This is a genomic window from Pseudomonas sp. A39, from assembly GCF_058145955.1.
This window is the reverse complement of the sequence record NZ_JBYVMD010000005.1, coordinates 1-55558: the sequence shown is the minus strand read 5'-3', so window position 1 is coordinate 55558 and position 55558 is coordinate 1. Positions and strand designations below refer to the sequence as shown.

The window sequence follows — 55558 nt, the reverse complement described above, 5'->3', positions numbered from 1 at the left end:
ACACCGGCCTTTCTGGCCGATCTCAAAGAACCGATCAGCCTGATCCACTTCGACAACCACCCCGACTGGGTACGCTTCGCGCCCAAGCGCCACTGTGGTTCGTGGGTCAACCGTGCGCTGAAAATGCCGGCGATCAAACGCATCGTCACCCTCGGCCCGTGCAGCGACGACCTGCATAACCCGCAACTGCGCGGCGGCAACCTTGGCGCCCTCAAGCGCGGGCACTTGCAGCTGTTTCCCTGGCAGCACGCGCCGTCGAAAGTCTGGGGGCGGGTAGGCGATGGCGCCGGCCATCGTCAGCAGGAAGACCACCTGCACTGGCGCAACCTGGCCGAGCTGGATTGGACGGCGTTTCTCGAGCAGATGATCAGCAGCCTGCCCACCGAAGCGATCTGGATCACCGTCGACAAAGACGTGCTCGCCAGTGAAGACGCGGCGACCAACTGGGACCAGGGCGGCATGCGCCTGACTCACCTGCTGCAAGCCCTGCGGGCGTTGGCGGCGCGCAAGCGCATCATCGGCATCGATGTGTGCGGCGAGTTCGCCCAGCCTGCCTTCAGCAACGCGTTCAAGCGCTGGGAAGCCAAGTCCGACCAGCCGCCACCCGAGCGTTGGAGCGCGCAAGACCTGCAGCGCAACGCCGCCACCAATGAAGCCTTGATTGATCTGTTTGAGGAACTGTTCCCGTGACCTTGACCGTGGTGTTGCTGGTGGCGTTTTCCATCGTGCTCGATGTGATCGGCCAGCTGTGTTTCAAGATCGGCCTGGACCGGTTGCCCGAGCTGGACGGCGGCTTTCGCCTGAATGCGTTCTGGGGCCAAGTGTTTAATGCGCCGTTGCTGTGGGCCGGGATCGGCGCCTATGCGATCGAATTTTTCGTGTGGCTCGAGGCCTTGTCCCGCGCGCCGTTGAGCCTGTTGTTTCCGGCCGCCGCGCTGGCGTATTGCGGGGTCGTGCTGGCGGGCAAGGTGGTGCTGGGCGAGACCGTCAGCCGCCGCCGTTGGGCGGGCACGCTGGTGATTACCTTAGGTGTGATGTTGGTGGCGATTGCAGGGAGCCAGGCATGAGTACGCAAACGATGAATACCGGATGGCTGCACGGGCGCTTCGGCACGGTGGTGCTGTGGGCCTTGTTGATCTGCACCGAAAGCGCGGGCCAGCTGTTTACCAAAGTGGCCGGGGATCAATTGGGGCAGATGGATTTCAATTGGCAGTGGCTGGGTGAGGTGGCGCGCAACCCTGGGATCCTGGCGGCGATCGCCAGTTATATCGGCGCGTTTTTCGTCTGGATGCTGATCCTGCGGCGCAGCAGCCTGTCCCTGGCGTTTCCGCTGAGTTCGCTGGTGTTTGTGGTGGTGTTGCTGGGTTCGTGGCTGGGGCTGGGGGAACATATCAGCCCGCTGCACTGGGTGGGGGTGGCGGTGATCATTGGCGGGATTGTGTTGTTGGCCGAAGGTGAAGAGAACTGATCGGCTTGGTTTTTGTAGTGAGCGGGCTGGCCTCGCGCGGGGCAAGCCCGCTCACTACAAGGTCGGGGTCAGCCGCGGAATTTGCGGTGTGCGACTAAAAATCCTAATCCATGGGACACCGGAAGCGTTTTCACTCCAGCCGCACGCTGCTGCTCGGCAATCTCTCGATGAAACGCCTTCACTTTCGTCCAGTGCATCTTCGGCCGGTAGTGGTGCTCGGCGTGGTAGCCGTTGTTCATCCAGATCAGGTTGTACAGCACACCGTAGGCGCTTACGCCCCAGGCAATCGGCAGGTCCGGGTTGCCGCCGAAGTGCTCGTAGTAGCCATTGAGCGATGACAGGCACTGGCCCAGGTACCAGAACGGCAGCAACCACACTACCGCCTGCCAGTTGTAGAAGGCCAGGGCGAGATAGAACGCCACTGTCACGCCGATCTCGACCTTGACCCAACGCGCATCCGCCGGACGTTTGCGCTTCATTTCGTCATAGAAGGGCTTGGGATCGTCGCGGAAAAAACTCAGGAAGGTATAGGCCCACGGGTTCTCCGGCTGGCCATCGTGGCCGCGCTGGTAGATCGACAGCGGGTCGATGGTTTTGCCATCCGGCCCCGGCAGGTCGGCGTTGCCACGGTGATGGCGGTTGTGGATATCGCGGTAGAGCGTCTGGGAAAAACCGATGGTCACCGACAGCAACAGGTCGAAGGCCCGGTTCATCGCGCGATGGCTGAAGTAGGCGTTATGGATCTGGTTGTGGGAGATGCTGTTGATGCTCCACGACAGACTGATCGCGTAGACCAGCGCCAGGGGCACCAAGGCCCACCAGTCCAGGCTGTGGAAAGCGCCAACCAGCCAGACGACAAAGGCGAAATGCGCCAGGCCCAGCGCGATGGGCACCAGGTCCCAGAGTGAATGATGCAGCAGGCGGTAAGCGGGGCGAGCCATGAAGAATGTCCTGGAAAAATGGATTCCAGCACCTCATTGCAAAGCCCAGACCAACCTCAATCGAACTTATAGCTGATGGCCGTCTGCACCTGGCCCTGGTTCACGTCGCCGGTTTCCTTGACGATGCTGCTGTTGGCGGCCGAGCCTACCAGGTGGACCCAGCTGGCGCTGGTCAACAGCGACCAGTTGGCCGCCAGGGGGAATTCAAAGCTCTGGGTCAGCGTCATGTTCTGGAAGCCACCACTGGCGTTGTAGGGACGGATGCCGGAATCCGCGGACTCATTGGCATCAACCCCGAAAAAGGTCTGGGTCTGGCGGGCGTCGGCAAAGTGCGCCAGCAGGCCGGTGCTGCCGATGATGCCGCCACCCAGGGGGTAACCCAGTTCACCGCCGACCTTGCCCAGCACACCGCTTTGATCTCGCCCGCCGCCGACGGCCTGGCCCATCTGGGCGTATACCCGCCAGAAATCAGCCGGCGCATATTGGATAAAACCGCCCACCTCGGCCATGTCCGACACATTGCGCAGCCCCTGCAGCGAGCCGTTCGAGGTGCGCCCCTGCAGGTAATTGATATACGGGCCTGCGGTAAAACCGTGGGTGTCCAAGGCGCTCCAGGTCAAGCCGTCATCGGTACTCAGGCTGACGGAGCCCCAGTCCAGATCGAAATAGGGCACCGGCCGCGTTTCGTAGCGGCTGCCGGTAGGGTCATGGGGCTGGTAGCTGACGCCTGCGCCGACTTCGCCGGTGATACCGTCGGCCAGTGCCAGGCTTGAAACACTCCACAGGCCAAGTAACCCGGCGAGTGCAGCGCATGTGATCCTCAACATGGTCACAGTTCCTTGATTGAATACGTGCGCATGAACGCGCAAAGCGCCGTGCCCACGCAAGCACTCATCTTGTTTGTAGCAAGCTACAAAAATTGTAGCTCCGACGACACAAATCGCCCTCCATTCCGAGCAAAGCCCCAGCCCCGCTGGGCCTGCGCCAGTTGGCACACTCCCTGCTCTACCCCTTGTTGCAAGCGCACACAGCGCGCTCCTCCAAGGTAAACAACGATGATCCACTGGCATATCGTGTGTGACTTCGACGGGACCATCACCCCCACCGATGTCATCGACAACGTCCTCCAACGCTTCGCCGGCCCCGAGTGGGAAACCATCGAACAGGAATGGCTGGATGGGCATATCGGTTCACGCGAATGCCTGAGCCGCCAACTGGCACTGATCAAGGCCACCCCCTCCGAACTGCTGGCGTATTTCGACAGCGTCGAGATCGACCCGGACTTCCCCGACTTCGTCGATCACGTGATCGGCCTGGGTGCGTCCATCGAAGTCGTCAGCGACGGCATCGAGCAGGGCATCGCGCGGATCCTGTCACGCAACTACGTGACCCTGCTGCCGATCCTCGCCAACCGTCTGCGCCAGGTCGACCAGAACAGCTGGCGCATAGACTTCCCGTACGCCAGCGATGCCTGCCGTGCCGCTTCCGGCAACTGCAAGTGCAAGTCCACGCCGCGCAACAAGCGCGTGCTGGTGATCGGCGACGGCAAGTCCGACATGTGCGTGGCCTCCACCGCCGACTTCGTGTTTGCCAAGGGCAGCCTCGCCGACTACTGCGTGGCCAACCACATTCCGCACGCGCGCTTCGACACCTTTGCCGAAGTGCCTGCATTGCTGGCGCTGCTGCCACAGGGCATCGCCGCCAACGCCACCACCTTCAACACCTCTTCTGACAATCAGGAACTCTTCCACCATGTCTGATATCCGTATCGCTACCGCCGAAGACCAGATCCTTCTGGATAAAGAAGCCAAATACTGCTCCTACGGCGACACCGTCCACTACATCGAGCCGCCACGTATTTTCAGCCGTTGCGAAGGCTCCTACGTATGGGACACCGAAGACCAGGCCTACCTCGACCTGCAAATGTGGTACTCGGCGGTCAACTTCGGCTACGCCAACCCACGCTTGAACAACGCGCTGAAACAGCAGATCGACACCCTGCCGCAAATCGCCAGCCAGTACCTGCACAAAGGCAAGATCGAGCTGTCGGAAATGATCGCGGTCGACGCCAAGAAGAAATTCGGCCTCGACGGTCGTGTGCACTTCAACGTCGGCGGTTCGCAGTCCATCGAAGACTCCCTGAAAGTGGTGCGTAACGCCACCAACGGCAAGAGCCTGATGTTCGCCTTCGAAGGCGGCTACCACGGGCGTACCCTCGGCGCGTCGTCGATCACCTCCAGCTACCGCTACCGTCGCCGCTACGGTCACTTCGGCGAGCGCGCGCAGTTCATCCCGTTCCCGTACCACTTCCGCGGCCCTAAAGGCATGACCAAGGAAGAGTACGGCAGCCACTGCGTGCAGCAATTCGCCCGCCTGTTCGAGACCGAATACAATGGCGTGTGGGACCCGAAAGTCGGCCAGAGCGAATACGCCGCGTTTTACGTCGAGCCGATCCAGGGCACCGGCGGCTACGTGATCCCGCCGATGAACTTCTACCGCGAACTCAAGCAGGTGCTGGACCAGCACGGCATCCTGATGGTGTCCGACGAAATCCAGATGGGCTTCTACCGCACCGGCAAGTTGTGGTCGATCGAGCACTTCGACGTGCAGCCGGACGTGATCGTGTTCGGCAAGGCCCTGACCAACGGCCTCAACCCGTTGGGCGGCATCTGGGCCCGTGAAGAATTGATCAACCCGAAGATCTTCCCACCTGGCTCGACCCACTCCACCTTCGCCTCCAACCCGTTGGGCACGGCGGTCGGCCTGGAAATGTTCAAGATGACCAACGAAGTCGACTACGGCGCGATGGTCATGGCCAAGGGCAAATTCTTCCTCGAAGGCCTGCAAGACCTGCAGAAACGTTTCCCGATCATCGGCGACGTCGACGGCCTGGGCCTGGCCCTGCGTTGCGAAATCTGCGGCCCGGATGGTTTCACGCCGGACAAGGCGACCCTGGACTACATGGTCGAAGAAGGCATGAAGGGCGACATGGTAGTGGATGGCCAAAAGCTCGGGCTGATCCTCGATGTGGGCGGTTACTACAAAAACGTGATCACCCTGGCACCGTCCCTGGAAATCAGCTACCCGGAAATCGAACTGGGCTTGAAGCTGCTTGAGCAACTGCTGGTGCGGGCGACCAACCGGTGAACACGGCAGAGATCGACCTCGGTGAAGGTGGTGCCGGTTTCGTTCTCGGTGAAGGTCCGGTCGGGATCCTGTTGATCCACGGCCTGACCGGCACTCCCACGGAATTGCGCCAGGTCGCCAAGGGCCTGGCCAAGGCGGGCAACTGCACGGTGTACGTGCCTACCCTGGCCGGGCATTGCGGCGACAACAGCGACCTGCAAGCCACCGGTTGGCGTGACTGGTACGAAGGCGTGCGCAAGACCTTCGTGGGCGTGAAGCAGCGCCACGAGCAGGTGTTTGTCGGTGGCTTGTCGATGGGTGCGGTGATGTCGATGTACCTGGCGTCGGAGCATCCGGGGCAGGTGGCCGGGTTGCTGATGTATTCCACCACGCTCAAGTACGACGGTTGGAGCATCAACAAAATGGCGTTCATCACGCCGTTGCTGATCCGTATCCCGTTCGGCGTGCGCCTGTTCCGCTTTACCGAGAAGCCGCCCTACGGCATCAAGAATGAACGCCTGCGTGCCATCGTTGAACGGCAGATGAAGGAAGGCGAAAGCAGCGAGGCGGGCCTGTTGACGATGGAGGGCGTGACGGTGCGTGAATTGCACTGGATGAACGCCGTGGTCAAAAAACGCATGCCGTCGATCAACGTACCGGCGCTGGTGCTGCACTCCATCGAGGACGACATCACCAGCCGCTGGAACGCCGATTACGTGGAGCGCCATCTCGGCGGGCCGGTGACCAAGATCCTGTTGGACAACTGCTACCACATGATCACCGTCGACCTGCAATACCGCCGAGTGATCGAGCTAAGCGCCGCATTCATCAGCGAACGAACTCTATGTAGTGAGCGGGCTTGCCCCGCGCTGGGTGGCGAAGCCGCCCCATTTCCGGCACTGAGTTTTTCCAGTTAAACCGCAATTGCAGTTTTTAGGGCGGCTTCGCCCCCCAGCGCGGGGCAAGCCCGCTCACTACAGAAATAAGGGACCGAAGTGATTACCGCCCAAGCCTTCCCAACCATCCGGGCCATCCAGCGCAGTGCCTGGAACGACTGTTTCCCCGGTGCCCTGGAGGACTGGGACTATTACGTCGCCGTGGAAAACGCCGCTATCGATGATTTCCAGTGGCGCTACCTGGCGGTTTACCAGGATGGAACGCTGGTGGCCGTGGCCGCCGCGTTCATCACTCATTATCGCCTCGACACCACGGTGTCGGGCGCCGGCAAGCGCTTGACCGAGCGTGTGGAGCGACTGTGGCCGGGGCTGTTGCAACTGGGGCTGTATGCCCTGGGTTCGCCGGTGGCCGAACGCTGCGACGCTGGTTTCGCCAGTGGCGTGCCGCAGGCGAGTCGTGCGCTGTTGCTCCAGCACCTGCTGCAAGCTGCACGCCGGGATGCCGATGACTTTGGTATCGGCCTGGTGGCGGTCAAGGACGCGCCGAGCAAAGACCCGCACTGGCTTGAGAGTTGCCGGGCGGCGGGCTTCCAAAGCATGCCGAGCTTGCCCACGGGCGTGTTGCCGCTGCCCTATGGGTCGGTGGACGCCTACCTGGGCTCGCTGGGCAAGTCCACGCGCAAGGACCTGCGCCGCAAACTGCGCGCACCAGGGCCGCGGGTGGAGTGGCGGCGCACTATCGACGACGTGCTGCCCGACGTGATGCGCTTGTACGAGGCCACGCTGACGCGTGCCGAATTGCAGTTCGAGCGACTGCCCGCCAGCTACTTCACTGGGGTGCTCGAACGGCTGGATGAGCGCGCGGTCTGTGTTCTTTACTGGGTGGACGAGCAATTGGTCGCGTTCAACCTGATCCTAGTGGACGAACACCGGCTGGTGGACAAATTTTTCGGGCATGACGTCGCGTTCACCCGCGACTACAACCTGTACTTCCGCAGCTGGCTGACCAACGTCGACTACTGTATTCAACACAATATTGCGTTGTATGAGTGCGGACAGGCCGGGTATGCCAGTAAGCTGCGCCTGGGCTGCGAGTTTCAGGGTAACAGCGTGTTTTTCCGCCACCGCAACCGGCTGGTCAACGGCCTGCTCAAGCTTGTAAAACTGTTTATTCGACCGGATCGTTCCGACCCTGCCATGGCTGCTGCGATAAGCGAAACCTGATGATCACCAAGACCCGCCAGAAAGCCCGCCCCTTTGCCATTTCGCGTTGGAGCGTCCAGCGCAAGCTGGTGCTGGCCTTCTGGTTGGTCAGCGTGATTCCCACCATGATCGCGGCCGAATTGGCGGCGACCACGTTGTCGCAGATCTTCGACAGCAACGTGCGCATCTGGCTGCAGGAGTCGACCAAGATCGTCAAGGACGAGATCGGCGACATCCTTCACGACAACGCGCGCATGGCCAAATTGTTCCTGCGTTACACCAGCCCGCCGTCGAGCCGGCAAGCCGCCAAGCACGACCGGCTGACTGCCGACATTGCCGACGCCACCGATATCGACGTGGTGGCGCTGATCCGCGTCAGTGACCACAAGCTGGTGTTCAGCACCGCCGCCGATGACATCGTCAAGCAGATCAGCCTGGCCAACAACACGGTGTTGCAGACGGTGCAGGTGGGGGGCGTATCCACCGGCATTGTGGTCTCGACCTTCGAGACGACCCAGGACGGCGTCGACTATTTGCTGCTGGTCGGGACCTACCTGGACAGCAGTTTCCTCACCAGTGTGGCCGATGTGCATTCCCTCGACCTGCGCCTGTACCTGGCCAACCCCGACGGGTTCTCCGAGATTTTTTCGACCCAGCGCTTCGAGGACCACCCTTCGCGCATTCCCAAGAACGTCGAAACCGCGATGCGCAGCACCAAGCAGCCCAGCGAGCAGTTCACCAATAACTACAGCGGGTTGTACTGGCCGATCTTCAACGACGCCGGCGACTTGCAGGGCGTGATTTTCAGCGGCCTGCTGCGCCACACCAGCCTGGTCGGGCTGGTGAACCAGAGCAATCTGTTCGTGTTGATCTTCCTGCTCAGTTCGGCACTGTCGCTGGCAGCGGGGGTGTTGGTGTCGCGGCGCCTGACCAAGCCGCTGCGGGACCTGTCCCAAGGCGTGAGCGCAGTGATCTCCGGCGATTACGCGCACCGCGTGGTGGTGAGCGGCGGCGACGAGCTGGCGCAGCTGAGCAGCACTTTCAACCACATGACCGAGCGCCTGGGGGAGTTGCATCACCTTGAAGCGCAGTTGCGTCGGCGTGATCGCCTGCACGCCTTGGGCGAGGTCGCCATGGGCCTGGCCCACGAGATCCGCAACCCGCTGGGCATCATCAAGACCGCAACGCAGCTGCTGCACCGCCGCGCGGATCTTGCGGACACCGACAAGCGCCACCTGGAATACGTGATCAGTGAAGTCAGCCGTATCAACGACCTGATCACCGAATTCCTCGACTTCGCCAAGCCCAACCCACCGCTACGCGTGTTGCAGCCTGCGCGACCCTTGGTGGAAGAAATCCTCGGCTTCTGCGCCCCGGAACTGGCCACCCATAACATCGACGCGCACATCGATGACCAGGCGCCGGGGGCGACGATCTACGCGGATGCCAAGCAACTCAAGCAGGCGTGCCTCAACCTGATTATCAACGCCATCGACGCGATGCCCGAAGGCGGGCGCCTGACCCTGGGCATTCGCACGCTGGACGACACTACCGTGATCAGTATCGCCGACACCGGCCAGGGCATTCCGGCAGACATGATCGAGCGTATCTTCACGCCATTCGTCACCACCAAGGCGTCTGGCACCGGCCTGGGCCTGGCCAAAGTCTATTCGATCATGGAAAGTCACGACGGCAGCATCGAATGTGCCAGCGAGAAAGATGCCGGCGCCACCTTCAGCCTGTACATTCCGGCGATGGGCGAAGACGACGAGGACAGTCATGACGCATAACATTCTGGTAGTCGACGACGAACCCAAGCTCTGCGACCTGCTGGCGTCGGCCCTGGGCCAGAACAACGTGCAGGTGTTTATCGCCGGCAACGGCCTGCACGCGCTCAAAGTGCTGGAGCAGGAAGACATCGACCTGGTGATCAGCGACTGGCGCATGCCGGGCATGGACGGGCCGGCGCTGCTGGCCGAGATCAAGGTGCGTTACCCGCATGTGCCGGTGATCGTGATGACCGCCTACAGCACGGTGAAAAACGCCGTGCAGTCGATGCGCAACGGCGCCTACGACTACATCGCCAAGCCGTTCGACATCGACGAGCTGGACATCACTGTGGCCAAGGCCCTGCAGTTTCGCGACATCATGCGCGACAACGCGCGCCTGCGTGCCGAGCTGGACGAGCACGCACAGTTCGACAGCCTGGTGGGCGACAGCCCGGCGTTTCGCAAAGTGCTGCAAGCGGTGGACTCGGTGCGCGACAGCAGCGCCACGATCCTGCTGACCGGCGAAAGCGGCACCGGCAAGGAAATGGTCGCCCGCGCGATCCACAAGCACGGCAGCCGTGCCGACAAACCGTTCGTGGCGGTCAACTGCGCGGCCATCCCGGAAGGGCTGCTGGAAAGCGAAATGTTCGGCCATCGTAAAGGCGCGTTCACCGGCGCCGTGGCCGACCGGGTAGGGCGCTTCCAGCAGGCCGACAAGGGCACGCTGTTTCTCGACGAAGTGGGCGACATGCCCCTGGCGCTGCAGGCCAAGATCCTGCGTGCGTTGCAGGAGCGGGTGATCGAACCGGTGGGCGATCCTCGCGAGCGCAAGGTGGACGTGCGGGTCATCGCCGCCACCAATAAGAATTTGCTCGAGGCGGTGGCCAACAAAGAGTTTCGCGAAGACCTGTATTACCGCCTCAACGTGTTCCCGATCCCGCTGCCGGCCTTGCGCGAGCGCGTGGAAGACATCGCGCCACTGGCCCGCCACTTCGCCCAGACCCTGAGTGCCACCGCCGGCAAACGTATCACCGGTTTCAGCCCGGAGGCCCTGCAGGCCATGGCCGCGTATCACTGGCCGGGCAATATCCGTGAGCTGCAGAATTGCGTGGAGCGCGCGACCATCGTGGCCGCAAAGCCGGTGATCGAGGACATCGACTTGCCGGGTTACCTGTTTGCGTCCAGGCCGAGTGAGGGCGGCGTGACGGCGATCCTCAGCGACGGGCCGGGCATTCCCCAGGATTTGGACGCGGCGCTGGCGGAGGTGGAGAAGGCCTATATCCTGGCGGCGTTGCAGGAGAGCAACGGCGTGCAGGCTGCGGCGGCGGCGAAGATCGGGATATCCGAGCGAAGCTTTTGGTATCGCCTGAAGAAGCTGGGGATTCAAGTGGACAAAATAGTCCGCTGACCTATCTGACACACCTCAATTCAAATGTGGGAGCTGGCTTGCCTGCGATTGCGGTATGTCTGGGCCAGATGAGTTGACTGATACACCGCTATCGCAGGCAAGCCAGCTCCCACAGTTTGATCGAGTTGTGTCAGGTGTGGACGCGTACCCAGATGCTGACCAGGACGGTTGCGGCCATCAACCAAGCGACAGCCGCAACGGCGAGTGACGCTTCCAACCGCATCCGATCCACCATCACATACAACGTCGCCAGGTACACAAAGTACGGAATGATCGACCACATCCCAAACAGGATCGTGGTCTTCAAGTCGTCCACCGAACGGCCCTTGCCGACGATGTAGTGGGCGATCAGCGCAAAGGTCGGGAACAGCGGCACCAAGCCTGCGATGTAATAGTTTTTGGTTTTGGCCAGGGCGGCCAGGATCAACACCACTGCCGCGCCCAGGGCGGCCTTCAATACCAGGTCCATCAGTGGCTCAGTCCGTATTTCTTGACCTTGTCGAACAGCGTGGTCTTGGCCATCCCCAGTTCCTGGCTGGCCTGGGTCAGGTTGCCGCCGCTGCGTTGCAGGGCATCGTTGAGCAGGTTGCGCTCGAAGGCTTCCACCGCTTCGGTAAACGCCAGGCCTTGGCTGCCGCTGCTGGCGCCGCTTTTCTTGAAGGCGGGCAGGCCGAGGGCGAAGCGTTCGGCGACGTTGCGCAGTTCGCGCACGTTGCCGGGCCAGTCGTGGCTCATCAGGCTGGACAGGGTCTGGTTGTCCAGTTCAGGCGCGGTGCGGTCGAAACGCAGGGACGACTGCTGCAGGAAGTGTTCGAACAGTTGCAGGATGTCTTCGCGGCGCTCACGCAGCGGCGGCAGTTCCAGGGTCACCACGTTGAGACGGTAGTACAGGTCGCTGCGGAACTGGCTGGCGCGGCTCAGTTCATCGAGGTCGGACTTGGTGGCGGCGATCACCCGGCAATCCACTGCCACGCTCTGGTTCGAACCCAGGCGTTCCAGGGTGCGTTCCTGCAACACCCGCAGCAACTTGATTTGCAGGTTGATCGGCATGCTTTCCACTTCGTCGAGGAACAGCGTGCCTTCGTGGGCGTGTTCGATCTTGCCGATACGACGCTTGCCCGCGCCGGTAAAGGCGTTGGCTTCGTGGCCGAAAATCTCGCTTTCGAAGAGGTTCTCCGGCAGCCCGCCGCAGTTCAGGGCGACGAACTGGTGCGAGTGACGCCGACTGAAATCATGCAGGCAGCGCGCGACCAGTTCCTTGCCCGTTCCGGTCTCGCCTTCGATCAGCACGTTGGCCGAGGTGTCGGCGACGTTGGCGATCAGCTCGCGCAGGTTCTGCATGGCCGGCGAGCGGCCAATGATGCGGCCTTCCAGCGAATCACGCTCGGCCAACTGGCGGCGCAGCGACCAGACTTCCCGCGCCAGCCCGCGCTGCTCCAAGGCACGACGGGCGACGTCGACCAGGCGTTCGGGGGAGAAGGGCTTTTCCATGAAGTCATACGCGCCGTTGCGCATCGCGCCGACCGCCATGGAGATGTCGCCATGCCCGGTGATCAGCACCACCGGCAGGCTTTTATCCAGGGCCTTGAGGCGTGTGAGCAACTCCAGGCCGTCGATGCCCGGCAGGCGGATATCGCTGATCACAATGCCGGCGAAGTTCTCGCCGATGCGTTTCAACGCCTCTTCGGCACTGCCCACGCCGACGCTGGGAATATCTTCCAGGGCCAGGGCTTGCTGGCAGCCGAGCAGCACATGGGGGTCGTCTTCGACGATCAACACGGTGAGGTCGTCTTTCAGGGCTGTAGCGTCTGTATTCATGTCGACTCAGCTTTTTGAGCGCCCGCCAACGGCAGGCACAAGACAAAGGCCGTTCCACCACTGGCCGGGTGTTCCACGGCAAGGTTGCCGCCGGTGGCCGCCGCGAGGCTGGCGGACAGGGTCAGGCCCAGGCCCAGGCCCTGCTCGCCGGGTTTGGTGGTGAAGAACGGTTCGAACAAATGCTTGCGGGCCTCGGGGTCGATGCCATGGCCATTGTCGCGCACTTGCAGGCGGTATTTGCCATCGACGGTGCTGCCTTCCAGCCACAGTTCCGGGGCTGGTTGGGCTTGCATGGCGTCGAGGGCGTTGCCGATCAGGTTGACCAGGATCTGCTCCAGGCGCGTCTGGTCGATTTGCAGTTGGGCGTTGGAAAAGTCGCGATGCAGGGTCAGCGGCAGGCTGTCCAGGCGTGCGCCGAGTACCTGGAACGCGGCGTCCACCGCCTTGGCCAGGCTCGCTTCGCCTTGATCGTCACCGCGTCGGGCAAAAGAGCGCAGGCTGGCGGTGATGCGGCCCATGCGGTCGATCAGTTCGTTGATGGTCTTCAGGTTGGCGCTGGCGGTGTCCAAGGCGCCGCGCTCAAGGAAGCGCACGGTGTTGCCGGACAAGGTACGCAACGCGGCCAGGGGCTGGTTCAGTTCATGGGCAATGCTGGTCGACATCTGGCCGATAGCCGCCAGCTTGCCGGCCTGCACCAGCTCATCCTGGGCGCGACGCAGGGTTTCCTCGGCCTGGCGCCGTTCGCGGATCTGGCCCTTGAGCCGTTCGTTGCTGGCGCGCAAGTCGGCGGTGCGTTCGGCAATCCGTCGTTCCAGCTGGCTGTTGGCTTCCTGCAGGGCTTCGCGCGCGGCGAGGCGCGTGGCGATGACTTTACGCCGCTCGTTCCAGGCAATCAGCAAAAACGCCACCAGGCCAAACGCGACGGCTACCAGGATGCCCTGGTTGATCGCGGCGCGGCGCAGGTCGTTGAGCGGGGTGAGCAGGGTGAAATTCCACGGCGTGTCGTTGAGCGGTCGGGTTTGCGCCAGGTAGCTGACTTCATGCTCGTCATTGACCACTTCGCTGTTGGCCGGGAAGGTCAGTTTCTCGCTGACTTCGTTGAGGCGCTCGCGGGCCAGGGGTTCCAGCTCGTTCAAGGTTGCCCAGTAATATTGCAGGCTGTGGGCCAGGCGTTCCTTGGTGTCATCGCTCAGCGGGCGTACGGCCTTGAGGCGGCGGACCGGGTCGCTGGAGAGGATGATGATGCCGTTCTCGTCGCTCACAAACGCTTCGAGGCGGGCGCGTTGCCAGCGTTCTTCCAGGGCTTCGAGGCGCACCTTGACCACGGCGACGCCGATGATCTTGCCGTGCTCTTCCAGGCCGTGGGCCAGGTAATAACCGGGTTCGCCGTTGGTACTGCCGATGCCATAGAAGCGGCCGGGCTGGCCACGCACGGCGTTCTGGAAATAGGCACGGAAGGACAGGTCTTCACCTTGGTAACTGTCGGCATCGCGCCAGTTACTGGTGGCCAGCACGCGGCCGGTGGTGTCCATCACGTAGATGGCCCGACTGCGACTGCGTCGGTTCAGGCCTTCGAGGTAATCGTTGACGGTCTTGCGGGTTTCCTGGTTCGGGTCGGCCAGCAGCGTGGAGACGCTGGACTCCAGCTCCAGCAAGCTGGGCAGGTAGGTGTATTTGCTCAGTTCGCTTTCGACGGTACGGGCATGCAGCTCCAGCTGGCGTTCGCCGGTGTCGCTGAGGGTGCGGATGCCGTAGTACTCGCTGATCCAGAAGCCGATATAACCCAGGCCAATCATCAGGGCGACGATCAACGGCGGCAGGAACAGTTGGCGGATCAGACGTGGTTTCACGGCAAGTGATGGCGGTGCGGCGCGAAATTGGTTGGGGTCGCATTTCATCACAGATGCCTTGGGTCAGCTAGCAATGTGAATACAGGGATCTTTGGTTGGGAAGGCTGATTGTGGCGAGGGAGCTTGCTCCCGCTGGGCTGCATAGCAGCCCTGAAAACTGACGAGCGCAATTCTTCAATGGAAAAATCAGTCGCCTGTTTTGGGGCCGCTTCGCGTCCCAGCGGGAGCAAGCTCCCTCGCCACAGACAAGCCTCTCAGCACTGCCTGTATTCACCGCACTTAGTGCTGCAGGATTTTCTCAAGGAAGTGCTGCGCGCGTTCGGAGCGGGCGCTGATGTCGCCGAAGAATTCTTCCTTCGGGCAGTCTTCGATGATCTTGCCGGCATCCATGAAAATCACGCGGTCGGCCACTTTGCGGGCGAAGCCCATTTCGTGGGTCACGCACATCATGGTCATGCCTTCGTGGGCCAGTTGCACCATCACGTCGAGCACTTCGTTGACCATTTCCGGGTCGAGGGCCGAGGTCGGTTCGTCGAACAGCATGACGATCGGGTCCATGGCCAGGGCGCGAGCAATCGCCACACGTTGTTGCTGGCCGCCGGAGAGCTGGCCCGGGTGTTTGTGGGCATGTGCCGACAGGCCGACGCGCTCCAGCAGTTGCAGGCCCTTCTTGGTGGCTTCTTCCTTGCTGCGGCCAAGCACCTTGATCTGCGCGATGGTCAGGTTCTCGGTGATGGTCAGGTGCGGGAACAGTTCGAAGTGCTGGAACACCATGCCCACGCGCGAGCGCAACTGCGGCAGGTTGGTCTTCGGGTCGGCAATCGAGGTGCCGTCGACGACCACGTCGCCCTTTTGGAACGGCTCCAGCGCGTTGACGCACTTGATCAGGGTGGATTTACCCGAGCCAGACGGCCCGCACACCACGATCACTTCGCCTTTTTTAACCTCGGTGCTGCAATCGGTCAGCACCTGGAAGTCGCCATACCACTTGTTGATGTTCTTGATAGAGATCATACGGCAAACCTTTTTTGCAGACGCTTGACCAGCAGCGAGGCGGAAAAGCTGATGATGAAGTAGACGACACCGGCGAAGATCAGGAACTCATTGGAGCGGCCGATGATGTCGCCGTTGGAACGGGCGGAGTTGAGGAAGTCCACCAGGCCCACGGTGTAGACCAGCGAGGTGTCCTGGAACAGGATGATGCTCTGTTGCAGCAGCAACGGGGTCATCTTGCGGAACGCCTGGGGCAGGATGATCAGGCGCATGGTTTGGCCATAGGTCATGCCCATCGCCTGTGCCGCCGCCATCTGGCCCTTGGGGATCGACTGCACGCCGGCCCGCACGATTTCGCAGAAGTACGCGGCTTCGAACATCATGAAGGCCACGACGCAGGAGGTGAACGCACCGATCGGGGTGTCTTCGCCGGTGATCCAGCGCAGTACGAACGGCACTGCCAGGTAGAACCAGGTGATCACCAACAGCAGCGGGATCGAGCGGAAGTAGTTCACATAAGCGCCGGCCACCCGCGACAGCAGTTTGCTGGAAGACAGGCGCATCAGCGCCAGGATCGTACCCAGCGCGATACCGCCGACCACGCCCATGACCATCAACTGCAAGGTCATGACCATGCCGTTCCACAGGCCCGGGATGGCGGGGATGATGCCGCTGAAATCGAATTCCATTATTTACCCCCCACGGAGATCAGGCCGGGCACGGCGACTTTCTTCTCGACCACGCGCATCAGCAGCATCAGGCTCATGTTCAGGGTGAAGTAGATCAGCGTAGCCAGGGTGAAGGCTTCAAACAGGTTGGCCGAGAACTCGGCGGTCTGTTTGGTTTGCGCCAGCAGTTCCATCAGGCCGATCAAGGACGCCACGGAGGAGTTCTTGAAGACGTTGAGGAATTCCGAGGTAAGCGGCGGAATGATGATGCGGTAGGCCTGGGGCAGCAGCACGTTCCAGTAGATCTGCGGCAGCTTGAAGCCCATGGCGCGCGCGGCGGATTCCTGGCCACGTGGCAGCGCCTGGATGCCGGTACGCACTTGTTCACACACACGGGCGGCGGTGAACAGGCCCAGGCACACGACAACGCTCAGGTAGGCCGAGGTGGTCGGGTTGAGGTCTTGTTTGTACCAGTCCTGCAGGTTCTGCGGCAGCATGTCGGGTACCAGGAAGTACCAGATGAACAGCTGAACCAGCAGCGGCACGTTACGAAACAGTTCCACGTAGCAGGTCGCGATGCCCGATACGAGGCGGTTTGGCACCGTGCGCATGACCCCCAGAATGGAGCCCAGCAGCAAGGCGATAATCCATGCCACGACGGCGATGGCGATGGTCCAGCCCAAGCCGGCGATGTACCAGTCGAGATAAGTCTCGCTGCCCACGCCGGTGGACTTGAAGAACACGCCCCAGTCCCAGTTGTAATTCATTAGGGTCTCCCCTCGAGATCGATCGATGTACAAGCACCCGCTTGGGGAAAATCCATTCCCGCCCGACGATGAACGCCAGGCACACGCGATCGGCTCGAAAACCGCCAGGTCGAGTGTTCCAAAAATAAAGCCAGCAGGTAGTAACAGACGCCTGAGGGAGGATTGGCTCCCTCAGGAGATAAGCTTAGTCAGGTATCAGATTTTTACGTCAGGCGCCGGCTTGTCGCTTGGGTTAGCGATCAGCTCCTTAACCTTGTCGCTCATCGGGAAGTTCAGGTTCAGGCCTTTTGGTGGGATCGGGCTCTCGAACCACTTGCTGTAGATCTTGTTGATTTCGCCGGATTTGTACAGGGCAACGATGGCGTCATCGACCGCTTTCTTGAAGGCCGGGTCGTCTTTACGCACCATGCACGCGTAGGCTTCGAAGGACTGCGGAGTACCGGTGATGACCCAGTCGTCCGGCTTCTTGGCCTTGGCTTCTTCACCGGCCAGCAGGGCGTCGTCCATCATGAAGGCAACGGCGCGGCCGCTTTCCAGCATCTGGAAGGATTCGCCGTGGTCTTTGGCGGAGATGACGTTCATGCCCATCTGCTTGTCGGCGTTCATCGCTTTGATGATGCGCTCGGACGTGGTACCGGCGGTGGTCACGACGTTTTTGCCTTTCAGGTCAGCGAAGTCGGCGTAGCTCGGCTTGCCGTCCTTGTCTTTCTTGACCAGCAGACGGGTGCCGATTTCGAAGATGTTGACGGTGAAATCAACTTGCTGGGCGCGTTCGGCGTTGTTGGTGGTGGAGCCGCACTCGAGGTCCGCAGTGCCGTTCTGGATCAGCGGAATACGGGTTTGCGAAGTGACCAGGTTGTACTTGGCCTTCAGGTCGGGCTTGTTCAGGTCTTTTTTCAGTTGCTCGACGACGGCCAACTGAATGTCGTGGGAGTAGCCCACGGGTTTGCCCGAACCATCCGCGATGTAGGAAAACGGAATGGAGCTGTCGCGGTGAGCGAGAGTGATGGTGCCGGAGTCGTTGATCTTCTTCAGCGTGCCGGTGAGTTCAGCGGCAAACACTGGAGTGCTGATCAGAGCGGCAGCGATAGCTGCGCCCAGAATATGGGGAACGATGCGCATCAATACTTCCTCGACATTTGTTTTTTTTATGAAGCCGGCTAAACGGCTCTCTTGTACAGCGAATGCCCGTGACGGCTCCTGAGGCGTCTCAGGCAATCGTCCAAGAGTGTAGAGCATGAGTCGTGCCAGGCCAGGATTAAAAGGTTAATTGGTTGATTTTTAAGAGGATTAACTTTGTATGACGGGTAATTTTTAATCCTTGGGTCCGGCAAACCGAATACGCCGGGGTGCGGTGTTCGGAAAACCGAATGCCAAAAAAAGCCCCTGGACCTTACGGCGCAGGGGCTTTTGTGGGCGTGAGCTGTCAGGCAGCTTCAATCTTGCTGCGGTTCTGCTCAACTTTGGACAGGTAGCGCTGCACGTTGTCCTGCTCTTGCGGGGTGGTGAACAGGCCGAGCTTGGTACGGCGCCACAGTACGTCCTTAGGTTGGGTTACCCATTCTTCGGCGCAGAGGTAATCGACCTCACGGGTGTACAGGCCGCCACCCAAGTGGTCGCCCAGGTCGGCCAGCGATTGCACGCCTTCCAGCAGGCGCCAGGTGCGGCTGCCGTAGGTGGTGGACCAGCGACGGGCAATCTCGCTCGGTACCCAGTCAAATTTGTCGCGAATGGCTTCGGCCAGGGCTTCGGGCGTGGTCATGTCTTCGCCACCGGGCAGGCTGGCCTTGGCGGTCCAGCTTGGACGCATCTGAGTGAAGTACGGGGCCAATTGCGCCATCGCCGACTCAGCCAGCTTGCGATAAGTGGTCAACTTGCCGCCAAACACCGACAGGATCGGTGCCTCGCCCGTGCCGCCGGACAGCGCCAGGGTGTAGTCGCGCGTAATAGCCGACGGGTTGTCCGACTCGTCGTTGCACAGCGGGCGCACGCCGGAGTAGGTGTGGACGATGTCGTCGCGGCTCAGTTGTTTCTTGAAGTGAGCGTTGACCACCTTGAGCATGTAGTCGGTTTCACCTTCGGTAATCGCCACTTTTGCCGGGTCGCCGGTGTATTCACGGTCGGTGGTACCGATGATAGTCAGGTGATTCAGGTACGGAATGGTGAAGACGATGCGCTGGTCTTCGTTCTGCAGGATATGCGCGTGGGCGCCTTCGTACAGTTTCGGCACGATCAGGTGGCTGCCTTGGATCAGGCGGATGCCGTACGGTGAGTCCAGCTTCAGGTCGTCCTTGATGAACTTGGCGACCCACGGGCCGGCGGCGTTTACCAGGGCGCGGGCGCGGATCGAGAACAGGCTGCCGTCGGCGCGTTCCATGTTCATTTCCCACAGGCCCTTGCTGCGGTGTGCGCTCACGCAGCGGGTCTGGGTATGGATGTGCGCGCCTTTTTCGCGGGCGGCCATGGCATTCAGCACCACCAGGCGGGCGTCATCGACCCAGCAGTCGGAATATTCGAAGCCTTTGGTGATTTCGCTTTTGAGCGGGCTGTCAGGGCCGAACTTGAGGCTTTTCGAACCGGCCAGTTTCTCGCGCTTGCCCAGGTGGTCGTAAAGGAACAGGCCGGCGCGGATCATCCACGCCGGGCGCAGGTGCGGGCGGTGTGGCAACACAAAGCGCATCTGCTTGACGATGTGCGGTGCTTTGGCCAACAGCACTTCGCGTTCGGCCAGGGCTTCGCGCACCAGGCGGAATTCGTAATGTTCGAGGTAGCGCAGGCCGCCGTGGATCAGCTTGCTGCTGGCGGAAGAGGTGTGGCTGGCCAGGTCGTCCTTTTCGCAAAGGAATACCGACAAACCGCGACCGGCTGCGTCTGCTGCAATGCCGACGCCGTTGATCCCGCCACCGATTACGGCAACGTCGTAGACTTCGGCAAGCGGTGGAGCAGGCAAGGTAGAAGGGTTCATCGGCTGGCCTCGCGATCTTTTTCGTATTGGAATTCGAACATTAATGTTCATTTGCGAAAATGGTAGCTGATAAACGCGGGCACAGCCACCCAAGTTCGATTGAAAAAACTCATCGAAGGGCGGGAAAAGGAAAATTTGTGAACATCAATGGGGGGTGGAGCTACTTTTGTAGTGAGCGGGCTTGCCCCGCGCTGGGTGGCGAAGCCGCCCTAAACCCAGGCGTCGCCGTCGCTCAGATGCACTGCGGTGGCCTTATTGGGGCGGCTTCGCCACCCAGCGCGGGGCAAGCCCGCTCACTACAGGTCACACTACTTCCAATCTGACCTTATGCTCATTCAACAATTGCACCAGCGCTGGCACCGGCTGTTGATCGGTCACCAGACAATCCACCAAACTGATCGGCCCCAAGCGAATCATGGCGTTGCGCCCGAATTTGCTCGAGTCCGCCGCCAGGATCACCTGACGGGCATTGGCGATAATCGCCTGGGAAACCCGCACTTCCTGGTAGTCGAAATCCAGCAGGCTACCGTCTTCATCGATCCCGCTGATGCCCACCAAGGCAAAGTCGACCTTGAACTGGTTGATGAAGTCGACACTCGCCTGGCCCACCACACCGCCATCACGGCGCACATTGCCGCCGGTCAACAACACATCGAAGTCGTCCTTGGCGCTGAGCATGGTGGCGACGTTGAGGTTGTTGGTGATGATTTTCAGGTGGTTGTGGTTGAGCAACGCACGCGCGATGGATTCGGTGGTGGTGCCGATATTGATGAACAGCGAGGCGTGATCAGGGATTTGCGCGGCGATGGCTTCGCCGATGCGCTGTTTCTCGTCGCGCATCTGGTCGGCACGCATGGCGTACGCGGTGTTTTCGACACTGGAGTCATAGGCCGCGCCGCCGTGGTAGCGGCGCAGCAGATTGGCGTCCGCCAGCTGGTTGATATCGCGGCGGATGGTTTGCGGGGTGACAACGAACAGCTGCGCCATTTCCTCGATACTGACGTAGCCGCGTTCGCGGACCAGCTCGAGGATTTGTTGTTGGCGGGGAGGCAGATTCATGGGGCGTCCTTTGGGCTGCCATACAAAAGTGGCCCATGATGACGCAGGAATCCGCTCCCTGCCAGTTACAACCTGACGTTGGCTTATTCAGCGCCTTCGTGCGGCTCCCAGTCACGGGTGCGGCTGACCGCTTTTTGCCAGCCGGCGTAGAGCTTCTCCTTGGCGCCCTCGTCCAGCTGCGGTTCGAACTCGCGCTCGATCACCGCCTTGCCGCGCAACTCATCCAGGCTGCCCCAGAAGCCGCACGCCAAGCCGGCCAGGTAGGCCGCGCCCAATGCGGTGGTTTCGCGCATTTGCGGGCGCTCGACCTGGGTGCCGAGGATGTCGGCCTGGAACTGCATGAGGAAGTTGTTGGCCACCGCGCCGCCGTCCACGCGCAGGGCCTTGAGGCGTTCGCCCGAATCCTGCTGCATGGCGTCCAGTACATCGCGGGTCTGGTAGGCAATCGACTCCAGGGCGGCACGAATGATGTGATCCACGCGTACGCCACGGGTCAGGCCGAACAACGCGCCACGGGCGTAGGGGTCCCAGTACGGAGCGCCCAGGCCGGTGAAGGCCGGGACCAGGTACACGCCGTTGCTGTCCTTGACCTTGCCGGCGAAGTATTCGGTGTCGGTGGCATCGGCGATGATCTTCAGCTCGTCACGCAACCACTGTACGGTGGAGCCGCCGTTGAATACCGCGCCTTCCAGGGCGTACGCCACTTCGCCACGCGGGCCGCAGGCGATGGTGGTGAGCATGCCGTGGTTGGATTTCACCGCTTTGTCGCCGGTGTTCATCAGCAGGAAGCAACCGGTGCCGTAGGTGTTCTTGGCTTGGCCGGCTTCGACGCACATCTGGCCGAACAGCGCAGCCTGTTGGTCACCCGCGATGCCGCCGATGGCGATGCCGCTTTTGGTACGTCCGTAGATTTCCGAGGACGACTTCACTTCCGGCAGCATTTCGCGCGGTACGTCGAGGATCTCCAGCATCTTCGCATCCCACTCCAGCGTGTGGATGTTGAAGAGCATGGTGCGCGAGGCGTTGGTGTAGTCGGTGACGTGGGTCTTGCCGCCGGTAAATTTCCAGATCAGCCAGCTGTCGATGGTGCCGAACAGCAGTTCACCGTTACGCGCACGCTCGCGGCTGCCTTCGACGTTGTCGAGGATCCACTTGAGCTTGGTGCCGGAGAAGTACGGGTCGGTGACCAGGCCGGTGGTGTCATTGATGTATTGCTCGTGGCCGTCGCGTTTGAGCTGCTGGCAGATCTCAGTGCTGCGGCGGCATTGCCAGACGATCGCGTTGTAGATCGGGCGGCCGGTGACTTTGTCCCACACTACGGTGGTTTCACGCTGGTTGGTGATGCCGATGGCGGCGACCTGGTCATGGTGCAGGCCGGCCTGCGCCAGCGCTTCGACCATCACTGCGCTCTGGGTCGCGAAGATTTCCATCGGGTCATGCTCTACCCAGCCCGCTTGCGGGTAATGCTGAGTGAATTCACGCTGGGCGGTGCAGACCACGTTGGCGTCGCGATCGAAGATGATCGCGCGGGAACTGGTGGTGCCCTGATCGAGGGCAATGATGTAGTTCTTATTCTGAATGTCGGTCATGTCGATTGCCTTAGACGGAAAATAAGGAAGTAAGGAATCAGCCGGGTCCGCAAAGGGGCAGTGCGGGCCCGGCCGGCGGTATCAGGAAATACGCGTCTTGCCGTTGACAGCCGTGTCAGGTGTTTCTTCAGCTATAGCAGGTGCGGCGCTCGGCAGGTGACGGGCAATCAGCCCGCGATACGCTGCGGCGCCGAGGCATGCGCCGACGATCGGTGCAAAAATCGGTACCAGGAAGTAAGGAATGTCACGACCGCCAGTAAAGGCCATTTCACCCCAGCCCGCGAAAAAGGTCATCAGCTTGGGCCCGAAATCCCGCGCCGGGTTCATCGCAAAGCCCGTCAGCGGGCCCATGGCGCTGCCGATCACGGCAATCAACAGGCCGATCAGCAGCGGGGCCAATGGGCCGCGTGGCAGACCGTTGTTGTCATCGGTAAGGGCCATGATTACGCCCATCAGGATGGCGGTGATGACCATTTCCACCAGGAACGCCTGGGCAGTGCTCAGCAGCGCATGGGGGTAGGTGGAGAACACCGACGCCAACTCCAGGCTGGCTTGGGAGCCGCGCACCATGTGGTGAGTTTGTTCGTAATCGAAAAACAGATTGCTGTAGAGCGTGTACACCAAGGCCGCCGAGCAGAAGGCTCCGGCGATCTGGGCGAGGATATAGAAGGGCAGTTTGCGTTTTTCGAAGTCGGCGAAAATACACAACGCGATGCTGACGGCCGGGTTGAGGTGGGCTCCGGAAATACCGGCGCTCAGGTAGATCGCCATGCTGACGCCGACCCCCCAGATGATACTGATCTCCCACAAGCCAAAGCTGGCACCCGCGACCTTGAGCGCAGCGACACATCCTGTACCGAAGAAGATCAGAAGCGCAGTCCCCAGGAATTCGGCCATGCATTGGCTCGAAAGTGAAGGCTGTTGAAGAGCAGTTGTCATGGAAAACCTCATTTGTTGTTCTTGTCTGGCGCACGACCTCAACGGGCGGTTGCGCGATTTTCACCCTGGCAAGGATCCCCATCCCGGCCACGGCTCACTGCGTGAATGCTGCAGGTGTATTCCTACAGTATTCGGAAACGAAAAAATATAGACAAGAATGACGGCTGTCAAAGGTCGAAAGTGAACTGTCAGTCACTTTCAAACTATTGGTCTGGTGAATGATCACACTTGTCACATGGCACGTGCACCTTAGGAGTGGGCGGACTAGAGCGTTTTGTGCGGGCTTGGCCTAGAATTGGCGATCTGTTTGCCTCGCTCCGGAGACGTCATGACCCCCGCATTGGATTTGTTGAAAAAAGTTCGCGCCGAACATCGAATCCACAGTTACGAACATGATCCCAAGGCTGCTTCGTATGGGCTGGAGGCCGCGGAAAAATTGGGCCTCGACCCGGCGCAGGTGTTCAAGACCTTGCTGGCCAGCAGCGAGAAGGGCGAATTGTTGGTGGCGGTGGTGCCGGTCGTCGGAAGTCTGGATTTAAAAGCCCTGGCTCACGCGGCAGGCGTCAAGAAAGTTGAAATGGCTGACCCGGCAGCGGCGCAGCGTTCCACCGGCTATCTGTTAGGTGGCATCAGCCCGCTGGGGCAGAAGAAGCGTTTGCGCACGTTTATTGATGTGACGGCGCAGCCATTCGCAACGATTTTTGTGAGCGCGGGGAGGAGGGGCTTGGAGGTTGAATTGCCGGCGGTGGTGCTGGCGGAGCATACCCAGGCCAAGTTCGCGCCGATTGGTCGCGCCTGAGACCCGCCTTCGAAGGCTACCGAGGTCCAATGTGGGAGGGGGCTTGCTCCCGATGGCAGTCTATCAGCCAGCTTATCTGTGACTGATACACCGCTATCGGCAGCAAGCCCCCTCCCACATGTTTGACCTGGTTTCGTCAGTGAGCGGCGCTGTGGCGCCGCACGCCGGACTCGCTCTGAGGAATCTGCGCCGCCGTGCTGCCGGACGCCTGGAACAACACCAAGTGTTCGGCCGCCACCCGAATCCCCACATCCGCGCCCACCTGATGGTCTGCATGGCTGGGGAAAATCGATTCCAACTGTGCGCCCGTCGGCAGTTGCAGGCGGTACAACGTCGAAGCACCGAGGAAGGTCTTGCCGACGATCCGTGCTTTCAACGCGCTGTCGGGTGCGTAGACGATGTCATCCGGGCGCAGTAGCACGTCCACCGCGCCGCCGGTAGGCCAGGTGTAGGCACGGTTGCCGCGCAGCTCACCCAGTTCGGTGCTGACCGATTCCGGCGAGCTCAATTGGCCACGAATGAAGTAACCCTGGCCGATAAAACTCGCGACGTAGGGTGTCTGCGGTTCGTGATACAGGTTGTAGGGCGTGTCCCACTGCTCAAGCCGGCCTTCCTTGAACACACCCACCTGGTCGCTGACGGCAAAAGCTTCTTCCTGGTCATGGGTGACCAGGATCGCACTGGTGCCGCGCGCCTTGAGGATGTCGCGCACCTCGTGGCTGAGCTTGCGCCGCAGCTCGCCATCCAGGTTGGAGAAGGGTTCATCCAGTAGCAGTAATGCGGGCTCCGGCGCCAGGGCGCGGGCGAGGGCTACACGTTGTTGCTGACCACCAGAAAGCTCATGGGGGAAACGCTTGCCCAGGTTCTTCAGGTTTACCAGTTCGAGCAATTCAGCGACCACGCGGTCTTTTCGCGGGTGTTTGCGAATGCCGAAGGCAATGTTGTCAGCGACGCTGAGGTGAGGAAACAGCGCGTAGTCCTGAAACACCATGCCAATACGACGTTTCTCCGGTGCCAGGGTGAACCCGGCACTCGAGATGACTTCACCGGCCAGGCTGATTTCGCCCTCGTGCACCGGTTCAAAGCCGGCAATCGCGCGCAGGGTGGTGGTTTTGCCGCAGCCCGAGGAGCCCAGCAGGCAACCGATATCACCCGCATTGAGGTGCAGGTTGAGGTTCTGCACCACCCGTTGATCTTGATAGCCGCATGCCAGATTGCGCAGGTTCAGCAGTAATTCATGGCTCATGCGTGGTGGTAAGACGGCGGGACGAGAAATTCGAGCAACGCCTTTTGCGCATGCAGGCGGTTTTCAGCCTGGTCCCAGGCGACCGAACGTGGGTCGTCGAGCAGGTCGAGGCTGATTTCCTCGCCACGGTGGGCGGGCAGGCAGTGCATGAACAGTACGTCCGGTGCGGCCAGGTCGAGCAGTTCGCGGGTGACCTGGTACGGGGCAAACAAGGCCAGGCGCTTGGCGGTTTCGTCTTCCTGGCCCATGGAGGTCCAGACGTCGGTGCTGACCAGGTGCGCGCCGACAACGGCGTCCTTAGGATCGCGCAGCAGTTGTACGCGACCGTCTGCCTTGGCGAGGAATTCGGCGCTGGGCTCAAAACCTTCGGGGCAGGCGACGCGCAGGTGGAAGTCGAACTGGATCGCCGCTTCTATATAGCTGTTGCACATGTTGTTGCCATCACCGATCCAGGCGACGGTCTTGCCCTGGATCGAGCCACGGTGCTCAAGGAAGGTTTGCATGTCGGCCAGCAACTGGCACGGGTGCAGGTCGTCGGACAGGCCGTTGATGACGGGAACGCGCGAATGAGCGGCAAATTCGGTCACGGTGCTGTGGGCAAAGGTACGGATCATCACCGCATCCAGCATGCGTGACATGACCCTGGCGCTATCGGCGATAGGCTCGCCACGGCCCAGTTGGGTATCACGCGATGACAAGAAGATGGCTTGGCCACCCAGTTGGATCATGCCGGCTTCGAAGGACACGCGGGTGCGGGTCGACGACTTCTCGAAAATCATCCCGAGCACGCGGTTTTTCAAAGGCTCGAACAGTACGCCGCGGTTACGCAGGTCTTTAAGCTCAATGCCTCGACGGATCACGCTGACCAGCTCTTCGGGCGTGCAATCCATCAGGGAGAGAAAGTGCCTTGCGCTCATCATTAACTACCTTTTGCAACAGACCGCAGATACTCAAAGCCTTGTTTATTGTGACAACGGGCGAGACCTGCGGCGAAAGCCGCACGGGGCGACGAAATAGGGGAAGGCGCGATCTTATAATTAAATGTCGCGTCTTACCAATAGGGCTACGGTTTTTAAGGGCGTTCAAGCAGGGCGCCGAGGCGCTTTTGAAGACGAATTCCAGACAGCAGCGGTTCATTTGTACACTGGCGTCGCAACCTTTTGCAATGTGCGGAGGCGGCTGCAGGCCAGGCTGCGTCGGTTTCAGCGCGCGCCTGCGAGGTTTCTGAAACATTTGCTCATGCTTAGCCATGGCCTGGCCTGATGCTTGTCGATTCACGGCACTGACGTTGGTGGTGCCTTGGCCGTCCGCGGGCCATAGTTAGGCCAAAGCCCTGATAAGAGACTGGCCATGACCAAGACTCTCCACCACCGTGCCTGCCACCTGTGTGAAGCCATCTGTGGCCTGACGCTGGAAACCACCCAAGCCGAGGACGGCAGCCTGGCGATCACTTCGATCAAGGGCGACGCCCAGGACAGTTTCAGCCGTGGGCATATCTGTCCCAAGGCCGTCGCGCTGCAAGACATCCAGAATGATCCCGACCGCCTGCACCAGCCCATGCTGCGGGTGGGCAACGAATGGCAGCCGATTGCCTGGGACGAGGCCTTTGCCCTCATCGCCGAACGGCTGGCGGGGATTCAGGCGCGGCATGGGCAGAATGCGGTGGCGGTGTATCAGGGCAATCCCAGCGTGCATAACTATGGGCTGATGACCCACAGCAACTATTTTCTGGGGCAGTTGAAGACGCGCAATCGGTTTTCGGCGACCTCGGTGGACCAGTTACCCCATCACCTCACCAGCTACCTCATGTACGGCCATGGCCTGTTGCTGCCAATCCCCGACATCGACCACACCGACTTCATGCTGATCCTGGGGGGCAACCCGCTGGCGTCCAACGGCAGCATCATGACCGTGCCGGATGTGGAAAAGCGCCTCAAGGCGATTCAGGCACGCGGCGGCAAAGTGGTGGTGGTCGACCCCCGGCGCAGCGAAACGGCAGCCATTGCCGATCAGCATCTGTTCGTGCGGCCAGGCGGTGATGCGGCGTTGTTGTTTGGGGTGCTCAACACCTTGTTCAGCGAAAACCTGACCCGCGACAGCCATCTCCCCATTGAAGGCCTGGAGGATGTACGCCGCGCCATTGCAGGGTTCAGCGCTGAGGCCATGAGTCGCCAGTGTGCGGTGCCTGCTGAACAGATCCGAAAGCTGGCGCGGGACTTTGCCGCCGCCGACAAGGCGGTGTGCTACGGGCGCATGGGGGTGTCGACCCAGGCGTTCGGCACGCTGTGCCATTGGCTGGTGCAATTGATCAACCTCGTGACTGGCAATCTGGACCGTGTCGGTGGCGCGCTGTGCACCACGCCGGCGGTGGATTTGGTGGCAGCGACCGGCGGCGGGCATTTCAATCGTTGGCAGAGCCGGGTTTCCGGGCGCCCGGAGTACGGCGGGGAGCTGCCGGTGTCGGCCTTGGCTGAGGAAATGCTCACCGAAGGTGAAGGGCAAATCCGGGCATTGGTGACGGTGGCCGGTAATCCGGTGTTGTCGACGCCTAACGGCCGCCAGTTGGAACAGGCGCTGGATGGTCTGGAGTTCATGGTCAGCATCGACCTTTATATCAACGAAACCACGCGCTATGCCGACCTGATCCTGCCGTCCACGTCGGCGCTCGAAAACGATCACTACGACACCACGTTCAATATGTTCGCGGTGCGTAATGTCACGCGATTCAATCGCGCGATTTTGCCCAAGCCGGAAGGCGCGCTGCATGACTGGGAGATTTTCGTCGGCCTGGCCAAGGCGTTCGCGGCGCAGACGGGGGTTGCGCTCAAACCCACCCTGCCGCCTGCACAGATGATCGACTTTGGCTTGCGTGCCGGGGTGTACGGTGACGCGTCCAGCCATAAGCTGTCCGTGGCAATGCTGGCAGATCATCCCCACGGCGTGGACCTCGGGCCGCTCCAGCCCAACCTTGCCGCTCGTTTGAAGACCGCCGATGGCAAGGTGCAAGCGGCGCCGGCGGTGATCCTCGCCGACCTGGCGCGGTTTGCGGCGCAGCCGGTGCCTGTGGCCGACGAACTGCTGCTGATTGGCCGCCGCCATGTGCGCAGCAATAATTCCTGGATGCATAACTATCACCGGCTTGTGAAGGGCAAGCCGCGCCATCAATTGTTGATGCATCCGGATGACCTGGCCCGTCGGCAACTGAGCGATGGCCAGCGCGTGCGCGTCAGTTCGCGCATCGGCATGATCGAAGTGGAAGTGCTGGCCAGCCTGGACATGATGCCCGGCGTGGTCAGCCTGCCTCACGGTTGGGGGCATGGACGCCCAGGTGTCCAGATGACGATCGCCAGCGAACAACCAGGCGCGAGTGCCAATGACTTGACCGACGAGCGGCAGTTGGATGAGTTATCGGGCAATGCTGCGTTGAACGGCGTTCCCGTGCAGGTAGCAGCCGCCTGAGCACCGCGCGGGAATTTTGCGTTACAATGCGCCACCGTGCCGACCTGTGAGTCGCAAAGTTCCAGCCGAGGTGTTCCATGGATATCATCGAAACGATCAAAGAGCAGATTGCCAACAACACCATTCTGCTTTACATGAAGGGCGCGCCCAACGCTCCTCAGTGCGGTTTCTCCGCGAAGGCGTCCCAGGCCATCATGGCGTGTGGCGAGAAATTCGCTTACGTGGATATCCTGCAAAACCCTGAAATCCGCGCCAACCTGCCGAAGTACGCCAACTGGCCTACGTTCCCACAGCTGTGGGTAGCCGGTGAGCTGGTCGGCGGTAGCGACATCATCGTTGAGATGGCCGCTGATGGTTCGCTGCAAACGCTGGTCAAAGAAGCAGCGGCAAACGCCGCAGCCAAGACTAACGCTTGATGCTTCTGTAAAAAACCGTGCAATAAAAAGCCCCGCGTCTCTAAGAGAGCGGGGCTTTTTTGTACGTGCGTGCTGGGGCTTATTCGCCCATCTGCGATTGCAGGTAGTTTTCCAGGCTGACTTTGTCAATCAGGCCCAGTTGGGTTTCCAGCCAGTCGATGTGTTCTTCCTGGTCTTCCAGGATGTCTTCCAGCAGCTCCCGGCTGCCGAAGTCGCCTTTGGTTTCGCAGTGAGCAATAGCGGCCTTGAGGTCGCTGTGGCTCTTGCGCTCAAAACCCAGGTCGCTGCTGATCATTTCCTGGGTGTGCTCGCCGATGTTCAGCTTGCCCAGGTCCTGCACGTTCGGCAGGCCTTCCAGGAACAGAATGCGCTTGATCAGCGCGTCGGCGTCTTTCATGGCCTTGATGGATTCTTTGTATTCACGCTTGCCGAGCTTTTCCAGGCCCCAATCGTCATACATGCGCGCATGCAGGAAGTACTGATTGATCGCGACCAGTTCATTGGCAAGGATTTTGTTGAGTTGCTGGATGACTGAGATGTCGCCTTTCATGACTGGGGTCCTGCCCTGTAATAGCTGTGTATAAGGCGGAGTTTGAGCGGCGAATTCCTTAGTGTCAAACCTAAGTTATTGAATAATAAATGAAAATTAATCGGAATAAGAATGTTTGTGTTCCGCGTCTTGGCGCTAACTAATTGAATTGCGGGCATAAAAAAACCGGACGTTAAGTCCGGTTCTTTAAAACACGCCCAATCAGGCGTGTGTAAATTCTGCTGAATAGGGGAGCGCGGCCTGGGCTGTCTGCAGCTGCGTCAGGGTTTCCCGTACCACTTGCTTGGCGAGGCAAGCACATTTGCCACACTGGCTGGCAACGCCTGTGGTTTCACGCACTTCCTTGTAGCTGCAGCAACCTTCATAGATTGCTTCGCGGATTTGTCCGTCGGTGACGCCAGTACAGAGGCACACATACATAAGGGAGAACCATCGCGGGTTTAAGGCTTAAGTGCGATGGATCTTAATGTTAACGAGAATGATTGTCAAAGTAGATTCCTAGGGTATTGGCTGGCACCGCGCCCGCACTGACGAACGGTTTTTTCAGTGTATGATGGTCGGTCTTCACGAAGCGTGACTGCGTCACAGGGCTGTCGCTTAAACACGGCAGACTCGGGCCGGTCCTTTTACTTCAATCGTCACCCTCACATCAGGAGATATCCAATGAGCGTACTCGTCGGCAAACAAGCCCCGGATTTCGACGTACCCGCCGTCCTCGGCAATGGCGAAATCGTTGACAGCTTCAAACTGTCTGAAGCCATCAAAGGCAAATACGGCCTGGTGTTCTTCTACCCGCTGGACTTCACCTTCGTCTGCCCGTCCGAGCTGATCGCCCTGGACCACCGCATGGACGATTTCAAGGCGCGCAACGTTGAAGTGGTCGCCGTTTCCATCGACTCCCATTTCACTCACAACGCTTGGCGCAACACCGCCATCAATGATGGCGGCATCGGCAAAGTCAAATACACCATGGCTGCCGACATGAAGCACGACATCGCCAAGGCTTACGACGTTGAATCCGAAGGCGGCGTGGCTTTCCGTGGCGCGTTCCTGATCGACGACAAAGGCGTGGTTCGCTCCCAGATCATCAACGACCTGCCACTGGGTCGTAACATGGAAGAGCTGATCCGTCTGGTCGACGCCCTGCAATTCCACGAAGAGCACGGCGAAGTCTGCCCTGCCAACTGGAAAAAAGGCGACAAAGGCATGAACGCTTCGCCGGAAGGTGTTGCGGCTTACCTGACCGAGAACGCTGGCAAGCTGTAAGCCGGAGTCGAGGTACAAAAAAACCGGCCTGAGAGGGCCGGTTTTTTTATGTGGAGGAAAAGCCCCTGGGGCAAGCGTGCTTTTTGTGGTGAGCGGGCTTGGTGTGGTGAGCGGGCTTGCCCCGCGCTGGGCTGCGAAGCGGCCCTAAAACCTGCCTGCGAGGTCTAGCTGAATAAATGCGCTCCCTGGATTGGGGCTGCTGCGCAGCCCAGCGCGGGGCAAGCCCGCTCACCACAGTAAGCCCTTTCACCACAACAAGCCCCTTCACCACACTAAGCCCTTTCACCACAGTAAGCCCGCTCACTATAGCGAGTCCGTTCACCACAAAAGCGCTGTTAGTCGTTGAAGTCTTCCCAGCCGCCCATCTGCTTCCAACGGTTGACGATGCCGCAGAACAGCTCGGCAGTCTTCTCGGTGTCGTAGCGGGCCGAGTGCGCCTCGCGACCGTCAAAGTCGATTCCAGCCGCTTGGCAGGCCTTCGCCAGTACGGTCTGGCCATAAGCCAGGCCAGCGAGGGTCGCGGTGTCGAAGCTGGAGAACGGGTGAAACGGGTTACGCTTCATGTCCAGCCGCGCCACGGCGGCATTCAGGAAGCCCAGGTCGAAGCTGCTGTTATGGCCGACCAGGATCGCGCGTTTGCAGCCATTGGCCTTCAACGCCTTGCGCACGCCACGGAAGATATCGGTCAGTGCCGCTTCTTCACTCACCGCCATGCGCAGCGGGTGATCGAGCTTGATCCCGGTGAACTCCAGGGCAGCGGCTTCGATGTTGGCGCCTTCGAATGGCTCCACCCTAAAGAAGTGGGTGTGTTCCGGGAACACAAAACCCTGTTCGTCCATGCCGATGGTGGTCGCCGCGATTTCCAGCAGCGCGTCGGTGGCGCAGTTGAAACCACCGGTTTCTACGTCGATGACGACCGGCAGATAGCCGCGGAACCGCTCGGCCATCGGGTGACGGGAACCGCCACCACTGTGCTCGTGTTCGTCATCGTAATGGTCTTCACTCACTTGCTTTCCTCCAGCAGGCGCCAGCGCAGTGTTTCACCGGCGCGCAGCGGGATAACAGTCAGCTCGCCAAACGGCAGGCTGGCAGGGGCGGTCCAGTCTTCACGGACCAGGGTGATGCGGTCGGTATTCGCCGGCAGGCCGTAGAAGCGCGGGCCATTGAGGCTGGCGAAGCCTTCGAGCTTGTCCAGCGCGTTGCGCTGTTCGAATGCTTCGGCATACAGCTCGATGGCGGCAAACGCGGTATAGCAACCGGCACAGCCGCACGCGGCTTCTTTTGCATGCTGGGCGTGGGGTGCCGAGTCGGTGCCGAGGAAAAACTTCGGATTGCCGCTGGTCGCCGCATCCAGCAAGGCCACCTGGTGGGTGTTGCGCTTGAGGATCGGCAAGCAATAGAAGTGCGGCCGAATCCCGCCCACCAGCATGTGGTTGCGGTTGTACAGCAGGTGATGCGCGGTGATCGTCGCGCCGACGTTGGCCGAGGCCTCGGTAACGAACTGCACGGCATCGGCGGTGGTGATGTGCTCGAACACGACCTTGAGGGTCGGGAACAGCTCGACCACACGGCGCATATGCTCGTCGATGAAGATCTTCTCGCGATCGAACACGTCCACGTCGCCACGGGTGACTTCACCGTGGATCAGCAGCGGCATGCCGACTTCCGCCATGGCTTCGATGGCCGGCAGGATCTTGTCGATACTGGTCACGCCGGAATCGGAGTTGGTGGTCGCGCCGGCCGGGTACAGCTTGGCGGCGTGCACGAAACCGCTGGCCTTGGCCTCACGAATCTCTTCGGGCTGGGTACGGTCGGTGAGGTAGAGCACCATCAACGGTTCGAAGCGGCTGCCGGCCGGCCGCGCAGCGAGGATACGCTGGCGATAGGCGTCGGCTTGCTCGGCGTTACGCACCGGAGGTACCAGGTTAGGCATGATGATGGCGCGGCCAAACGTGCGCGCTACATCGGCCACGGTGTGGGGTAACGCAGCACCATCGCGAAGATGAATATGCCAGTCGTCGGGACGCAGCAGGGTCAGGCGGTCGGACATTGGGGATTCCAGGCGGGTCAATCTGGTGGGAATGCTACCGGAAAAGACTCTTGCAGGCACTCGCTATCAAGTTTTGCAGGATGCAACCGATAGCCTTTTGTATGCCTTATCGATGTATGACGCTTTGAAGTGTTGTAGAAACCAGTGGAGCCTCCCGTGCGCCAGCATTATCTAGCCCTGCTCAGTGTGTTCGCCAGCCTGCCTGCGATGGCCCTCACGTTCCAGACACGTCTGGAGAATATTGAGTGGAAGGTAGAAGGCGATCAGTTCGAGTGCCGCCTGACCCAACCGATCACCGACTTCGGCTCGGGTGAGTTCGTGCGTCGGGCCGGCGAGCAGGCGACGTTTCGCCTGAAAGCCTATAACGGCTCGCTGGGTGTGGGCTCGGCCACGTTGTTGGCGGCTGCCGCCCCTTGGCAACCGGGCCGAGGTGATATCAACCTCGGCGCCGTGCGTGCCGGCAGTGGCGACGTCTTGTTCAACAGCTCCCAAGCCCAGGCCGGGCGCCTGTTTACGGGGTTGCTGGAAGGGCGCAGCCCGACCGTCCGACACTACGGGCGTGAGGGCGGCTATTCGGAAATCCGCTTATTGCCGGTGAAATTCAACAAGGCCTACAACGACTACCAGCTGTGCACGACCAAGCTGTTGCCGATGAATTACGACCAGGTCAAGCAGACCGAAGTCGGGTTCCCAGGTGGCGGTATCGAACTGGACGCGGCGGCCAAGAAGAAACTCGACGTGATTCTCGCGTTCATGAAGGCCGACCCCACCGTCAACCATATCGAGTTGAACGGCCATTCGGACAACGGCGGCAACCGCCTGACCAACCGTGACGTCTCGCGTCGCCGTGGCTTGGCGGTGATGGATTACTTGAAGGCCAACGGTATTCCGGAATCGCAGATCACCTTGCGTTTCCACGGCGAAAGCTACCCGCTGGCGCCCAATACCAATGCGGCCAATCGCGCGCGCAATCGTCGGGTGAATATTCAGCTCGAACGTGTCGCAGCCCCCGAGAAACCGGCGCCCCAGGCCAGCGGCCCGAGCAACCCTGCACACACGTCATAATGTGCAGCCTAAGGTGCGACCATCGGTCGCCCTCTCGACATAATCTGTCGCTTTATCTTCATTTGCTGTCGCGCCCCTGTAAATCCACGGTTTTGGTCGGTAGAATCGACGCCTTTCCGTACAACCCCGTGGAGTGATGGCATGGCCGACGTAAACAAGGTCGTTCTCGCGTATTCCGGCGGCCTGGACACTTCGGTGATCCTCAAGTGGCTGCAGGATACTTATAACTGTGAAGTGGTGACCTTCACCGCTGACCTGGGTCAGGGCGAAGAGGTCGAACCTGCACGTGCCAAGGCGCAAGCCATGGGCGTGAAAGAGATCTACATTGACGACCTGCGCGAAGAGTTCGTCCGCGATTTCGTCTTCCCGATGTTTCGCGCCAACACCGTCTACGAAGGCGAGTACCTGCTGGGTACCTCCATCGCACGTCCGCTGATCGCCAAGCGCCTGATCGAAATCGCCAACGAAACCGGCGCCGACGCCATTTCCCATGGCGCCACCGGCAAGGGCAACGACCAGGTACGTTTCGAGCTGGGCGCCTACGCGCTCAAGCCAGGCGTGAAAGTGATTGCTCCTTGGCGTGAATGGGACCTGCTGTCCCGTGAAAAGCTGATGGATTACGCTGAAAAGCACGCGATCCCGATCGAGCGTCATGGCAAGAAGAAGTCCCCGTACTCGATGGACGCCAACCTGCTGCACATCTCCTATGAAGGCGGCGTGCTGGAAGACACCTGGACCGAGCACGAAGAAGACATGTGGAAGTGGACCGTCTCCCCGGAGAACGCTCCCGACAAGCCGCAATACCTGGAACTGACCTACCGCAACGGCGACATTGTCGCGTTGGACGGCGTCGAAATGACCCCGGCCACCGTTTTGGCGACGCTGAACCGTATCGGTGGCGAACACGGTATCGGCCGCCTCGACATCGTCGAGAACCGTTACGTGGGCATGAAGTCCCGTGGCTGCTACGAAACCCCAGGCGGCACCATCATGCTGCGCGCTCACCGCGCCATCGAGTCCATCACCCTGGACCGCGAAGTCGCTCACCTCAAAGACGAGCTGATGCCCAAGTACGCCAGCCTGATCTACACCGGCTACTGGTGGAGCCCTGAGCGCCTGATGCTGCAACAGATGATCGACGCGTCCCAGGCCCACGTGAACGGCGTTGTGCGCCTGAAGCTGTACAAGGGCAATGTGATCGTTACCGGTCGCAAATCTGATGATTCCCTGTTCGACGCCAACATCGCCACCTTCGAAGAAGACGGCGGCGCCTACAATCAGGCGGACGCGGCAGGCTTTATCAAGTTGAATGCATTGCGCATGCGCATTGCGGCCAACAAAGGTCGCTCGTTGTTCTAAGTTTCAGCCTGTCGTGAAGAATGGCCCCTTGTTCAAGGGGCCATTTTTTTTGCCGGTGTATTTTATAGAACGTCGCGATGTTTATAGTGATTAAACATCTGTTGATATTTTTCATCCCCACCTTTCCCAAACAGAGGATTTGAATTGGCTGTTGTTGGAAGTGTGTAGGGGGAATGAATTTTTTACACCTGTGTAGGAACTGGTCTTACAGAAAATTCACTCATGCAGATACAGCGAATATATAAAGCGCTGAATAGTCTGTAGGAATTAAGGATGTAAGTGAATATGTTAAATGGAACTAAAACAGCCGGATCTTTCCTGCTCGTTCACTCGGCCAACGGCGAGAGGCAAGGGGCATTTCCTGAGAGTTACGTGCGGTACGTTTACCCGACCCCTGATATCCCATGGATATTTCACTCAAAATATGTAAGTCCCCAGAAAGGTCTGAAAGGATCCATAAAGCTTGATAAGTCCGAGATGGCGTTTTTTTGTAGGGTAATTCCTTTATCGCTGTGGGGTGGGTCTCTGCTTGCTGTTGCTTGGGGGGGAATGCTATGCCAACTAGGAAACGACTAGGCTATTGTGCTTGCTCTAAATAATTCGAACAGCGAAATTGGACTTTCTCATGAATAAAGTGCTGATCGTGGATGATCATCCCGTCATTCGTCTTGCTGTGCGTATGCTAATGGAACGTCATGGTTATGAGGTCGTTGCCGAGACCGATAACGGTGTCGATGCGTTGCAACTTGCACGGGAGCATATGCCGGACATTGTCATACTGGATATTGGGATACCCAAACTTGATGGCCTGGAAGTTATTTGCCGCCTGTCTTCGACCAAGCAGGCTGCACCGTTCAAGGTGCTGGTGCTGACGTCCCAGGCCCCTGGTCATTTTTCCATGCGCTGCATGCAGGCGGGGGCTGCCGGCTATGTGTGCAAGCAACAGGACCTGACCGAGTTACTGAGTGCGATCAAGGCCGTCTTGTCGGGCTACAGCTACTTCCCGAACCAGGCGCTCAACTCTGTACGCTCCACCATGGGCAATGCCAGTGAGGCCGATATGGTCGAGCGTCTGTCCGGCCGGGAAATGATGGTATTGCAGCAGTTGGCCCGGGGCAGGACCAACAAGGAGATTGCCGACGGCATGTTCCTCAGCAACAAGACCGTCAGCACCTACAAGACGCGTTTGCTGCTCAAGCTCAACGCCCGCTCTCTCGTCGACCTGATCGAACTGGCACAGCGTAACGGCTTGGTATAGAGGAGGGGACGCCACCGCGTGTTGCCCGGGCAACCGGCAGAAAAAAGCCTCCGTCAGGGAGGCTTCCGGCCGTCGACCTCTCAATCAGAGATCGAAGTCGTAATCGGCCAGTTGTTTTTGCAAGCGTCGTTCTTCCAGAAGATTGTCGATGGTACGGCGTTTGCTCAAATTGGTCTTGGCGACCTCTGCCACAGGCGGCTCCGCCCCCTCGTCATCCGATTCAACGAGGTCGTCTTCCACTTCCAGTTGTTCTTTGCCAGTGCTCATAAGGTTCACTCCGGGCTAAGACTGCCGTTGGCGCTCCTTATAACGATAATCCATGACCGGGTAAAAAAGATTTTTTCAATCGACCGATCAATAAAACCAATGGTCCCTCAATCGTCGGATGTCTTGTCCTTGTATTCGCACAGGTCTTCTATCCGACAGCTGCCGCAACGCGGCTTGCGGGCCTGGCAAACATAGCGTCCATGAAGGATCAGCCAGTGGTGGGAATCGAGCAAATACGGCTTGGGCACGAATTTCATCAACTGCTTTTCCACCTCCACCACGTTTTTCCCACGGGCAATGCCGGTTCGGTTACTGACCCGGAAAATGTGGGTGTCCACCGCCATCGTCAGTTGACGGAAAGCGGTGTTGAGCACCACGTTGGCAGTTTTACGGCCAACGCCTGGCAGGGCTTCCAGGGCTTCGCGGGTTTGTGGCACTTCACTGCCGTGCAGTTCCACCAGCAGGCGACAGGTTTCGATGACGTTCTTGGCCTTGCTGTTGTACAGGCCGATGGTTTTGATGTATTCCGACAACCCCTCCACACCCAGGGCATAGATTGCCTCCGGCGTGTTCGCCACGGGATAGAGCTTGGCTGTGGCCTTGTTGACGCCCACGTCGGTGGATTGTGCCGACAGGATCACCGCAATCAGCAATTCGAAGGGCGAGGTGTAAGCCAGTTCGGTCTTGGGTTCCGGATTGTCTTCGTGAAGCCTGCGGAAAATTTCCAAGCGTTTTGCGGCGTTCATGGGGCGGTGGTTTCCTTACAGGCGTTCGGCATCAATGTGAAGAGTGGGTCCAGGCTTGGGGTTCTGTGAGCAATTATCTCGGACAGGATAAACGATCGTTACGGCGCCCGGCAGCGCTCGTAGCGGGTCACGCGTCGACGTAGGCGTCCACCTGGCGCTGCGTTTCCTCAAGCCTGTGTTGTGCGGCTTTCAGTTGATCTGCATTTACGCCCGCTTGGCGTTGTAATTTGCTCACCTCCGCCCGGGCGTACGCCAGGGCGGTTTTCAGCTGGCGCAGTTGAGCGTCGATGGGGCGTTTTTCCACGCGCTGCAAATCGGGCCGAGGCTGCTGACTGTCAGCCTCTGCATCGTGCAAGGCTTGCTCCGCGCTGGACAGCGCAGCGCTCAGGAGTGCCAGTTGCTGTTCGTCAGCGTTCTGGTCCTGGGCTTTTTTCAATTCGGCGCGCCGCATGGCCAATTGGATTTTTGCGCGTTTGAGTGCGGGGTCTTTCGGCGGCGGCAGGGTCGTCGGGGTGATGACTTCCAATGCTGCAAGTGCCTGCTCTGCTGCTTCGAACTGCTGCTGCAGAACGATCAACTGCGACTGCTGCTCAAAGGTCGGCGGGTGGCCGAACGCCTTCAAGGATTTATGCAGTTGGGCACGGCTCATGGCGAGCGTGATTTTAGCCTGCTTGACCGCTGCCTCTTGGGCTGCCTGAGCCGCATCGGCCGGCACGGGCTGTGTTGGCGCCGAGCGCTTGGCCCGTGCCAGGCGTTCGGCGAGTTTGTGGGCTTCTTCCCGTTGCAGGCGCGCGTTGCGTTGTTCAAAGCGCCGCCGCGCCCGGTCACGTTTCAGGCCGCGTTCATGATGCTCACGATCATTGGTCGCCAAGCCACCCACAATCGGTAGCACGCGGGTCGCTGGGTGCATCTCAATGCAATCGACAGGGCAGGGCGCAACGCACAGGTCACAACCGGTGCACTCATCAATGATCACGGTGTGCATCAGCTTGGCGGCGCCGACAATAGCGTCCACCGGGCAGGCCTGGATGCACTTGGTGCAGCCGATGCACTCGGCCTCGCGGATATACGCTACCTGGGCTGGCGCTTCCCCGCGATGGGTGTCGAGGTCCAGCACCGGCACGCGCAGCAACAGTGCAAGGCCGGCGATGGTTTCCTGCCCGCCGGGCGGACACTTGTTGATTGCCTCGCCTCGTGCGATGCCCTCGGCGTAAGGCTTGCAGCCCGGGTGCCCGCATTTGCCGCATTGGGTCTGCGGCAGCAGCGCGTCGATACGTTGAATCAGGTTCATGCTGTGATCACGGGTATGCCGATTAAGCGAACAGGCGTGTAATGGATTTGTAGGAGCGCGACTTGCCGGCGATAGCGTCCTTGAGATCGCCATTGCCGGCAAGCCGGGCTCCTACAATAGGCCTAATTTACTCGCCACAGGCCCATAGGCTTACTTGATGCGTTGACCCGGCTTGGCACCGCTGTCAGGGCTCAGCAGGTAGATCTCTTCGCCACCAGGGCCGGCCGCCATCACCATGCCTTCGGAGATACCGAACTTCATTTTCCGTGGCTTGAGGTTGGCGATCATCATGGTCAAGCGACCATCGAGCTTGGACGGGTCCGGATAAGCGCTCTTGATCCCGGAGAACACGTTGCGTTGCTCGCCGCCGAGGTCCAGGGTCAGGCGCAGCAACTTGTCGGCACCTTCCACGGCTTCGGCCTTGACGATCAGCGCGACACGCAGGTCCACGGCGGCAAAGGCGTCGAACTCTATTTCCGCAGAAATCGGGTCCTTGGCCAGCTCGCCGTTACCGGCCGGTGCCGATTCGCCGGTGTCGGTCTGGCTGGCAACCAGGTCTTCTTTCGAAGCGTCGGTCATGGCCTGGACTTTCACCGGGTCGATACGGGTCATCAGCGGCTTGAACTCGTTCAACTGATGGTTGCTGAGCAGAGTGGCGTGATCGTTCCAGGTCAGCGGCGCGACGTTGAGGAACGCCTCGGCATCGGCGGCCAGCAACGGCAGCACCGGTTTGAGGAAGATCACCAACTGGCGGAACAGATTGACGCCCGTGGCGCAGATCGCCTGGACTTCCGCCTGTTTGCCTTCCTGCTTGTTCAGCGACCACGGCGCCTTGTCGGCGATCCAGGCGTTGGCGCGGTCGGCCAGGCCCATGATCTCGCGCATGGCGCGGGCAAAATCGCGGGCTTCATAGGCGTCGGCGATGCTTGGCGCAGCGGCCAGGAACGCGTCGGTCAGTTCCGGCGCAGCATTCTCGGCCACCAATACACCGGCGTTGCCCTTGTGGATAAAACCGGCGCAACGGCTGGCGATGTTGACGACTTTGCCGACCAGGTCCGAGTTGACCTTCTGTACGAAGTCTTCCAGGTTCAGGTCGAGGTCGTCGACGCCACGGCCCAGCTTGGACGCGTAGTAGTAGCGCAGGTATTCCGGCGACAGGTGGTCCAGGTAGGTGCGCGCCTTGATAAAGGTGCCACGGGACTTGGACATCTTCTGGCCGTTGACCGTCAGGTAGCCGTGCACGGCAATGCCGGTGGGCTTGCGGTAGCCCGACCCTTCAAGCATCGCCGGCCAGAACAGGGCGTGGAAATTGACGATGTCCTTGCCGATGAAGTGGTACAGCTCGGCGGTGGAATCCTTGGCCCAGAAGGCGTCGAAATCCAGTTCCGGCGTGCGGTCGCACAGGTTCTTGAAGCTGGCCATGTAGCCGATCGGCGCGTCCAGCCACACGTAGAAATACTTGCCCGGCTCGCCCGGGATCTCGAAGCCGAAGTACGGTGCATCGCGGGAAATGTCCCACTGTTGCAGGCCGGCATCCAGCCATTCGGCGATTTTGTTGGCCACGGCGTCCTGCAGGGTGCCGCTGCGCGTCCAGGTTTGCAGCATTTGCTGGAAATCCGGGAGCTTGAAGAAGAAGTGCTGGGAGTCCTTGAGCACCGGGGTGGCGCCGGAGATTGCCGACTTAGGGTTCTTCAGGTCGGTGGGTGCGTAGGTGGCACCGCATTTCTCGCAGTTGTCGCCGTACTGGTCCTCGGTGCCGCATTTCGGGCAGGTGCCCTTGATGAACCGGTCGGCCAGGAACATTTTCTTTTCCGGGTCGAAATACTGGGTGATCGAGCGCGTGGCAATGTGCCCGGCTTCCTTCAACCGCAGGTAGATCTGGCTCGACAGCTCGCGGTTTTCGTCGGAGTGGGTCGAGTGGAAGTTGTCGAAGTCGACCAAGAACTCGGCAAAGTCGGCGCTGTGTTCAGCCTGCACATTGGCGATCAGTTGTTCCGGGGTGATGCCTTCCTTTTCGGCGCGCAGCATGATGGCCGATCCGTGGGCGTCGTCCGCGCAGACATAAATGCATTGATTGCCGCGATGCTTCTGGAAGCGCACCCACATATCGGTCTGGATGTACTCAAGCATATGGCCAAGGTGGATGGAACCATTGGCATAGGGCAGGGCGCTGGTGACGAGGATCTTGCGTGGCTCGGACATGGGGCTCGGCTACTTGATGAAACGGAGGTCGGCCACTATAAAGCGCCGGGAAATTTATTTCACCCCGTGGCGCTGTTTCCGAATCTTCCCAACCTGCGAAAGCATGCCGTTAAGCCGCTGGAACGGTTAGGATAGCCGCCTGTTTCAGTCAGTCTTTTTTCGGGAGTAGCCCATGAGCGCCGTCAATCGCGCAGCGGTGGAAGCCGTCCTTCGCCAGTACACCGACCCCTATTTGAACCAAGACCCGGTCAGCGCCGGCTGTGTACGTGCCATCGAAATCCAGGGCGACCAGGTGTCGGTCCACATGGAGCTGGGCTATGCCGCAGGTCTGTTCAAGAGCGGTTGGGCGCAGATGCTGCAAATGGCCATTGAGGGCCTCGAGGGCGTGCGTTCCGCCAATGTCGACATCCAATGCGTGATCGCTGCGCATAAGGCCCAGGCGCAGATCCCGGGCCTGGCCAACGTCAAGAACGTGGTCGCGGTGGCGTCTGGCAAGGGCGGTGTGGGTAAGTCCACCACGGCGGCCAACCTGGCCTTGGCCCTGGCCCGTGAGGGCGCGCGCGTGGGCATTCTCGATGCGGATATCTATGGCCCGAGCCAAGGCGTGATGTTCGGCATCGCCGAAGGCACGCGGCCGAAGGTCAAGGACCAGAAGTGGTTCGTGCCCATCGAGTCACTGGGCGTGGAAGTGATGTCCATGGCCTTTCTTACCGATGACAACACGCCAATGGTCTGGCGCGGGCCGATGGTTTCCGGCGCCTTGCTGCAACTGGTCACCCAGACTGCCTGGGGCGACCTGGACTACTTGGTGATCGACATGCCGCCAGGCACCGGTGATATCCAGCTGACCCTGGCGCAAAAGGTGCCGGTGGCCGGCTCGGTGATTGTCACCACGCCCCAGGACCTGGCGCTGCTCGACGCGAAGAAAGGCGTGGAGATGTTCCGTAAGGTCAATATCCCGGTGCTGGGCGTCGTGGAGAATATGGCGGTCCACATCTGCTCCAACTGCGGCCACGCCGAGCATCTGTTCGGCGAAGGCGGCGGCGAGAAGCTGGCGACCCAATACGGCGTGGAGCTGCTGGCTTCACTGCCGCTTTCGATGTCGATCCGCGAGCAGGCTGACGGCGGTAAGCCCACCGTCATGGCTGAGCCGGATAGCCAGATCGCCATGATCTATCAGGAGTTGGCGCGTCATGTGGGCGCGCGGATCGTCCTGCAAGAGGCGGCGACGCCCGCGATGCCGACCATTACCGTCAGCGACGACTGAGGTTAATGAAGGGGAAAAGCCTCGACTGTGTCGGGGCTTTTTCATGCGTGGAGAGTGGTCAAGCAGTCGCGACGGCGCTTTTACGCAGTGGGTGGTGTAAGCATTTGCTTACTTTTCCGTAAGTGTTTGGTTTTTTCATCCGCCATGTACGTCCCAAAATCCTGAGAGACTTTTCTATCTAATTGAAATATAACAATTAATTGTTCTTTGTTTGACGCGAAAGGTTGCCGGCCGGCGGCGTGCATCCCGTTGAACTTACTTTGGAACTCTCTAAGATCAGCCCTGTGTCCACGGATTGGCACAGCCATCAAGGAACGATGGTTCGAAGGAATGTCGCAGGATGCGATTCATCAGGATGATGAAAAGGAATACAGGGACTAGGGAAAAATGTGGGCGGGTCATACCGCCCCTTTTTTTTGCCTGTAGAAAAGTGAAACCCGCCCTCCAGAAACGCAAAAAGGCCCGCAAGGGGCCTTTTAGGGGGGGCAACGCTATCAGCGTTCGAGGTCTGCAATCTTACCTTTTTTGCCATCCCACTCCGCTGCATCCGGCATCGGGTCTTTGCGTTCAGTGATATTCGGCCAGATTTCCGCCAGCTCGACGTTCAACTGAATAAATTCCTGCATTTCTGCCGGGACTTCGTCCTCGGAGAAAATAGCGACGGCCGGGCATTCAGGCTCACACAGGGCGCAGTCAATGCACTCGTCCGGGTGGATAACCAGGAAGTTCGGGCCTTCGTAGAAGCAGTCCACCGGACACACTTCGACGCAGTCGGTGTACTTGCACTTGATGCAGTTGTCGGTAACGACGAAGGTCATTTCTAATTTTCTCCTCAGGCGGCGGCAGCGAAACCCTTTGTGGCAGGGCTCGCGAGGTTCGGGAGCGATAGTCTGCAGGCCAGGCTAAAAGCCCACAGCATCCCAAACCGCGCGAGAGTCTACCAGCTTGCAAGCGTCTGCGTTATATCCGAACCTGCAGTGCATATAACATTTCGAGCGCTTTACGGGGCGTCAAGCCGTCCAGGTCAAGTTTTGCCAACTCATCCAGCACCGGATGGGGCAGGCTGGCGAACATGTCACTCTGATGCGGTGCGGCCGGTTTGCTGGTGGCTTTGGTTGGGCTGGCGACCACGGTTTCATGGGGCAAGGCCGTGGTTTCCAGGCGGCTGAGGTGTTCGCGGGCGCGGGTAATCACATCGTTTGGCACGCCGGCCAGTTGTGCCACGGCCAGGCCGTAACTCTGGCTGGCAGGCCCCGGCAGCACGTGATGCAAGAACACGATGCGCTCGTTGTGCTCGGTGGCATTCAGGTGCACGTTGGCCACCAGTGGCTCACTTTCCGGCAACACCGTCAGCTCGAAGTAGTGTGTGGCGAACAGCGTATAGGCACGCAAGTGCGCCAGGCGCTCGGCCGCCGCCCACGCCAGGGACAGGCCGTCAAAGGTGCTGGTGCCACGGCCCACTTCGTCCATCAGCACCAGGCTGCGCTCGGTGGCGTTGTGCAGGATGTTGGCGGTTTCGCTCATTTCCACCATAAAGGTCGAACGGCCACCGGCGAGGTCATCGCTGGAACCGATCCGGGTGAAAATCCGGTCCACCAGTGACAGCTCGCAGCTGGCCGCCGGCACGAAGCTGCCGATATGCGCCAGCAGCACGATCAAAGCGGTCTGGCGCATGTAGGTGGATTTACCGCCCATGTTCGGACCAGTGATCACCAGCATGCGGGTATCGTCGTCCAGCGACAGGTCGTTGGCGACGAACGGCGTGGTCAACACTTGCTCTACCACTGGGTGGCGACCTTGCACGATGCGCATGCACGGCTCGCTGACAAAACGCGGGCAGTTCAAGTCAAGGTTCAGTGCACGCTCGGCCAGGTTGCTCAGCACGTCCAGTTCGGCCAGGGCTGCCGCAGTGTCCTGCAGCGGCGCCAGTTGGCTGATCAAGTCCTCAAGCAACGCCTCGTAAAGCATTTTTTCCCGCGCCAGGGCACGGCTCTTGGCCGACAGGGCCTTGTCTTCGAACGCTTTGAGTTCCGGGGTGATAAAGCGCTCGGCGCCCTTGAGGGTCTGGCGACGTTGATAGTCGATCGGTGCCGATTCAGCCTGCTTGCTCGGCAACTCAATAAAGTAGCCATGCACGCGGTTGTAGCCGACTTTCAAGTTGGCCAGGCCGGTGCGGGCCTTTTCGCGGGCTTCCAGATCGATCAGGAACTGCCCGGCGTTTTCGCTCAGGGATTGCAGCTCGTCCAGCTCGCTGTCGTAACCGGTCTTGAGTACGCCGCCGTCGCGGATGATCGCCGGCGGGTTGTCGATGATGGCTTTTTCCAGCAGTGCCGCGAGTTCCGGGTAGGTACCCGCGGTAACCGCAAGCTGTTGCAGGTGTGGCGTATCCAGCTCGGTCATCGCCACTTGCAGTTGTGGCAAGGCCCCAAGAGCGTCGCGCAAGCGTGCCAGGTCACGCGGGCGCGCGTTACGCAGGCCAATCCGCGCCAGGATGCGCTCGATATCACCGATTTCCTTCAGCTGTGGCTGCAGCTTTTCAAAGCGATAGCCGTCGAGTAGGCAGGTAATTGAGGTCTGTCGCGCTTGCAGTACAGTCAGGTCGCGTAGTGGACGGTTCAACCAGCGGGTCAGCAAGCGACTGCCCATGGCCGTCTGACAGCGGTCAACCACCGATTGCAGGGTGTTATCGCGCCCGCCGGCCAGGTTGGTGTCCAGCTCCAGGTTGCGACGGCTGGCGCCATCGAGCATCACGGTATCGTCGAGACGCTCGTGACGCAGGCTGCGCAAATGCGGCAGGGCGGTGCGCTGGGTTTCCTTGGCGTAGCCAAGCAGGCAACCGGCGGCACCGATAGCGAGTGTCAACGTTTCACAACCGAAGCCTTTAAGGTCCTGCACCGAGAACTGCTGGCATAGACTTTTCAACGCCGAATCACGCTCGAAGTCCCACGGCGCGCGACGCTTTGTCCCACGGCGTTTTTCCGCCGGCAGATCCTTCGGCCAATCATCCGGAATCAACAACTCCACCGGATTGATGCGCTCCAGCTCCGCCAGCAGGTTCTCCCAGCCCTTGATCTCCAGCACGCTGAAATTGCCACTGGTGATATCCAGCACCGACAGCCCGAACAAACGCTCATCGCCCAGCACCGCGGCGATCAGGTTATCGCGACGCTCGTCCAGCAGCGCCTCATCACTCACCGTCCCCGGCGTAATAATGCGCACCACCTGACGTTCAACCGGCCCCTTGCTGGTGGCCGGATCGCCGATCTGCTCACAGATCACCACTGATTCGCCCAGCTTGACCAGCTTGACCAGATAACCTTCCAACGAATGGTAAGGAATCCCACACATCGGAATCGACTGCCCCGCCGATTGCCCACGCGCGGTCAGGGTGATGTCCAGCAACTTGGCAGCCTTCTTCGCGTCTTCATAGAAGATCTCGTAGAAGTCGCCCATGCGATAGAACATCAACTGATCAGGGTGCTGGTTTTTCAGGCGCCAGTACTGCTGCATCATTGGCGTGTGGGAGGACAGATCGGACGTATTTTTACTCATTGGGTCGTAGGCAAATTCGTTGAAGGAGTGGGGCAAATGTGGGGCATTCCGCCCTGCGATTTTGCAATGGGCGCAAGGTTAACACGCGAGGTCGGGGCTTCGCAGGTCGCAAACGGGTAGGTAAAACGCAGGCCGAAAGCCAGAGGTGGGGAGCAGGCTCCAGGCGCCGCTATTTTGCCCTGCGGCCACTGGCGGGGAACAAGCCTCGGATAACCCCGAGAAAAGCGGCAAACAAGTTGATGGAGGTTGCGGTGGTGATAGCGATCAACACGTTGTCGGAAAACGGAGCTTTGCCGGAATAGTAAGTTGACCAACCATTCCACACGAGCAAAACGGCCCAAAAGATCACGCCGCAGGCAGCAAACCAGAAAGCACGCCCCGCATACTTCTTGCGCAGCTGCCTTTCGGCCTTCTGATCCTTCAGGTTTTGGTTTCTTTCATCGTCAGCACCCACTGCCTGCTCGCCCCCAGGTTGGGAGTCCTGGTCGGGCCCTGATGCGGGGGGCAGTGTCAGCTCAAGGTTGTCGAGTTCCTCACTCACGGTTGCGGCTCTTTGGGTGAATGAACTCCGCCATTTCCTTCCAGTCAATGGCGGAACCATCCGCTCCCCTGAGTGCCCAGGCGGTACCTTCCTCGTGGGAGAGGTTGGACAGTTGAGTCCCTGACCACTTGCCGTATTTATTGATAATGCGGTCAATCAGACGCTGGGCGTAGGTATCGCTTTCAGGAATTCTCGGTGTCACGAAGACGATGTCTTCGACGTCGGGTTTAAGGTTGCTGAGCAGCGACGTCACAGGGCGGCTGCCGTAGGACTTCAACTCATGATAGAGCGATGGAATGACCGGGCCGTATTGCCAGCGGGCAAAGTGATCATCCATAAGGGGTAGCTCCCTTTCACGCAGATGCCAGGACTGCGTGTAAAACAGCAGCTTTTGAAGCTTCATTGGAGTCAAGCCTGAAAGCTTGCCTTCTTTGGCGCGTTCAATGAAGGCGTTAGCAACAGCTAGAGCTGAATAAGCCATGAGCACCTCCGAAATGGCTGGCTACGTTGTTATAGAGTTTCATATATAGGCTCGGGATTGTCGACATGCAATGGCGTCGGTTGACGGGCGCCGTGCCGTATCCCGGGCAGGCTGGAAAAGTTGAATCAAGTCTGGCGGATAATAGTGGGCTGAATACTGTTTGTATAGACAGTGTTTCGTGAGGATTTTAGCGGAATACTGATAAATGCATAGATTATGCAAATTAGCATTTGCCAACCCCAAAATCTCCCGCCATTATCCCCGTTATGCAAAAACGCAACGTTTCTATCGTCTTAAGAGAACTGCTGGACCGCGACCGGATCTCCCCCACGGAGCTTCACCGGCGTACCGGCGTGCCTCAATCCACGTTGTCCCGGATTCTCAGCGGCAAGATCGTTGATCCGTCGGACAAGCACATCTCCCGTATCGCCGAGTACTTTCGTGTCAGCACCGACCAGTTGCGCGGGCGCGCGGCGGTGGGCGCCCTGCGCGATGACGGGCGCGACCCGATGCATTCGGAACTCAAGGACATAAGCCTGTGGGATGACGACACGCCCGTTAATGATGACGAGGTGTCGATCCCCTTTCTGCGCGAGGTTGAATTGGCTGCTGGATCAGGAAGATTCGTCATCGAGGAAAGCGAGAAGGCCAGCCTGCGGTTCGGCAAGCGCAGCCTGCGGCATAACGGTGTGCAGTTCGATCAGGCCAAGTGCGTGACGGTGCGCGGCAACAGTATGTTGCCGGTACTGCGTGATGGTGCGACGGTCGGGGTGAACGCGGGCAAGAGTGGCATTGGTGACATCGTTGATGGCGACTTGTATGCCATCAACCACAATGGCCAATTGCGCGTGAAACAGCTCTATCGTCTGCCTTCCGGGATTCGCCTGCGCAGTTTCAATCGCGACGAACACCCGGATGAGGACTACAGCTTCCAGGATATCCAGGATGAGCAGATCAGCATCCTCGGTCATGTGTTCTGGTGGGGCATGTACGCCCGTTAACCTCCTTGCGTAAGACAAAGCCCGCCCATGAGCGGGCTTTTTTTCGCCTGTGGCAAATCACCGAACCTTTGGCCTGCAAGGCTGAAAATGCATTTGTGCAATTCACGCCAAAAATTAAATGCATTTGTGCATTGACTGTATATGCATACATGCATATTCTTCGTCTCAAGCCAGCCAACAAGGTGGTGGAGGCGGCAAGGATGCTGCCAAGGAAGACAAGGAAGGCACGCAACATCGGCAAGGACGCCATCTGAGCGATGGCAGGGATGCCAAGCAACACCGGCAAGGATGCCGACGCTCTTTAGTGTTACCGCTTCAAGAACAGGCAGCGATGAACCGGCCTTAACGGTTCAGAGGGTTGGCAACTGACCCGGGTGTGCAGCGTAAAGCACCAGAAGCAGTTATCCGGCAGACAGGGATCGTGGTCGGAAAAACATTGAGGAAAGGTCCGTACCGCGCCAGTAGCGCCGAAAGACCGAGGACATCATTACTGAAAAGCCCGGGCAACCGGGCTTTTTGGAATGCCTACCTACACATGGATTTACCCAAGAGCCGGCTCTGTGCCGGTAGTGCTCAGCCAGGAGGCGTGACATGACAAACGAGCAGCAAGCGTTAGCGGAAATGCCTATCTGGCTGGTGATCGTACTGGCCCTGATCGGCGGGGTGTCTGGCGAGATGTGGCGCGCCGACAAAGAGGGAGCCCGTGGTTGGTCGCTGGTACGGCGCCTGGCGCTGCGTTCTGGGGCGTGCATGGTCTGCGGCGTGTCGGCATTGATGCTGTGCTACGCCGCCGGCATGTCGATCTGGACCGCCGGGGCCATCGGTTGCCTGACCGCCATGGCCGGTGCGGACGTGGCCATCGGCCTTTATGAACGCTGGGCGGCCAAGCGCATCGGGGTCAACGAGGCCCCGACCTCTCGCCCTGATCAGCAGTAACCGCTGCAAGGACGCAAGCAGATGACACTTCTTGAAAAACCTTCCCAATTGCCCATCGCGATTGGGGACGCACTGAAAAGCGCGTTCCCACAGCTGCGCGTTGGCAATCACCATGATTTTCCCGACTCGGGCGATAAAACCGGCATCTTGATCAGCGTGGAGCGCAACGGCCCTGGCGTTCGCTCCCTTGCTGGGCGTAAGGCCCATGCCTTGTCGGTGTCACTCAGGGCCACGGTGGCCAACGGGTCGGCACCGTTTGACGCGTGCGACCTGGCCAGCCAAATGATGGACCTGGCCCTGGATAACCGCTGGGGCCTGCCGCCAGACCAGTGCGACCTGCCCACCGCGATTGTCGCGGCACCTTCCGCACTCACCGGCGCGGAAACGGACTACGACACCTGGAGCGTGTCCTTTACCCAAAACCTCTACCTCGGCCCGTCACTGCTCGACGATCCCACAGGCAAACCGCTGTTTGCCTGCACGTGGGAGGTCACGAACATCGACGATCCGGACCAATATCGCCCGCTGCAGGAGTAGCCCATGTTCGATGCACTGCTACGCATGCAACTGGGGCCGATCGTCGAACGCCTGGCGGAAATGGAAACTCAGCTGGAAGACCTGTATCGACGCGCAGAGAGCTTTTGCCGGATTGGCGTGTGCCAGGAGGTCGACGCCGCCAGCAATACCTGCAAGGTCAGCCACGGTGATTTGCTCAGCCCGGCGATCCGATTCTTCAACCCAAGCGCTGGAGCGCAAACCGAAACGCGCATTCCTTCAGTGGGCGAACAATGCCTGCTGCTCAATTACGGCGGTGGGGAAGGGGGCGCGCAGTCGGTGGCGTTGTTTGGCCTCAACAGCAGTCTCTTTCCGTCGGTGTCCGCCGTTGCGTCGCTGACGCGGCGTCGCTACCAGGACGGCACCCAAAGCGACTACGACGACGCCAGACACCTGTTCAATTGGGTTAACGGCCCGACCACGTTCAGCGGCTCCCGCGAGCAGGTCGACGTCAAGGTCGGTGCCGCCAGCCTGACCATGAATACCCAAAGCATCACCCTGCAACTCGGCGCCACCGGCGTGTTGCTGGATGCCGCCGGCGTGCATTTGAGCGGCCCGGTGGTGGATCACCAAGGCCGCGTGATCAGCAGCGCATAAGGATTTGCCATGATCGGAATCGATAGGAACACCGGGGCAGCCGTCGATGACTGGCTGCAATTCGTGCAGCGCGCCACCCGAGCGCTGACCACCCCGCTGGGCACTCGGCAGAAACGCCCACTGTACGGCTCGATGATCCCGCAACTGCTCGGCCAGAACCTCGGCGACGACCTGTTGATCCTCGCCCAAAGCCACGCCGCGCAGGCGTTCTACACCGCCCAGAACGGCATCGCCGACTTTCAACCCCAGGTCATCGTCGCCACCCGCCAGGGCGCCGGTTTGTTGCTGCGTTTTGCCGGCACCTGGAAAAACCGCCAACAATCCTTCGAGGTCGTGACATGAGCATGTTGATCCCTGGCCAGAACCAACTGGCGGAACCGGCCCTCATCGCTGTCGATGAGTTCGAACCCTTGTTGGCCGAGTTCAAGGCCTTCGTGGTCGACTACGTCGCCATCCGCGCGCCGCAAAGCGCGGCCAAACTCAGGGTCAGCCTCGACAATGAAAGCGAACTGCTGACCCTGGCCCTGGAAGCGTTTTGCGTGCGCCTGCAAACCCACGAGCGCAAGTACAACGCCCGCATCAAACAGATGCTGGCGTGGTGGGCCACCGGCAGCAACCTGGATGCACGCCTGGCCGACATGGGCCTGGAGCGCCAGGTGCTTGACCCCGGCGATCCGGCCGCCTTCCCGCCGGTGCCGCCGTTGCTGGAAAGCGACGACGACGCCCGCCTGCGTTACTACCTGGCCCCACACGCCCCGGCGGCGGGTTCGCGCATGCAATATCGCCGCGAGGTGTTCACCCTGGGCGAGCGGCCGTCGGTCAAGGTGCAAAGCGCCACGCCGGGTGTGGTCACCGTCAGCTACACCTTTGACCCGGACGGCTATGCGGCTCAGGTCAAGGACGGCAACGGCCGACGCACCGCCCCCGGCGAGGTGATGGTCACTGTGCTTTCAAGAGACGGTGATGGCACCGCGTCTGCCGATTTGCTTGACGGCGTACGGCGACATTTCGCACGACCCGATGTAAGGCCGGAAACCGATCACGTCACCGTCCAGGGGGCACAGATCCAGCGCTATAAAATTCGTGTGGTCGCCAAGATCAACGCCGGTCCTGATTCGGGGTTGACCCAAGTGGCTGCTCAGCAACTGCTGCAAACCTACGCCGACTCCTGCCATCGCTTGGAAGGCCGAGTCGACCCAAGCTGGATCGACTACGCCATCCACAGCGCCGGCGCCGCGCAACTGCAGATCCTCGAACCGCTGGAGCCGATCATCAGCTCGGCATTCCAGGCTCCGTACTGCACGGGCGTCGAGGTGGAGGTGCGTACGCTATGAGTGAACCCAAAGCGAGCCTGTTGCCTGCCAACAGCTCACCGCTGGAAAAGGCGTTGGACCTGGGCTTCGGCTATTTGCTGGAACGGGTGACGCCACCCTTCCCTCAACTGATGGACCCGGATCACACACCGGCGGCGTTCTTGCCCTACCTGGCAGCGGACCGCGCGGTGAACGAATGGAGCACCACGGCCCCCGAGGCCGAGAAGCGCCTGACCGTCAAACTCGCTTGGCCTACCGCCCGGCAGGCCGGCACCCGCCAAGCCCTGGAAAACGCCGCCAAGGGCCTGCAACTAAGCCCCGAAGTGCGCGCCTGGTACGAGCAAAAACCGCCCGGCGTGCCCTACAGCTTTGCCGTACGCGCCTGGACCGAATTGCCCTACAGCGAAACCATCGACGCCCGGCTCGACCGCCGCTTGGCCGACGCCAAAAGCGAGCGCGACATCCTGTCGATCTCCGTGGGCCTGAGCGCCTCCGGTCGCCACAGCATCGGCGCCGCCACGCTGTGCGGCGAACTCACCACGATCTATCCCAACGTGCTGGCAGGGGTCGAGGCCTCAGGGCGCGCCTTTATGGCGGCTGGCCTCTACACCGTCGAAACCACCACCCTTTATCCACAGGAGCACTAAATGGCTGACTATTACACCCTGCTCACCGACGCGGGGATCGCCTACGAAACCGCCTGCAAGGCTGCCGGCGTGCCGATCAAACTGGCGCAGATCTCCGTCGGCGACGGCAACGGCGCTGTCTATAACCCTGATGCCAGCGCAAAAGCGCTGAAACGCGAAGTCTGGCGCGGGCCGTTGAACGCTTTATTCCAGGATGAGAAAAACGCCAATTGGTTGATGGCCGAAGTCACCATCCCGTCGGATGTGGGCGGCTGGTATGTGCGCGAAGCTGGGTTGTGGACGGATAGCGGGATTTTGTATGCCATCGTTAAATACCCGGAGTCGTATAAGCCGGTGTTGGCGACGTCGGGGTCGGGGAAGGAGTTTTATATTCGCTCGATTTTCGAGACGAGTAATGCGGCGATTGTGACGTTGTTGATTGATGACACGGTGGTGAAGGCGACTCGGGCTTGGGTGATGGATTATCTGGGGAAGGGGACGTATTCCAAGGCTGAGATTGAGACGTTGATTGCCAAGGCTTCGGCGTTGCCGGTTGGGGTGATGGTGCCATTTCCGTTGGGCTCCGTACCCCCTGGTTATTTGGAGGTGGATAACAGCCTGTTTAAGGATGACGTTTATCCGGACCTTGCCGCGTACCTAGGGAAAAAATTTAACTTAGACGGTGATGCACGTGATCACACGCGGCTACCAGAGTCGCGAGGAGAGTTTTTTCGTGGCTGGGATCATGGAAGAGCTATTGACCCTGGGCGATCGATTGGCAGCTATCAAAAAGGATCATTGGTTGCGATCGATAATGCTGCGGATTGTGTGTGGGGAATAACAGTTCCAAGTAGTGCTAATAATTTAGCTACGACTCAGAGCATCGCAGGCTTGGACTCGATTGCAGTAACAGGAGACTACGTCGGGGCAAAGCTGGTTTATCCAAATAATGTTCCCGTCTCTACGGCGGATCTTCCAGGCTTGGCGGGAAATTTAGGCAGCGCTGGTGTAACCCGTCCTCGTAACCTAGCAGTAATGTGGTGCATAAAAGCCTGGAATGCGCCAATCAATCAAGGAAACATCGATATTGCGGCGCTGGTACCTTTCACGTCGCAGTCTACGGAAATCAATCAGGGTACGGCAAAAATCGCAACACAGCCGTTGACGGATACCGGAACAGATGACGCGACTATCGTAACCCCGAAGAAAATGCGGTTCGGCTTCCAGTTCATTAAGGGCGTCAACGGAGCGATTATTTTTCCAACTTGGCTGGGTGGCTGGATTATTCAGTGGGGATCAACGCCTGAGATCCCTAACGCTACGGCAGCTACGTTCAATTACACCGTGCCTTTCCCTACTGCCGCGATTTGTCCGGGGGCTTTTCGTCGAACCCAAGGTAATAACTCGGCCACCGTATCCACAACACTGAGTCAGATCACCATCAACAACCGTCCGCATTACACACCTGACGTATCGGGCACTGCGAATCTTTACTATTTCTTTTGCTTTGGTTATTGAGGGGGCGCAATGCGCAAGTTTCTAGCTTTGAATGAGGATCGAGAAGTGATTGCACACTTGATTGAGGGGGTGCATGAAATCCCGTTAGGTGCCGCCTTGATGGATGGCGAACTCTGGTATGAAGTTACACAGGACATTGGCTGCACTTGGCATGTGAGCGACGCTGGGGTTCTATCAAAGCGCTCCAAAGTTGACTTTCTTAAAGATCCCGCAACGTTCGAACGTGAGTGGCGCGGTGCTGAGTTGGCTGCCGTCATATGGCTGCGCGAACGTCACCGTGACGAGCAGGAACTTGGCGGAGAAACGACATTGTCCGCCGAGCAGTTCGCAGAGTTGCTGGCCTATATGCAGTCCCTGCGCAACTGGCCCCAATCGCCCGACTTTCCAGATAGCAGGCATCGGCCCATAGCCCCACCTTGGATCGCCGAGCAATCCGAATAAACGCCCCGCACTGACGGGGCGTTTTCTTTCCCGATCTGATATCCGCCGCCTTGAGCGGCTTTTTTGTGCCTGGAGATCCTACCTATGCCCACCCGCCAAACCTACACCGTCCTCATCCCATTCCCCACCGGCGCCGGCCATTGGTCCACCGTCGGTCAGGAATTGGAGCTGCTGGACGTTGAAGCATCCGCCCTGCGCACCGCTGGCCGTCTGGAACTCACCAGCGTCCTTAACACCACCCCGGCCAAAAAGGCCACTACCAAGAAGGCTGAATAACCATGGCTGAGGTTCTGAACTTCGAGCACAACGGCATCACCGTGAATGCCACTGAGTCTCCCGAGGCCATGGGTGGCCTGGGTGACAACGTGATTGGCCTGGTCGGCACTGCGCCGAAGGCCCATGCGTCGATCCCGAAAAACGCGCCGTTCCGTATCAACAGTTTCACCACCCAGGCACTGCTGGACCCCACCGGTACCGAGTCGGGCACGCTGTTCCACGCGGTCTACCAGATCCTCAAGGTGGTCAAGGTGCCGGTCTATGTGGTGATCGTGGAGGAGGGCGCCACTCCGGCGGATACCCTCAACAATGTAATCGGCGGTGACGAGCCGGTTACCGGTCGCAAGCTGGGCCTGGCTGCACTGGCCAGCGTGCCGGAAGACCTGACCATCATCGGGGCTCCGGGCTTCACCGGTACCAAGGCTGTGGCCGGCGAGTTCGCCTCGTTCGGCAAGCGCATCAAGGCCCGCGTGGTGCTGGACGGCAAAGACGCAAGCGTTGCCGACCAGGTGACCTACAGCGGCGAACTGGGCGGTGCCGACCTGGGCTTCGACCGATGCCTGCTGGTGCACAACATGCCGTCGGTGTACTCCAAGGCGGCGAAGAAAAACGTGTTCCTCGCGCCATCGTCCCTGGCTATCGCGGCGCTGGCCAAGGTCAAGCAATGGGAAAGCCCGGGCAATCAGGTGACGTTCGCCGAGGACGTTTCCCGCGTGGTTGAGTACAACATCCTCGACACTTCGACCGAAGGCGACCTGCTCAACCGTTATGGCGTGAGCTACTACGCCCGCACCATTCTCGGCGGTTTCTCGCTGCTGGGTAACCGCTCCATCACCGGCAAGTTCATCAGCTACGTCGGCCTCGAAGACGCCATCAGCCGCAAGCTGGTCAAGGCCGGCCAGAAAGCCATGGCCAAGAACCTCACCAAGTCCTTCATGGACCAAGAGGTCAAGCGCATCAACGATTGGCTGCAAACCCTGGTCGCCGACGAAACCATCCCCGGCGGCAGCGTGTACCTGCA

General features: G+C 60.0%; 56 protein-coding genes (1 of these 56 cut by a window edge). 29 read left to right on the top strand and 27 right to left on the bottom strand.

Features of this window, described 5'->3' with window-relative positions; translation table 11 throughout:
* The 3 genes in view from AC3ZU9_RS05375 to AC3ZU9_RS05365 are tightly spaced (each overlapping or abutting the next) and all read left to right on the top strand, a layout consistent with a single transcriptional unit that may run on beyond the window.
* On the top strand, positions 1-690 hold the 3' portion of the coding sequence (locus AC3ZU9_RS05375) for an arginase family protein (protein ID WP_102061664.1). Its footprint begins 231 nt before the window's first position; the window shows 690 of its 921 coding nt (coding positions 232-921); the start codon falls outside the window, past its left edge; it ends in the stop codon at positions 688-690.
* Positions 687-1067: a DMT family transporter gene (locus AC3ZU9_RS05370; protein WP_064054885.1), complete on the top strand. Its 381-nt coding sequence runs from the start codon at positions 687-689 to the stop codon at positions 1065-1067. Before AC3ZU9_RS05375 ends, AC3ZU9_RS05370 begins: the two co-directional genes overlap by 4 nt.
* Positions 1064-1468, top strand: coding sequence for a DMT family transporter (locus tag AC3ZU9_RS05365; protein WP_043204854.1), 405 nt, complete (start codon positions 1064-1066; stop codon positions 1466-1468). Before AC3ZU9_RS05370 ends, AC3ZU9_RS05365 begins: the two co-directional genes overlap by 4 nt.
* Positions 1469-1536: 68 nt before the next feature.
* Here the strand turns inward: AC3ZU9_RS05365 and AC3ZU9_RS05360 are convergent, their stop codons facing one another.
* Together AC3ZU9_RS05360 and AC3ZU9_RS05355 are read right to left on the bottom strand one after the other, a co-directional pair.
* Positions 1537-2409, bottom strand: coding sequence for a fatty acid desaturase family protein (locus AC3ZU9_RS05360; RefSeq protein WP_093542009.1), 873 nt, complete (start codon positions 2407-2409; stop codon positions 1537-1539).
* A gap of 56 nt (positions 2410-2465) precedes the next feature.
* Positions 2466-3236: a MipA/OmpV family protein gene (locus AC3ZU9_RS05355; protein ID WP_043204856.1), complete on the bottom strand. Its 771-nt coding sequence runs from the start codon at positions 3234-3236 to the stop codon at positions 2466-2468.
* 228 nt (positions 3237-3464) lie between these two features.
* Here AC3ZU9_RS05355 and AC3ZU9_RS05350 point away from each other — a divergent pair, with 228 nt between their 5' ends.
* From AC3ZU9_RS05350 to AC3ZU9_RS05325, 6 genes are all read left to right on the top strand, one after another.
* Entirely contained in the window at positions 3465-4169 is a 705-nt protein-coding gene (locus tag AC3ZU9_RS05350) for an MtnX-like HAD-IB family phosphatase (protein WP_046034429.1), read from the top strand.
* Positions 4162-5556: an aspartate aminotransferase family protein gene (locus AC3ZU9_RS05345; protein WP_046034430.1), complete on the top strand. Its 1395-nt coding sequence runs from the start codon at positions 4162-4164 to the stop codon at positions 5554-5556. The genes AC3ZU9_RS05350 and AC3ZU9_RS05345 overlap by 8 nt, the downstream gene beginning before the upstream one ends.
* Positions 5553-6452, top strand: coding sequence for an alpha/beta fold hydrolase (locus AC3ZU9_RS05340; protein WP_122809916.1), 900 nt, complete (start codon positions 5553-5555; stop codon positions 6450-6452). Before AC3ZU9_RS05345 ends, AC3ZU9_RS05340 begins: the two co-directional genes overlap by 4 nt.
* Positions 6453-6530: 78 nt before the next feature.
* A complete protein-coding gene (locus AC3ZU9_RS05335; protein ID WP_046034432.1) occupies positions 6531-7655 on the top strand; it encodes a GNAT family N-acetyltransferase in 1125 nt (374 codons plus the stop codon).
* Positions 7655-9424, top strand: a complete 1770-nt coding sequence (locus tag AC3ZU9_RS05330) for a sensor histidine kinase (RefSeq protein ID WP_012722470.1) — start codon at positions 7655-7657, stop codon at positions 9422-9424. The genes AC3ZU9_RS05335 and AC3ZU9_RS05330 overlap by 1 nt, the downstream gene beginning before the upstream one ends.
* On the top strand, positions 9414-10811 hold the full coding sequence (locus tag AC3ZU9_RS05325) for a sigma-54-dependent transcriptional regulator (protein WP_012722471.1): 1398 nt from the start codon (positions 9414-9416) through the stop codon (positions 10809-10811). Before AC3ZU9_RS05330 ends, AC3ZU9_RS05325 begins: the two co-directional genes overlap by 11 nt.
* 130 nt (positions 10812-10941) lie before the next feature.
* On the opposite strand, the gene AC3ZU9_RS05320 is transcribed toward AC3ZU9_RS05325, so the two are convergent.
* The 11 genes from AC3ZU9_RS05320 to AC3ZU9_RS05270 form a co-directional block, all read right to left on the bottom strand.
* The gene (locus tag AC3ZU9_RS05320) at positions 10942-11280 is read right to left on the bottom strand and encodes a GlpM family protein (protein WP_012722472.1); all 339 of its coding nucleotides are present in this window, start codon (positions 11278-11280) and stop codon (positions 10942-10944) included.
* Complete coding sequence (aauR, locus tag AC3ZU9_RS05315) at positions 11280-12629, bottom strand: two-component response regulator AauR (protein WP_012722473.1); 1350 nt, start codon at positions 12627-12629, stop codon at positions 11280-11282. The genes AC3ZU9_RS05320 and aauR overlap by 1 nt, the downstream gene beginning before the upstream one ends.
* Positions 12626-14527 (bottom strand): two-component sensor histidine kinase AauS, encoded by a 1902-nt coding sequence (gene aauS, locus AC3ZU9_RS05310; RefSeq protein ID WP_490090393.1) that lies wholly within the window; start codon positions 14525-14527, stop codon positions 12626-12628. Before aauS ends, aauR begins: the two co-directional genes overlap by 4 nt.
* 231 nt (positions 14528-14758) lie before the next feature.
* Positions 14759-15493 carry an amino acid ABC transporter ATP-binding protein gene (locus AC3ZU9_RS05305; RefSeq protein ID WP_012722475.1) on the bottom strand — a complete coding sequence of 245 codons (735 nt, stop codon included), beginning with the start codon at positions 15491-15493 and terminating at the stop codon, positions 14759-14761.
* The gene (locus AC3ZU9_RS05300) at positions 15490-16161 is read right to left on the bottom strand and encodes an amino acid ABC transporter permease (RefSeq protein ID WP_012722476.1); all 672 of its coding nucleotides are present in this window, start codon (positions 16159-16161) and stop codon (positions 15490-15492) included. Before AC3ZU9_RS05300 ends, AC3ZU9_RS05305 begins: the two co-directional genes overlap by 4 nt.
* On the bottom strand, positions 16161-16907 hold the full coding sequence (locus AC3ZU9_RS05295; protein ID WP_046034435.1) for an amino acid ABC transporter permease: 747 nt from the start codon (positions 16905-16907) through the stop codon (positions 16161-16163). Before AC3ZU9_RS05295 ends, AC3ZU9_RS05300 begins: the two co-directional genes overlap by 1 nt.
* Positions 16908-17102: 195 nt before the next feature.
* Positions 17103-18029, bottom strand: coding sequence for a glutamate/aspartate ABC transporter substrate-binding protein (locus tag AC3ZU9_RS05290; RefSeq protein WP_010212760.1), 927 nt, complete (start codon positions 18027-18029; stop codon positions 17103-17105).
* Between the two features lie 304 nt (positions 18030-18333).
* On the bottom strand, positions 18334-19872 hold the full coding sequence (gene glpD, locus AC3ZU9_RS05285) for a glycerol-3-phosphate dehydrogenase (RefSeq protein WP_490090392.1): 1539 nt from the start codon (positions 19870-19872) through the stop codon (positions 18334-18336).
* 303 nt (positions 19873-20175) lie between these two features.
* Positions 20176-20931 carry a DeoR/GlpR family transcriptional regulator gene (locus AC3ZU9_RS05280; protein ID WP_017526345.1) on the bottom strand — a complete coding sequence of 252 codons (756 nt, stop codon included), beginning with the start codon at positions 20929-20931 and terminating at the stop codon, positions 20176-20178.
* Positions 20932-21014: 83 nt separating this feature from the next.
* On the bottom strand, positions 21015-22520 hold the full coding sequence (gene glpK, locus AC3ZU9_RS05275) for a glycerol kinase GlpK (protein WP_046034437.1): 1506 nt from the start codon (positions 22518-22520) through the stop codon (positions 21015-21017).
* Between the two features lie 81 nt (positions 22521-22601).
* Complete coding sequence (locus AC3ZU9_RS05270) at positions 22602-23459, bottom strand: MIP/aquaporin family protein (protein WP_012722481.1); 858 nt, start codon at positions 23457-23459, stop codon at positions 22602-22604.
* Positions 23460-23787: 328 nt separating this feature from the next.
* Between AC3ZU9_RS05270 and ybaK the strand changes: the two genes are divergently transcribed.
* A complete protein-coding gene (ybaK, locus tag AC3ZU9_RS05265) occupies positions 23788-24258 on the top strand; it encodes a Cys-tRNA(Pro) deacylase (protein ID WP_012722482.1) in 471 nt (156 codons plus the stop codon).
* 136 nt (positions 24259-24394) lie between these two features.
* Here the strand turns inward: ybaK and AC3ZU9_RS05260 are convergent, their stop codons facing one another.
* The gene (locus AC3ZU9_RS05260) at positions 24395-25504 is read right to left on the bottom strand and encodes an ABC transporter ATP-binding protein (protein ID WP_012722483.1); all 1110 of its coding nucleotides are present in this window, start codon (positions 25502-25504) and stop codon (positions 24395-24397) included.
* Positions 25501-26421, bottom strand: coding sequence for an ornithine carbamoyltransferase (gene argF, locus AC3ZU9_RS05255; RefSeq protein WP_012722484.1), 921 nt, complete (start codon positions 26419-26421; stop codon positions 25501-25503). The genes AC3ZU9_RS05260 and argF overlap by 4 nt, the downstream gene beginning before the upstream one ends.
* Before the next feature lie 433 nt (positions 26422-26854).
* On the opposite strand from argF, the gene AC3ZU9_RS05250 reads away from it, so the two are divergent.
* Together AC3ZU9_RS05250 and grxD are read left to right on the top strand one after the other, a co-directional pair.
* The gene (locus AC3ZU9_RS05250) at positions 26855-28963 is read left to right on the top strand and encodes a molybdopterin oxidoreductase family protein (RefSeq protein WP_102061669.1); all 2109 of its coding nucleotides are present in this window, start codon (positions 26855-26857) and stop codon (positions 28961-28963) included.
* 77 nt (positions 28964-29040) lie between these two features.
* On the top strand, positions 29041-29379 hold the full coding sequence (grxD, locus tag AC3ZU9_RS05245; protein ID WP_012722486.1) for a Grx4 family monothiol glutaredoxin: 339 nt from the start codon (positions 29041-29043) through the stop codon (positions 29377-29379).
* Positions 29380-29458: 79 nt separating this feature from the next.
* Here grxD and bfr read toward each other — a convergent pair whose 3' ends face one another.
* Together bfr and AC3ZU9_RS05235 are read right to left on the bottom strand one after the other, a co-directional pair.
* Positions 29459-29929 carry a bacterioferritin gene (gene bfr, locus AC3ZU9_RS05240; RefSeq protein WP_012722487.1) on the bottom strand — a complete coding sequence of 157 codons (471 nt, stop codon included), beginning with the start codon at positions 29927-29929 and terminating at the stop codon, positions 29459-29461.
* Between the two features lie 201 nt (positions 29930-30130).
* On the bottom strand, positions 30131-30349 hold the full coding sequence (locus AC3ZU9_RS05235) for a bacterioferritin-associated ferredoxin (protein WP_010564137.1): 219 nt from the start codon (positions 30347-30349) through the stop codon (positions 30131-30133).
* Between the two features lie 243 nt (positions 30350-30592).
* Between AC3ZU9_RS05235 and AC3ZU9_RS05230 the strand changes: the two genes are divergently transcribed.
* Positions 30593-31195, top strand: coding sequence for a peroxiredoxin (locus AC3ZU9_RS05230; protein WP_003172097.1), 603 nt, complete (start codon positions 30593-30595; stop codon positions 31193-31195).
* 335 nt (positions 31196-31530) lie between these two features.
* Here AC3ZU9_RS05230 and rnt read toward each other — a convergent pair whose 3' ends face one another.
* Together rnt and pyrC are read right to left on the bottom strand one after the other, a co-directional pair.
* The gene (rnt, locus tag AC3ZU9_RS05225; protein WP_010564138.1) at positions 31531-32202 is read right to left on the bottom strand and encodes a ribonuclease T; all 672 of its coding nucleotides are present in this window, start codon (positions 32200-32202) and stop codon (positions 31531-31533) included.
* Positions 32199-33245, bottom strand: coding sequence for a dihydroorotase (gene pyrC, locus AC3ZU9_RS05220; protein ID WP_046034441.1), 1047 nt, complete (start codon positions 33243-33245; stop codon positions 32199-32201). The genes rnt and pyrC overlap by 4 nt, the downstream gene beginning before the upstream one ends.
* 156 nt (positions 33246-33401) lie before the next feature.
* Here pyrC and AC3ZU9_RS05215 point away from each other — a divergent pair, with 156 nt between their 5' ends.
* The 3 genes from AC3ZU9_RS05215 (at position 33402) to AC3ZU9_RS05205 (ending at position 36927) form a co-directional block, all read left to right on the top strand.
* On the top strand, positions 33402-34310 hold the full coding sequence (locus AC3ZU9_RS05215) for a flagellar protein MotY (RefSeq protein ID WP_012722489.1): 909 nt from the start codon (positions 33402-33404) through the stop codon (positions 34308-34310).
* A gap of 141 nt (positions 34311-34451) precedes the next feature.
* Entirely contained in the window at positions 34452-35669 is a 1218-nt protein-coding gene (locus AC3ZU9_RS05210; RefSeq protein ID WP_012722490.1) for an argininosuccinate synthase, read from the top strand.
* Positions 35670-36294: 625 nt separating this feature from the next.
* A complete protein-coding gene (locus AC3ZU9_RS05205; RefSeq protein ID WP_012722491.1) occupies positions 36295-36927 on the top strand; it encodes a response regulator transcription factor in 633 nt (210 codons plus the stop codon).
* Positions 36928-37011: 84 nt separating this feature from the next.
* Here AC3ZU9_RS05205 and AC3ZU9_RS05200 read toward each other — a convergent pair whose 3' ends face one another.
* The 4 genes from AC3ZU9_RS05200 to metG all read right to left on the bottom strand — a co-directional run bounded on the left by AC3ZU9_RS05200 (position 37012) and on the right by metG (position 41433).
* On the bottom strand, positions 37012-37194 hold the full coding sequence (locus tag AC3ZU9_RS05200) for a PA3496 family putative envelope integrity protein (RefSeq protein ID WP_490090391.1): 183 nt from the start codon (positions 37192-37194) through the stop codon (positions 37012-37014).
* 107 nt (positions 37195-37301) lie between these two features.
* Complete coding sequence (gene nth, locus AC3ZU9_RS05195; protein WP_102061671.1) at positions 37302-37940, bottom strand: endonuclease III; 639 nt, start codon at positions 37938-37940, stop codon at positions 37302-37304.
* Positions 37941-38067: 127 nt separating this feature from the next.
* The gene (rsxB, locus tag AC3ZU9_RS05190; protein ID WP_255611015.1) at positions 38068-39324 is read right to left on the bottom strand and encodes an electron transport complex subunit RsxB; all 1257 of its coding nucleotides are present in this window, start codon (positions 39322-39324) and stop codon (positions 38068-38070) included.
* Between the two features lie 57 nt (positions 39325-39381).
* Complete coding sequence (metG, locus tag AC3ZU9_RS05185; protein ID WP_012722495.1) at positions 39382-41433, bottom strand: methionine--tRNA ligase; 2052 nt, start codon at positions 41431-41433, stop codon at positions 39382-39384.
* Between the two features lie 172 nt (positions 41434-41605).
* On the opposite strand from metG, the gene apbC reads away from it, so the two are divergent.
* Positions 41606-42700, top strand: a complete 1095-nt coding sequence (gene apbC, locus AC3ZU9_RS05180) for an iron-sulfur cluster carrier protein ApbC (protein ID WP_122809911.1) — start codon at positions 41606-41608, stop codon at positions 42698-42700.
* 494 nt (positions 42701-43194) lie between these two features.
* Here apbC and fdxA read toward each other — a convergent pair whose 3' ends face one another.
* The 4 genes from fdxA to AC3ZU9_RS05160 all read right to left on the bottom strand — a co-directional run bounded on the left by fdxA (position 43195) and on the right by AC3ZU9_RS05160 (position 47274).
* Positions 43195-43518: a ferredoxin FdxA gene (fdxA, locus tag AC3ZU9_RS05175; protein WP_003208688.1), complete on the bottom strand. Its 324-nt coding sequence runs from the start codon at positions 43516-43518 to the stop codon at positions 43195-43197.
* Positions 43519-43660: 142 nt separating this feature from the next.
* On the bottom strand, positions 43661-46252 hold the full coding sequence (gene mutS / locus AC3ZU9_RS05170; RefSeq protein ID WP_490090390.1) for a DNA mismatch repair protein MutS: 2592 nt from the start codon (positions 46250-46252) through the stop codon (positions 43661-43663).
* A 169-nt stretch (positions 46253-46421) separates the two neighbouring features.
* Complete coding sequence (locus tag AC3ZU9_RS05165) at positions 46422-46793, bottom strand: hypothetical protein (RefSeq protein ID WP_046034443.1); 372 nt, start codon at positions 46791-46793, stop codon at positions 46422-46424.
* Positions 46786-47274 carry a Panacea domain-containing protein gene (locus tag AC3ZU9_RS05160; RefSeq protein ID WP_043204860.1) on the bottom strand — a complete coding sequence of 163 codons (489 nt, stop codon included), beginning with the start codon at positions 47272-47274 and terminating at the stop codon, positions 46786-46788. The genes AC3ZU9_RS05165 and AC3ZU9_RS05160 overlap by 8 nt, the downstream gene beginning before the upstream one ends.
* Positions 47275-47540: 266 nt before the next feature.
* On the opposite strand from AC3ZU9_RS05160, the gene AC3ZU9_RS05155 reads away from it, so the two are divergent.
* From AC3ZU9_RS05155 to AC3ZU9_RS05100, 12 genes are all read left to right on the top strand, one after another.
* The gene (locus AC3ZU9_RS05155; protein ID WP_005785382.1) at positions 47541-48275 is read left to right on the top strand and encodes a LexA family transcriptional regulator; all 735 of its coding nucleotides are present in this window, start codon (positions 47541-47543) and stop codon (positions 48273-48275) included.
* 5 nt (positions 48276-48280) lie between these two features.
* The gene (locus AC3ZU9_RS05150) at positions 48281-48529 is read left to right on the top strand and encodes a hypothetical protein (RefSeq protein WP_148270890.1); all 249 of its coding nucleotides are present in this window, start codon (positions 48281-48283) and stop codon (positions 48527-48529) included.
* Positions 48530-48866: 337 nt separating this feature from the next.
* Complete coding sequence (locus AC3ZU9_RS05145; protein WP_012722501.1) at positions 48867-49211, top strand: phage holin family protein; 345 nt, start codon at positions 48867-48869, stop codon at positions 49209-49211.
* A 21-nt stretch (positions 49212-49232) separates the two neighbouring features.
* A complete protein-coding gene (locus AC3ZU9_RS05140; RefSeq protein ID WP_046034444.1) occupies positions 49233-49748 on the top strand; it encodes a hypothetical protein in 516 nt (171 codons plus the stop codon).
* 3 nt (positions 49749-49751) lie between these two features.
* A complete protein-coding gene (locus AC3ZU9_RS05135) occupies positions 49752-50363 on the top strand; it encodes a phage baseplate assembly protein V (protein WP_490090389.1) in 612 nt (203 codons plus the stop codon).
* A 9-nt stretch (positions 50364-50372) separates the two neighbouring features.
* Complete coding sequence (locus AC3ZU9_RS05130; RefSeq protein ID WP_490090388.1) at positions 50373-50705, top strand: phage baseplate protein; 333 nt, start codon at positions 50373-50375, stop codon at positions 50703-50705.
* Positions 50702-51697 carry a baseplate J/gp47 family protein gene (locus AC3ZU9_RS05125; protein WP_490090387.1) on the top strand — a complete coding sequence of 332 codons (996 nt, stop codon included), beginning with the start codon at positions 50702-50704 and terminating at the stop codon, positions 51695-51697. Before AC3ZU9_RS05130 ends, AC3ZU9_RS05125 begins: the two co-directional genes overlap by 4 nt.
* Entirely contained in the window at positions 51694-52323 is a 630-nt protein-coding gene (locus AC3ZU9_RS05120) for a phage tail protein I (RefSeq protein ID WP_012722506.1), read from the top strand. Before AC3ZU9_RS05125 ends, AC3ZU9_RS05120 begins: the two co-directional genes overlap by 4 nt.
* Positions 52324-53820, top strand: a complete 1497-nt coding sequence (locus AC3ZU9_RS05115; RefSeq protein ID WP_490090386.1) for a phage tail-collar fiber domain-containing protein — start codon at positions 52324-52326, stop codon at positions 53818-53820.
* Between the two features lie 9 nt (positions 53821-53829).
* Positions 53830-54261, top strand: coding sequence for a phage tail assembly chaperone (locus AC3ZU9_RS05110; protein ID WP_490090385.1), 432 nt, complete (start codon positions 53830-53832; stop codon positions 54259-54261).
* Between the two features lie 84 nt (positions 54262-54345).
* Positions 54346-54537, top strand: coding sequence for a hypothetical protein (locus AC3ZU9_RS05105; RefSeq protein WP_046034449.1), 192 nt, complete (start codon positions 54346-54348; stop codon positions 54535-54537).
* 2 nt (positions 54538-54539) lie between these two features.
* The coding region (locus tag AC3ZU9_RS05100) for a phage tail sheath protein (protein ID WP_490090384.1) at positions 54540-55558 on the top strand (1019 nt) is incomplete at its 3' end.

What these genes read in the sequence shown, in the direction of transcription:
- AC3ZU9_RS05290 (WP_010212760.1), bottom strand. Translation starts at nt 18,029, where the DNA reads ATGCGCATCGTTCCCCATATTCTGGGCGCAGCTATCGCTGCCGCTCTG.
- AC3ZU9_RS05160 (WP_043204860.1), bottom strand. Translation starts at nt 47,274, where the DNA reads ATGGCTTATTCAGCTCTAGCTGTTGCTAACGCCTTCATTGAACGCGCC.
- fdxA (WP_003208688.1), bottom strand. Translation starts at nt 43,518, where the DNA reads ATGACCTTCGTCGTTACCGACAACTGCATCAAGTGCAAGTACACCGAC.
- AC3ZU9_RS05300 (WP_012722476.1), bottom strand. Translation starts at nt 16,161, where the DNA reads ATGGAATTCGATTTCAGCGGCATCATCCCCGCCATCCCGGGCCTGTGG.
- AC3ZU9_RS05155 (WP_005785382.1), top strand. Translation starts at nt 47,541, where the DNA reads ATGCAAAAACGCAACGTTTCTATCGTCTTAAGAGAACTGCTGGACCGC.
- AC3ZU9_RS05235 (WP_010564137.1), bottom strand. Translation starts at nt 30,349, where the DNA reads ATGTATGTGTGCCTCTGTACTGGCGTCACCGACGGACAAATCCGCGAA.
- ybaK (WP_012722482.1), top strand. Translation starts at nt 23,788, where the DNA reads ATGACCCCCGCATTGGATTTGTTGAAAAAAGTTCGCGCCGAACATCGA.
- AC3ZU9_RS05210 (WP_012722490.1), top strand. Translation starts at nt 34,452, where the DNA reads ATGGCCGACGTAAACAAGGTCGTTCTCGCGTATTCCGGCGGCCTGGAC.
- AC3ZU9_RS05365 (WP_043204854.1), top strand. Translation starts at nt 1,064, where the DNA reads ATGAGTACGCAAACGATGAATACCGGATGGCTGCACGGGCGCTTCGGC.
- AC3ZU9_RS05140 (WP_046034444.1), top strand. Translation starts at nt 49,233, where the DNA reads ATGACACTTCTTGAAAAACCTTCCCAATTGCCCATCGCGATTGGGGAC.
- AC3ZU9_RS05295 (WP_046034435.1), bottom strand. Translation starts at nt 16,907, where the DNA reads ATGAATTACAACTGGGACTGGGGCGTGTTCTTCAAGTCCACCGGCGTG.
- aauS (WP_490090393.1), bottom strand. Translation starts at nt 14,527, where the DNA reads ATGAAATGCGACCCCAACCAATTTCGCGCCGCACCGCCATCACTTGCC.
- glpK (WP_046034437.1), bottom strand. Translation starts at nt 22,520, where the DNA reads ATGACCGACATTCAGAATAAGAACTACATCATTGCCCTCGATCAGGGC.
- AC3ZU9_RS05145 (WP_012722501.1), top strand. Translation starts at nt 48,867, where the DNA reads ATGACAAACGAGCAGCAAGCGTTAGCGGAAATGCCTATCTGGCTGGTG.
- AC3ZU9_RS05330 (WP_012722470.1), top strand. Translation starts at nt 7,655, where the DNA reads ATGATCACCAAGACCCGCCAGAAAGCCCGCCCCTTTGCCATTTCGCGT.
- rsxB (WP_255611015.1), bottom strand. Translation starts at nt 39,324, where the DNA reads ATGGCGATCTCAAGGACGCTATCGCCGGCAAGTCGCGCTCCTACAAAT.
- AC3ZU9_RS05115 (WP_490090386.1), top strand. Translation starts at nt 52,324, where the DNA reads ATGGCTGACTATTACACCCTGCTCACCGACGCGGGGATCGCCTACGAA.
- AC3ZU9_RS05230 (WP_003172097.1), top strand. Translation starts at nt 30,593, where the DNA reads ATGAGCGTACTCGTCGGCAAACAAGCCCCGGATTTCGACGTACCCGCC.
- AC3ZU9_RS05110 (WP_490090385.1), top strand. Translation starts at nt 53,830, where the DNA reads ATGCGCAAGTTTCTAGCTTTGAATGAGGATCGAGAAGTGATTGCACAC.
- metG (WP_012722495.1), bottom strand. Translation starts at nt 41,433, where the DNA reads ATGTCCGAGCCACGCAAGATCCTCGTCACCAGCGCCCTGCCCTATGCC.
- AC3ZU9_RS05205 (WP_012722491.1), top strand. Translation starts at nt 36,295, where the DNA reads ATGAATAAAGTGCTGATCGTGGATGATCATCCCGTCATTCGTCTTGCT.
- glpD (WP_490090392.1), bottom strand. Translation starts at nt 19,872, where the DNA reads ATGAACCCTTCTACCTTGCCTGCTCCACCGCTTGCCGAAGTCTACGAC.
- AC3ZU9_RS05250 (WP_102061669.1), top strand. Translation starts at nt 26,855, where the DNA reads ATGACCAAGACTCTCCACCACCGTGCCTGCCACCTGTGTGAAGCCATC.
- nth (WP_102061671.1), bottom strand. Translation starts at nt 37,940, where the DNA reads ATGAACGCCGCAAAACGCTTGGAAATTTTCCGCAGGCTTCACGAAGAC.
- AC3ZU9_RS05360 (WP_093542009.1), bottom strand. Translation starts at nt 2,409, where the DNA reads ATGGCTCGCCCCGCTTACCGCCTGCTGCATCATTCACTCTGGGACCTG.
- AC3ZU9_RS05305 (WP_012722475.1), bottom strand. Translation starts at nt 15,493, where the DNA reads ATGATCTCTATCAAGAACATCAACAAGTGGTATGGCGACTTCCAGGTG.
- AC3ZU9_RS05130 (WP_490090388.1), top strand. Translation starts at nt 50,373, where the DNA reads ATGATCGGAATCGATAGGAACACCGGGGCAGCCGTCGATGACTGGCTG.
- AC3ZU9_RS05280 (WP_017526345.1), bottom strand. Translation starts at nt 20,931, where the DNA reads ATGAATCTGCCTCCCCGCCAACAACAAATCCTCGAGCTGGTCCGCGAA.
- AC3ZU9_RS05105 (WP_046034449.1), top strand. Translation starts at nt 54,346, where the DNA reads ATGCCCACCCGCCAAACCTACACCGTCCTCATCCCATTCCCCACCGGC.
- grxD (WP_012722486.1), top strand. Translation starts at nt 29,041, where the DNA reads ATGGATATCATCGAAACGATCAAAGAGCAGATTGCCAACAACACCATT.
- argF (WP_012722484.1), bottom strand. Translation starts at nt 26,421, where the DNA reads ATGAGCGCAAGGCACTTTCTCTCCCTGATGGATTGCACGCCCGAAGAG.
- AC3ZU9_RS05350 (WP_046034429.1), top strand. Translation starts at nt 3,465, where the DNA reads ATGATCCACTGGCATATCGTGTGTGACTTCGACGGGACCATCACCCCC.
- pyrC (WP_046034441.1), bottom strand. Translation starts at nt 33,245, where the DNA reads ATGTCCGACCGCCTGACCCTGCTGCGTCCCGACGACTGGCATATTCAT.
- AC3ZU9_RS05125 (WP_490090387.1), top strand. Translation starts at nt 50,702, where the DNA reads ATGAGCATGTTGATCCCTGGCCAGAACCAACTGGCGGAACCGGCCCTC.
- AC3ZU9_RS05345 (WP_046034430.1), top strand. Translation starts at nt 4,162, where the DNA reads ATGTCTGATATCCGTATCGCTACCGCCGAAGACCAGATCCTTCTGGAT.
- AC3ZU9_RS05135 (WP_490090389.1), top strand. Translation starts at nt 49,752, where the DNA reads ATGTTCGATGCACTGCTACGCATGCAACTGGGGCCGATCGTCGAACGC.
- AC3ZU9_RS05325 (WP_012722471.1), top strand. Translation starts at nt 9,414, where the DNA reads ATGACGCATAACATTCTGGTAGTCGACGACGAACCCAAGCTCTGCGAC.
- AC3ZU9_RS05120 (WP_012722506.1), top strand. Translation starts at nt 51,694, where the DNA reads ATGAGTGAACCCAAAGCGAGCCTGTTGCCTGCCAACAGCTCACCGCTG.
- mutS (WP_490090390.1), bottom strand. Translation starts at nt 46,252, where the DNA reads ATGAGTAAAAATACGTCCGATCTGTCCTCCCACACGCCAATGATGCAG.
- AC3ZU9_RS05270 (WP_012722481.1), bottom strand. Translation starts at nt 23,459, where the DNA reads ATGACAACTGCTCTTCAACAGCCTTCACTTTCGAGCCAATGCATGGCC.
- AC3ZU9_RS05260 (WP_012722483.1), bottom strand. Translation starts at nt 25,504, where the DNA reads ATGAGCCATGAATTACTGCTGAACCTGCGCAATCTGGCATGCGGCTAT.
- AC3ZU9_RS05320 (WP_012722472.1), bottom strand. Translation starts at nt 11,280, where the DNA reads ATGGACCTGGTATTGAAGGCCGCCCTGGGCGCGGCAGTGGTGTTGATC.
- bfr (WP_012722487.1), bottom strand. Translation starts at nt 29,929, where the DNA reads ATGAAAGGCGACATCTCAGTCATCCAGCAACTCAACAAAATCCTTGCC.
- aauR (WP_012722473.1), bottom strand. Translation starts at nt 12,629, where the DNA reads ATGAATACAGACGCTACAGCCCTGAAAGACGACCTCACCGTGTTGATC.
- AC3ZU9_RS05355 (WP_043204856.1), bottom strand. Translation starts at nt 3,236, where the DNA reads ATGTTGAGGATCACATGCGCTGCACTCGCCGGGTTACTTGGCCTGTGG.
- AC3ZU9_RS05200 (WP_490090391.1), bottom strand. Translation starts at nt 37,194, where the DNA reads ATGAGCACTGGCAAAGAACAACTGGAAGTGGAAGACGACCTCGTTGAA.
- apbC (WP_122809911.1), top strand. Translation starts at nt 41,606, where the DNA reads ATGAGCGCCGTCAATCGCGCAGCGGTGGAAGCCGTCCTTCGCCAGTAC.